This is a genomic window from Thalassotalea ganghwensis (assembly GCF_053485795.1).
Genome location: NZ_JBQRUM010000002.1, coordinates 230,686 through 288,356, shown reverse-complemented (window position 1 = coordinate 288,356; position 57,671 = coordinate 230,686). Strand labels below are relative to the sequence as shown.

Annotated in this window: 55 protein-coding genes, 1 pseudogene and 1 other annotated feature (2 of these 57 only partly in view); of the genes and pseudogenes, 33 read left to right on the top strand and 23 right to left on the bottom strand. The window is 38.6% G+C overall.

All coding sequences use genetic code 11. The features are described from left to right. The 4 genes in view from trpD to aroF are tightly spaced (at most 5 nt apart) and all read right to left on the bottom strand, a layout consistent with a single transcriptional unit that may run on beyond the window. Positions 1 to 491: the beginning of an anthranilate phosphoribosyltransferase gene (trpD, locus tag ACSLUH_RS03235; RefSeq protein ID WP_448564528.1), read on the bottom strand. It extends 523 nt beyond the left edge of the window; the window shows 491 of its 1,014 coding nt (coding positions 1-491); its start codon is at positions 489 to 491; its stop codon lies beyond the left edge, outside the window. Then, positions 484 to 1,158: an aminodeoxychorismate/anthranilate synthase component II gene (locus ACSLUH_RS03230; RefSeq protein WP_448564526.1), complete on the bottom strand. Its 675-nt coding sequence runs from the start codon at positions 1,156 to 1,158 to the stop codon at positions 484 to 486. The genes trpD and ACSLUH_RS03230 overlap by 8 nt, the downstream gene beginning before the upstream one ends. Continuing rightward, a complete protein-coding gene (locus ACSLUH_RS03225; protein ID WP_448564682.1) occupies positions 1,158 to 2,771 on the bottom strand; it encodes an anthranilate synthase component 1 in 1,614 nt (537 codons plus the stop codon). The genes ACSLUH_RS03230 and ACSLUH_RS03225 overlap by 1 nt, the downstream gene beginning before the upstream one ends. A gap of 5 nt (positions 2,772 to 2,776) precedes the next feature. Next, entirely contained in the window at positions 2,777 to 3,790 is a 1,014-nt protein-coding gene (aroF, locus tag ACSLUH_RS03220) for a 3-deoxy-7-phosphoheptulonate synthase (protein ID WP_448564524.1), read from the bottom strand. Positions 3,791 to 3,914: 124 nt separating this feature from the next. After that, positions 3,915 to 4,016 (bottom strand) — a sequence feature (Trp leader region). Between the two features lie 87 nt (positions 4,017 to 4,103). On the opposite strand from aroF, the gene rnm reads away from it, so the two are divergent. The 15 genes from rnm to ACSLUH_RS03145 all read left to right on the top strand — a co-directional run bounded on the left by rnm (position 4,104) and on the right by ACSLUH_RS03145 (position 16,130). Beyond that, positions 4,104 to 4,976, top strand: coding sequence for an RNase RNM (gene rnm, locus ACSLUH_RS03215; RefSeq protein WP_448564522.1), 873 nt, complete (start codon positions 4,104 to 4,106; stop codon positions 4,974 to 4,976). Between the two features lie 38 nt (positions 4,977 to 5,014). Beyond that, positions 5,015 to 5,635 carry an L-threonylcarbamoyladenylate synthase gene (locus ACSLUH_RS03210; RefSeq protein ID WP_448564519.1) on the top strand — a complete coding sequence of 207 codons (621 nt, stop codon included), beginning with the start codon at positions 5,015 to 5,017 and terminating at the stop codon, positions 5,633 to 5,635. Positions 5,636 to 5,679: 44 nt separating this feature from the next. Further along, a complete protein-coding gene (locus tag ACSLUH_RS03205; RefSeq protein WP_448564680.1) occupies positions 5,680 to 6,465 on the top strand; it encodes a segregation and condensation protein A in 786 nt (261 codons plus the stop codon). Positions 6,466 to 6,488: 23 nt separating this feature from the next. Next, positions 6,489 to 7,070, top strand: a complete 582-nt coding sequence (scpB, locus tag ACSLUH_RS03200; protein ID WP_448564517.1) for an SMC-Scp complex subunit ScpB — start codon at positions 6,489 to 6,491, stop codon at positions 7,068 to 7,070. A gap of 81 nt (positions 7,071 to 7,151) precedes the next feature. After that, complete coding sequence (rluB, locus tag ACSLUH_RS03195; RefSeq protein WP_448564515.1) at positions 7,152 to 8,015, top strand: 23S rRNA pseudouridine(2605) synthase RluB; 864 nt, start codon at positions 7,152 to 7,154, stop codon at positions 8,013 to 8,015. Between the two features lie 53 nt (positions 8,016 to 8,068). After that, entirely contained in the window at positions 8,069 to 9,214 is a 1,146-nt protein-coding gene (gene rnd, locus ACSLUH_RS03190; RefSeq protein WP_448564513.1) for a ribonuclease D, read from the top strand. Between the two features lie 91 nt (positions 9,215 to 9,305). Beyond that, complete coding sequence (locus tag ACSLUH_RS03185; protein WP_448564511.1) at positions 9,306 to 9,587, top strand: YcgL domain-containing protein; 282 nt, start codon at positions 9,306 to 9,308, stop codon at positions 9,585 to 9,587. A 56-nt stretch (positions 9,588 to 9,643) separates the two neighbouring features. Then, the gene (locus ACSLUH_RS03180) at positions 9,644 to 10,690 is read left to right on the top strand and encodes a lytic murein transglycosylase (protein WP_448564509.1); all 1,047 of its coding nucleotides are present in this window, start codon (positions 9,644 to 9,646) and stop codon (positions 10,688 to 10,690) included. Positions 10,691 to 10,697: 7 nt separating this feature from the next. Further along, positions 10,698 to 11,216 carry a YcgN family cysteine cluster protein gene (locus tag ACSLUH_RS03175; RefSeq protein WP_448564507.1) on the top strand — a complete coding sequence of 173 codons (519 nt, stop codon included), beginning with the start codon at positions 10,698 to 10,700 and terminating at the stop codon, positions 11,214 to 11,216. A gap of 237 nt (positions 11,217 to 11,453) precedes the next feature. Further along, positions 11,454 to 12,983: a PKD domain-containing protein gene (locus tag ACSLUH_RS03170; protein ID WP_448564506.1), complete on the top strand. Its 1,530-nt coding sequence runs from the start codon at positions 11,454 to 11,456 to the stop codon at positions 12,981 to 12,983. A gap of 258 nt (positions 12,984 to 13,241) precedes the next feature. After that, positions 13,242 to 13,763, top strand: a complete 522-nt coding sequence (locus tag ACSLUH_RS03165) for a hypothetical protein (protein ID WP_448564504.1) — start codon at positions 13,242 to 13,244, stop codon at positions 13,761 to 13,763. Between the two features lie 110 nt (positions 13,764 to 13,873). Then, positions 13,874 to 14,266 carry a hypothetical protein gene (locus ACSLUH_RS03160; protein ID WP_448564502.1) on the top strand — a complete coding sequence of 131 codons (393 nt, stop codon included), beginning with the start codon at positions 13,874 to 13,876 and terminating at the stop codon, positions 14,264 to 14,266. Between the two features lie 125 nt (positions 14,267 to 14,391). Continuing rightward, positions 14,392 to 14,646, top strand: coding sequence for a VOC family protein (locus ACSLUH_RS03155; RefSeq protein ID WP_448564500.1), 255 nt, complete (start codon positions 14,392 to 14,394; stop codon positions 14,644 to 14,646). Between the two features lie 438 nt (positions 14,647 to 15,084). After that, positions 15,085 to 15,600, top strand: coding sequence for a hypothetical protein (locus tag ACSLUH_RS03150; protein ID WP_448564498.1), 516 nt, complete (start codon positions 15,085 to 15,087; stop codon positions 15,598 to 15,600). A 122-nt stretch (positions 15,601 to 15,722) separates the two neighbouring features. Continuing rightward, the gene (locus ACSLUH_RS03145; RefSeq protein ID WP_448564496.1) at positions 15,723 to 16,130 is read left to right on the top strand and encodes a hypothetical protein; all 408 of its coding nucleotides are present in this window, start codon (positions 15,723 to 15,725) and stop codon (positions 16,128 to 16,130) included. A 131-nt stretch (positions 16,131 to 16,261) separates the two neighbouring features. Here ACSLUH_RS03145 and ACSLUH_RS03140 read toward each other — a convergent pair whose 3' ends face one another. From ACSLUH_RS03140 to ACSLUH_RS03130, 3 genes are all read right to left on the bottom strand, one after another. After that, positions 16,262 to 17,566, bottom strand: coding sequence for a substrate-binding periplasmic protein (locus tag ACSLUH_RS03140; protein ID WP_448564494.1), 1,305 nt, complete (start codon positions 17,564 to 17,566; stop codon positions 16,262 to 16,264). Between the two features lie 148 nt (positions 17,567 to 17,714). Beyond that, positions 17,715 to 19,733: a TonB-dependent receptor plug domain-containing protein gene (locus tag ACSLUH_RS03135; RefSeq protein WP_448564492.1), complete on the bottom strand. Its 2,019-nt coding sequence runs from the start codon at positions 19,731 to 19,733 to the stop codon at positions 17,715 to 17,717. 144 nt (positions 19,734 to 19,877) lie between these two features. Continuing rightward, on the bottom strand, positions 19,878 to 20,693 hold the full coding sequence (locus tag ACSLUH_RS03130; RefSeq protein ID WP_448564490.1) for a polyphosphate kinase 2 family protein: 816 nt from the start codon (positions 20,691 to 20,693) through the stop codon (positions 19,878 to 19,880). A gap of 84 nt (positions 20,694 to 20,777) precedes the next feature. On the opposite strand from ACSLUH_RS03130, the gene ACSLUH_RS03125 reads away from it, so the two are divergent. From ACSLUH_RS03125 to ACSLUH_RS03115, 3 genes are all read left to right on the top strand, one after another. Further along, on the top strand, positions 20,778 to 21,293 hold the full coding sequence (locus tag ACSLUH_RS03125; protein WP_448564488.1) for a phosphatase PAP2 family protein: 516 nt from the start codon (positions 20,778 to 20,780) through the stop codon (positions 21,291 to 21,293). Beyond that, the gene (locus ACSLUH_RS03120; RefSeq protein WP_448564486.1) at positions 21,290 to 22,306 is read left to right on the top strand and encodes an MJ1255/VC2487 family glycosyltransferase; all 1,017 of its coding nucleotides are present in this window, start codon (positions 21,290 to 21,292) and stop codon (positions 22,304 to 22,306) included. Before ACSLUH_RS03125 ends, ACSLUH_RS03120 begins: the two co-directional genes overlap by 4 nt. A 195-nt stretch (positions 22,307 to 22,501) precedes the next feature. Further along, positions 22,502 to 22,660 (top strand): DUF2986 domain-containing protein, encoded by a 159-nt coding sequence (locus ACSLUH_RS03115; protein WP_448564484.1) that lies wholly within the window; start codon positions 22,502 to 22,504, stop codon positions 22,658 to 22,660. A gap of 219 nt (positions 22,661 to 22,879) precedes the next feature. Here ACSLUH_RS03115 and ACSLUH_RS03110 read toward each other — a convergent pair whose 3' ends face one another. From ACSLUH_RS03110 to ACSLUH_RS03090, 5 genes are all read right to left on the bottom strand, one after another. After that, on the bottom strand, positions 22,880 to 23,539 hold the full coding sequence (locus ACSLUH_RS03110) for a hypothetical protein (RefSeq protein ID WP_448564482.1): 660 nt from the start codon (positions 23,537 to 23,539) through the stop codon (positions 22,880 to 22,882). Between the two features lie 275 nt (positions 23,540 to 23,814). After that, the gene (locus tag ACSLUH_RS03105; RefSeq protein ID WP_448564480.1) at positions 23,815 to 24,000 is read right to left on the bottom strand and encodes a hypothetical protein; all 186 of its coding nucleotides are present in this window, start codon (positions 23,998 to 24,000) and stop codon (positions 23,815 to 23,817) included. Positions 24,001 to 24,029: 29 nt separating this feature from the next. Then, positions 24,030 to 24,272 carry a hypothetical protein gene (locus ACSLUH_RS03100; protein WP_448564478.1) on the bottom strand — a complete coding sequence of 81 codons (243 nt, stop codon included), beginning with the start codon at positions 24,270 to 24,272 and terminating at the stop codon, positions 24,030 to 24,032. Between the two features lie 50 nt (positions 24,273 to 24,322). Further along, positions 24,323 to 25,297: a methylenetetrahydrofolate reductase gene (locus ACSLUH_RS03095; RefSeq protein WP_448564476.1), complete on the bottom strand. Its 975-nt coding sequence runs from the start codon at positions 25,295 to 25,297 to the stop codon at positions 24,323 to 24,325. A gap of 132 nt (positions 25,298 to 25,429) precedes the next feature. Continuing rightward, entirely contained in the window at positions 25,430 to 26,173 is a 744-nt protein-coding gene (locus ACSLUH_RS03090; RefSeq protein WP_448564474.1) for a tRNA-dihydrouridine synthase, read from the bottom strand. A 127-nt stretch (positions 26,174 to 26,300) separates the two neighbouring features. Between ACSLUH_RS03090 and ACSLUH_RS03085 the strand changes: the two genes are divergently transcribed. Beyond that, the gene (locus tag ACSLUH_RS03085) at positions 26,301 to 27,224 is read left to right on the top strand and encodes a tRNA-dihydrouridine synthase (protein ID WP_448564472.1); all 924 of its coding nucleotides are present in this window, start codon (positions 26,301 to 26,303) and stop codon (positions 27,222 to 27,224) included. Positions 27,225 to 27,300: 76 nt separating this feature from the next. Here the strand turns inward: ACSLUH_RS03085 and ACSLUH_RS03080 are convergent, their stop codons facing one another. Both ACSLUH_RS03080 and ACSLUH_RS03075 read right to left on the bottom strand, forming a co-directional pair. Further along, complete coding sequence (locus ACSLUH_RS03080) at positions 27,301 to 28,077, bottom strand: hypothetical protein (RefSeq protein ID WP_448564470.1); 777 nt, start codon at positions 28,075 to 28,077, stop codon at positions 27,301 to 27,303. Between the two features lie 85 nt (positions 28,078 to 28,162). After that, positions 28,163 to 28,480 (bottom strand): annotated as a pseudogene (locus ACSLUH_RS03075) (tRNA-dihydrouridine synthase); the annotation flags it as partial. A gap of 195 nt (positions 28,481 to 28,675) precedes the next feature. Here ACSLUH_RS03075 and ACSLUH_RS03070 point away from each other — a divergent pair. Next, the gene (locus ACSLUH_RS03070; RefSeq protein WP_448564468.1) at positions 28,676 to 29,083 is read left to right on the top strand and encodes an HvfA family oxazolone/thioamide-modified RiPP metallophore; all 408 of its coding nucleotides are present in this window, start codon (positions 28,676 to 28,678) and stop codon (positions 29,081 to 29,083) included. Positions 29,084 to 29,199: 116 nt separating this feature from the next. Here ACSLUH_RS03070 and ACSLUH_RS03065 read toward each other — a convergent pair whose 3' ends face one another. Then, positions 29,200 to 30,099 (bottom strand): LysR family transcriptional regulator, encoded by a 900-nt coding sequence (locus tag ACSLUH_RS03065; RefSeq protein WP_448564466.1) that lies wholly within the window; start codon positions 30,097 to 30,099, stop codon positions 29,200 to 29,202. A gap of 365 nt (positions 30,100 to 30,464) precedes the next feature. On the opposite strand from ACSLUH_RS03065, the gene ACSLUH_RS03060 reads away from it, so the two are divergent. Then, the gene (locus ACSLUH_RS03060; protein WP_448564464.1) at positions 30,465 to 32,297 is read left to right on the top strand and encodes a PKD domain-containing protein; all 1,833 of its coding nucleotides are present in this window, start codon (positions 30,465 to 30,467) and stop codon (positions 32,295 to 32,297) included. Between the two features lie 130 nt (positions 32,298 to 32,427). On the opposite strand, the gene ACSLUH_RS03055 is transcribed toward ACSLUH_RS03060, so the two are convergent. Continuing rightward, on the bottom strand, positions 32,428 to 32,970 hold the full coding sequence (locus tag ACSLUH_RS03055; protein WP_448564462.1) for a GNAT family N-acetyltransferase: 543 nt from the start codon (positions 32,968 to 32,970) through the stop codon (positions 32,428 to 32,430). A 195-nt stretch (positions 32,971 to 33,165) separates the two neighbouring features. Here ACSLUH_RS03055 and ACSLUH_RS03050 point away from each other — a divergent pair, with 195 nt between their 5' ends. Next, entirely contained in the window at positions 33,166 to 33,450 is a 285-nt protein-coding gene (locus ACSLUH_RS03050; RefSeq protein ID WP_448564460.1) for a hypothetical protein, read from the top strand. A 50-nt stretch (positions 33,451 to 33,500) separates the two neighbouring features. Beyond that, positions 33,501 to 33,977: a DUF1203 domain-containing protein gene (locus tag ACSLUH_RS03045; protein ID WP_448564458.1), complete on the top strand. Its 477-nt coding sequence runs from the start codon at positions 33,501 to 33,503 to the stop codon at positions 33,975 to 33,977. Between the two features lie 45 nt (positions 33,978 to 34,022). On the opposite strand, the gene ACSLUH_RS03040 is transcribed toward ACSLUH_RS03045, so the two are convergent. The 3 genes from ACSLUH_RS03040 to ACSLUH_RS03030 all read right to left on the bottom strand — a co-directional run bounded on the left by ACSLUH_RS03040 (position 34,023) and on the right by ACSLUH_RS03030 (position 39,168). Continuing rightward, positions 34,023 to 34,868, bottom strand: coding sequence for a 23S rRNA (adenine(2030)-N(6))-methyltransferase RlmJ (locus ACSLUH_RS03040; RefSeq protein WP_448564456.1), 846 nt, complete (start codon positions 34,866 to 34,868; stop codon positions 34,023 to 34,025). 52 nt (positions 34,869 to 34,920) lie between these two features. Then, a complete protein-coding gene (locus tag ACSLUH_RS03035) occupies positions 34,921 to 36,513 on the bottom strand; it encodes an ABC-F family ATPase (protein WP_448564454.1) in 1,593 nt (530 codons plus the stop codon). A 378-nt stretch (positions 36,514 to 36,891) separates the two neighbouring features. After that, complete coding sequence (locus tag ACSLUH_RS03030; protein WP_448564678.1) at positions 36,892 to 39,168, bottom strand: YgiQ family radical SAM protein; 2,277 nt, start codon at positions 39,166 to 39,168, stop codon at positions 36,892 to 36,894. A gap of 432 nt (positions 39,169 to 39,600) precedes the next feature. On the opposite strand from ACSLUH_RS03030, the gene ACSLUH_RS03025 reads away from it, so the two are divergent. From ACSLUH_RS03025 to ACSLUH_RS03015, 3 genes are all read left to right on the top strand, one after another. Further along, positions 39,601 to 41,322 (top strand): autotransporter assembly complex protein TamA, encoded by a 1,722-nt coding sequence (locus ACSLUH_RS03025; RefSeq protein ID WP_448564452.1) that lies wholly within the window; start codon positions 39,601 to 39,603, stop codon positions 41,320 to 41,322. Then, positions 41,319 to 44,975 (top strand): translocation/assembly module TamB domain-containing protein, encoded by a 3,657-nt coding sequence (locus tag ACSLUH_RS03020; RefSeq protein ID WP_448564450.1) that lies wholly within the window; start codon positions 41,319 to 41,321, stop codon positions 44,973 to 44,975. Before ACSLUH_RS03025 ends, ACSLUH_RS03020 begins: the two co-directional genes overlap by 4 nt. A 96-nt stretch (positions 44,976 to 45,071) precedes the next feature. Next, positions 45,072 to 47,591, top strand: a complete 2,520-nt coding sequence (locus ACSLUH_RS03015; RefSeq protein ID WP_527252152.1) for a S9 family peptidase — start codon at positions 45,072 to 45,074, stop codon at positions 47,589 to 47,591. Positions 47,592 to 47,721: 130 nt separating this feature from the next. Here ACSLUH_RS03015 and ACSLUH_RS03010 read toward each other — a convergent pair whose 3' ends face one another. After that, positions 47,722 to 48,501, bottom strand: a complete 780-nt coding sequence (locus ACSLUH_RS03010) for a substrate-binding periplasmic protein (RefSeq protein ID WP_448564446.1) — start codon at positions 48,499 to 48,501, stop codon at positions 47,722 to 47,724. A 1,266-nt stretch (positions 48,502 to 49,767) separates the two neighbouring features. Here ACSLUH_RS03010 and ACSLUH_RS03005 point away from each other — a divergent pair. From ACSLUH_RS03005 to ACSLUH_RS02980, 6 genes are all read left to right on the top strand, one after another. Beyond that, complete coding sequence (locus ACSLUH_RS03005) at positions 49,768 to 50,775, top strand: hypothetical protein (RefSeq protein ID WP_448564444.1); 1,008 nt, start codon at positions 49,768 to 49,770, stop codon at positions 50,773 to 50,775. 30 nt (positions 50,776 to 50,805) lie between these two features. Further along, positions 50,806 to 51,123 (top strand): hypothetical protein, encoded by a 318-nt coding sequence (locus tag ACSLUH_RS03000; RefSeq protein WP_448564442.1) that lies wholly within the window; start codon positions 50,806 to 50,808, stop codon positions 51,121 to 51,123. A 47-nt stretch (positions 51,124 to 51,170) separates the two neighbouring features. Continuing rightward, positions 51,171 to 51,917, top strand: a complete 747-nt coding sequence (locus tag ACSLUH_RS02995) for a hypothetical protein (protein WP_448564440.1) — start codon at positions 51,171 to 51,173, stop codon at positions 51,915 to 51,917. 74 nt (positions 51,918 to 51,991) lie between these two features. After that, positions 51,992 to 52,738: a hypothetical protein gene (locus ACSLUH_RS02990; RefSeq protein ID WP_448564438.1), complete on the top strand. Its 747-nt coding sequence runs from the start codon at positions 51,992 to 51,994 to the stop codon at positions 52,736 to 52,738. A gap of 253 nt (positions 52,739 to 52,991) precedes the next feature. Beyond that, on the top strand, positions 52,992 to 54,131 hold the full coding sequence (locus ACSLUH_RS02985; protein WP_448564436.1) for a hypothetical protein: 1,140 nt from the start codon (positions 52,992 to 52,994) through the stop codon (positions 54,129 to 54,131). An 11-nt stretch (positions 54,132 to 54,142) separates the two neighbouring features. Next, positions 54,143 to 54,466 (top strand): hypothetical protein, encoded by a 324-nt coding sequence (locus tag ACSLUH_RS02980; protein ID WP_448564434.1) that lies wholly within the window; start codon positions 54,143 to 54,145, stop codon positions 54,464 to 54,466. Positions 54,467 to 54,984: 518 nt separating this feature from the next. Here ACSLUH_RS02980 and ACSLUH_RS02975 read toward each other — a convergent pair. Both ACSLUH_RS02975 and ACSLUH_RS02970 read right to left on the bottom strand, forming a co-directional pair. Beyond that, positions 54,985 to 55,287, bottom strand: a complete 303-nt coding sequence (locus tag ACSLUH_RS02975; protein ID WP_448564433.1) for a DUF3301 domain-containing protein — start codon at positions 55,285 to 55,287, stop codon at positions 54,985 to 54,987. 3 nt (positions 55,288 to 55,290) lie between these two features. After that, positions 55,291 to 56,313 carry a DUF3549 family protein gene (locus ACSLUH_RS02970; protein ID WP_448564431.1) on the bottom strand — a complete coding sequence of 341 codons (1,023 nt, stop codon included), beginning with the start codon at positions 56,311 to 56,313 and terminating at the stop codon, positions 55,291 to 55,293. A gap of 82 nt (positions 56,314 to 56,395) precedes the next feature. Between ACSLUH_RS02970 and truC the strand changes: the two genes are divergently transcribed. Continuing rightward, complete coding sequence (gene truC, locus ACSLUH_RS02965) at positions 56,396 to 57,139, top strand: tRNA pseudouridine(65) synthase TruC (RefSeq protein WP_448564429.1); 744 nt, start codon at positions 56,396 to 56,398, stop codon at positions 57,137 to 57,139. 43 nt (positions 57,140 to 57,182) lie between these two features. Here the strand turns inward: truC and ACSLUH_RS02960 are convergent, their stop codons facing one another. After that, positions 57,183 to 57,671 carry the 3' end of a cytochrome c peroxidase gene (locus ACSLUH_RS02960; protein ID WP_448564427.1) on the bottom strand. The gene runs 1,791 nt beyond the window's last position, so only the last 489 of its 2,280 coding nucleotides appear in the window; the start codon falls outside the window, past its right edge; its stop codon occupies positions 57,183 to 57,185.

Below are 57,671 nucleotides of genomic sequence, written 5' to 3'. Positions count from 1 at the left end.
ACTGGACCGGCATACTTGAACCCTGGATGATAGGCCGGAGCATATAAAAAACAAAGGTTGGATTGCTCTATGCAAGTCGCGGCTTGCTCCGGTGACATTTCCAAATTAACCCCTAATGCTTCTAATAAGTCTGCAGAACCAGACATGCTAGAAACACTGCGGTTGCCATGTTTCGCCATTTTTACCCCACAAGCGGCAGCTAAAATCGCTGCAGTTGTTGAGATGTTAATGGTGTTGGCACCATCGCCACCAGTGCCAACACAGTCGGTAACATCAAAGCTTACTTTCGGAAAAGATGTTGCGAAATCTCGAATAGCCAGAGCCGCTCCAGCAATTTCTTCTGAAGTTTCTCCTTTAATTTTTAAAGCCGTTAACACAGAAGCTAATAACGCAGGTTCAACATTACCGGCAAATACGTCGCTAAAAAATTGTTGTGATTGTTGTTGTGACAGAGATTTTCCATTCACTAACGTATCTAAAATTTTAGTCATGAGTAACGTCCTTTAACTTTTGGTTTAAGCCATCATTGGTTAAATCATTTTCTTTGAGTTCGACACCGGTAAGCAGTGTCAAACTTTGCTCTATCAGCGTGCTACCAAATGTGGTCAGAATTGATTCTGGATGAAACTGAAAACCGATAACCCTATCGTTTTGGTGACTAATGGCCATTGGCAAATTGATGTCATCATTAATGTCATATTTTGCAATAACCTCCAAACAACTCGGTACTTGTGTAGCCACGAGCGAGTGGTAGCGAGCAACGGGCAGAGGATTTTTAATATCAGCAAACACGCCAGAGGCGGTGTGAGTTATGTTAGAAGCTTTGCCATGGATAATTTCAGGGGCTCTACCTATGGTACCACCATAGTACTCAACAAGCGCTTGATGCCCCAAACAAATACCAAGAATAGGAAAGCGACCAGCAGTTTTTTCAATTAATTCCATTAAGCATCCCGCGCTTTGTGGATCACCAGGACCTGGTGAAAGCACCAAAACTACTGGCGATTGGCAAGCTTCCATTTGTGCGACGATATAATCTGCGGATAGGGTATTACGGTAGATTGTCGGTTCAAACCCGAGGGTTTGAAATTCATCCACCAAGTTGTAAGTGAATGAGTCGAGGTTATCGAGCATAAATAATTGCGTGCTGTGCTTCATTAGTTGTGCTCCTTGACTGTGGTGGAGATGTTTTCCATCTGTGCAGCGGTTTTGATGGCGTTAATAACCGCTTGTGCTTTCTGACGTGTTTCATCAGCTTCTGCCTGTGGTACAGAGTCATAAACGACACCCGCGCCAGCTTGCACGTGAGCTAAACCATCTTTGACAAATGCAGAACGAATAACAATGCATGAGTCCATATCACCTTCGCCAGTAAGATAACCTACTGCACCGCCATAACTACCGCGTCGTTTACCTTCAAATTGGCGAATAAGCTCGGTAGCCTTCACTTTAGGGGCGCCAGAAAGTGTCCCCATGTTCATACAGGCTTGGTAGGCGTGCAGTGCATCGAGGTCTTCACGCAATTTGCCACAAACTCTAGACACTAGATGCATCACATGAGAATACCTATCAACTTTTAGTAAATCAGCAACATGGCGTGTGCCCGGTTTACTCACTCGTGCAACATCATTTCTGGCCAGATCAACTAACATAATATGTTCAGCAAGTTCTTTTTTATCTTGACGCAATTCAAGCTCAATTCGACAATCTAAATCGAGTGACAAATTGCCATGACGATCAAAGCCCCTAGGGCGAGTACCCGCAATTGGATAAATTTCCACTTGACGGTTGTGTTGTTGGTATTTAATCGCCGATTCTGGAGAAGCGCCAAACATAACAAAGTCTTCATCTTGTAAATAAAACATGTAAGGGCTTGGGTTACTTTCCCGTAGCGCTAAGTAGGCGTTAAAGGTATCTTTGCAAGGCAAAGAAAAAGTTCGTGATGGCACAATTTGGAAAATATCGCCAGCGCGAATATGCTCTTTTAATTGTTCAACCGTTTGGCAAAAATCTTCATCACTGATGTCACAACTAATCTCTAAAGGCTGGCAGCGCTCAAGTTTTCGTGTCTGAGGTGGCGCGATATCGCTTTCTACTAAATCTTTAATAACCGATAAACGTCGCGCTATTTCGAAGTGACACTTACGCTGCTCTTTGCCAGAAAACACATTGGCAATGACTTCAGATGACCGCTTTTCATGATCAATAACAACTAATGTCTCTGCTAAATAAAAAACAAAATCCGGGCAGCTATTGTCACTATCATCAACATCAGGCAGCTGTTCGCTCATTGCTATCATATCAAAGGCAAACGCTCCTCCTAAAAAGACGGCAAAAGGGTGATGATGTTGATTAGCCAATTGTTGAAAAACACGTAACGCCTGAAACGGGTTACTGGCCTTTAAACGTGACATTTCATCGAGTGGTTGTTCACTGGTTGGAAAATTGGCAATTAACGATTTTCTGTCAAAGGTTAAGTTTGCATATTGAGCTAACTGCTTGGCAGCAAAAGCGATGGCAGCTTCGCCATTTAAGCTCAGTGGTGTAAAAGTTACCTGCTGTCCATGACAAACTATCTTTGCCGCAGCATCGACCAATAGCAAACTTTTTAATTGGTGTTTTTTGTCGATTTCAGCTGACTCTAACAAAAGGTTATTGCGTTTTTCGCCACAAAGCTTTTTAAATAACGTCAGTGGATCACACTGGTATTTAGCCTTGCTGGTTAAGCAATGCACGGCACCAATGTCGCTGGTATTCGGCTGATTAAACATTGAGGTCATAATGCTTTACCTGCTGCAGAAATAAAGGGTTTGATATCAGCCATTAGGGTTGAAAAATCCTCAGCAGTTAACGCTTGATGACCATCTGAGAGTGCTTCTTTAGGGTTAAGGTGTGCCTCAACAATGATACCATCGGCGCCTACAGCAACTGCCGCTCTCGATAGCGGGTTAATAAGTGATTTAACACCTGTGCCGTGCGAAGGATCAACCAACACGGGTAGGTGGGTTTTTTCTTTTAAGTAGGCGACGGCATTGAGGTCAAGGGTATTTCGCGTGGCGGTTTCAAATGTTCTGATGCCTCGTTCACACAATATGACGTTAGGGTTACCCGCATTCACTATGTATTCAGCGGCGAGCAATAATTCTTCGATAGTGGCACTCATACCGCGCTTAAGTAAAACCGCTTTGTTTTGTTTGCCTACCGCTTCCAATAAACGGAAGTTTTGCATATTGCGGGCACCAATTTGGTAGCAATCAATATAGTCATACATAAGTTCTGCGTCATTTGGATCGATAATTTCTGAAACGACTGGCATTTGATATTTTTCATTCGCTGCTTTTAAAAGTGCTAAACCTTCAACGCCAAGTCCTTGAAAGCTATAAGGGCTAGTTCTTGGTTTAAAAGCACCCCCTCTGAGAAGCGGGACATGATGGCCTTTTAACATCTCAGCGACACTGAAGAGTTGTTGTTGGCTTTCAACTGAGCATGGGCCGGCGATAATGGTAAAATTACCACCACCGACTTTTATGCCACCAATAGAAATAACAGAATCGTGTGCTTGCAGTTCACGACTGACAAGCTTATAAGGGCTTAATACTGGTTTTATCTCATCCACCATTGGATAGGCGTCAAGATGAAGTTGTCTAAGAATGCGTTCGTCACCTAAGGCACCAAGTACGGTGCGTTCTACACCTGGCATGTAGAGTGGTTTGAGGCCAAGGCTGGCTATTTTATCAAGTATTTCTTGGGCATCTTGCTCAGATGCTTGCGGTTTTAAAACGATGATCATGATAGTGTCCTATGTTGTATTTAAATGGGTCATCCGGCGTAAATGGGCTGAAGCCACCAAATAAACCAACTTTTAACTTTTGTTGTTAACATGAGTTCTTCCAAGTAATTTTGTTTTCTCAAAAAGCAAAAAACCCGCTTAATAAGCGGGTTTTTAAAGATATTTTTTACGTTAAATACAGCAAACTATCACAACCCACTTATGTAGAGTTATGCCACCACCAAATTAGAGAAATAGTTTGTTTTACATGTATCATTCTAATACTGACCTAAGTAGAATAAGTTTGCTGATTCCCCCTATAGAAGAACTGATTATGTCGTTATTGTCAACTGAAAATTTTGTCGATTATCGAAATGCTCGTGTTGACTTGCATAGCCATACTCACTGTTCAGATGGTGGTTTATCGCCACAAGAGCTGATAGAACGTGCGGTTAACTACCAATTGGATGTTTTGGCGATAACGGATCACGATACAACCTCGGGTTTATCTATTGCCAAAAAGCATATTTTAGAACGTAATCATCCAATTACCTTAATCGATGGTATTGAGATTTCTACGGCATGGCATGGCTTTGAGATCCATATTGTCGGTCTAAATATTAATGAACAACATCCCGCCTTGGTGTCGTTAATTGAATCTCAACAACAGCTTCGAGAGCAACGCGCCGAGATGATGGGAGAAAAACTTATCAAATGTGGTTTTTCTAATGTTTATCAACAAGCGAAAGCACTGGCGGGAAATGGTTCTATTACTCGAGCTCACTTTGCCAAAGTATTGTTAAATGCAGGGCATGTTAGCACGATGCAAAAAGCCTTTGATAAGTATATTGGTAAAGGGAAAAGAGCTTATGTAAAACCGATGTGGTGTTCCATAGAAACTGCAATTGAGGTTATTCATCAAGCAGGTGGCGTCGCAGTAATGGCTCATCCAATACGTTATGATATGACGGCCAAGTGGCTTAGACGACTAATCATCCAATTTAAGGAAGCCGGTGGCAATGGTTTAGAGATTGTTTTACCGCAAATGAATCCTGAACAGCGCCAACGCATGCTAAACTATTGTTTAGAGTATGATTTACATGCTTCATTAGGTTCTGATTTTCACCACCCGAGTCGATGGAGCGATTTAGGAAAGAACCTCGTATTACCAGAGAACTGCCAACCTATTTGGCAATGTTGGCAATAGTGATTATTGCAACGAATTAACAACGCTTGGAGCGATAAATGAGTCAATTTTTTTATGTACATCCTGATAACCCGCAAGGACGTTTGATGAAGCAAGCCGCGGAGATGATTCATCAAGGTAGCGTCGTTGTTTATCCAACGGAATCAGGCTATGCGCTTGGTTGTCACATCGGTGATAAAAAAGCACTCGAGCGAATCTGTCGGATCAGAGGAATAAATAAGGAGCATAATTTTACGCTGGTGTGCCGTGATCTTTCTGAACTGTCAGAATATGCTCGTGTAGAAAATACGGCATTTAGATTAATGAAAAATAACACGCCTGGACCGTATACGTTTGTCTTTAAGGGCACCAAAGAGGTGCCTAAACGTTTGTTGAACCCTAAGAAAAAAACCATCGGTATTCGAATCCCTGAAAATACTATTGCACAGGCATTACTCGAAGCGCTAGAAGAGCCTATTATGTCAACAAGCTTAATCATGCCTGGTGAACAAACTACCGAGTACGATCCGGAACAAATTCGTGATTTGCTAGAGCATCAAGTGGATTTGATTATTCATGGTGGTTACTTAGGTGAAAAGCCAACGACTGTGATTGATTTTTCGCAAGGAGATGCTGAAATTTTGCGTGTTGGTCAGGGCGATCCAAGTCCGTTTGAATAATCCTAAGAGAGTATTGGGTGAGTCAATTAAGTGCTAAAGGTGAAATGCAACAACAGTCATTACCGTTGGCGTTTATTCGTGGTGAAGCTTTCGTTGAAAAACCACAAGATTTGTATATTCCACCCGATGCGTTAGAAGTCATTTTAGAGGCATTTGAGGGACCTCTCGATTTACTGCTTTATCTTATTAAGAAGCAAAAGTTTGATATTTTGGATTTACCCATAGCACCAATAACCGTGCAATACATGCAATACGTCGAGTTAATGAAAGATGTAAAGTTGGAGTTAGCTTCAGAATATTTGGTAATGGCAGCAGTGTTAGCAGAAATAAAGTCGCGATTATTGTTGCCTAAACAACATGTAGATGAAGATGAACAAGACCCGCGAGCCGAACTTGTCAGACGATTACAAGAGTACGAAATCTTTAAAAATGCTGCGCAGCAGCTTGATGAGTTACCAAGAGTCGATAGAGATTTTTTACCCGTTGCGGCTAGCTTACCAGCGAACATTCCCATAAAATCAGCGCATAGTGATGTTGATTTAGTAGAGCTTGTCGCTGCTTTGCAAGATGTCTTGAAACGCAGTCAAGCTTATGAACATCACCATATTGCCAAAGAAGCGTTATCGACCCGTGAGCGCATGAGTCAAATATTAACCCAATTAACAAAAAATGAAGATTTTACCCCTTTTGAACAGCTTTTTGATGTCAAAGAAGGAAAGCATGGTGTCGTCGTGACGTTTATAGCCATACTTGAGTTGATTAAAGAACAGTTAATCGAATGTGTGCAAGTAGATAGTTTTGCCAGAATAAATGTTCGAATTAAGCGATAAATCTGATTGATGATGGTAAACTAATGCCCAAGATAACTAGACAGTCATTATCACGTTTAATTGAAGCGGCAATATTTGCTTCGCCAACGCCATTGTCGTTGAAGAAGATTAAACAGCAATTATTGGTCGAGTATCAAGTAAGCCATCAACAGGTAACTACAGCGTTAGAGACAATAAAGCATGATTATCAGCATCGCTCGGTAAACCTTGTTGAAGTGGCTAGCGGTTATCGTTTTCAAGTAGTCCCCGAATATGCAGAGCAGGTCAGTAACCTGTTTCAGGAGAAGGCGCCTAAATATTCAAGAGCGTTACTTGAAACTTTGGCGATGATTGCCTATAAACAACCGATCACTCGCGGAGAGATAGAACAGGTTAGGGGGGTATCGGTTAGTAGCCAAATTACCAAAACCTTATTAGAGCGTCATTGGATAAAAGTGGTTGGTCATAAAGATGTGCCAGGTAAACCAGCATTGTATGCAACGACTAAAGAATTTTTAGATTATTTTTCACTACAATCCTTGCAGCAGTTGCCAGAATTAATGCCGATATCAGAAATCGCACTTAAAAGCTCTGAGCAATTGGATCAAGAGAACATTGAAGAGTAAACTCAGTTTAAGAGACAGCAACTTAGCATGCAGCAATAGAATGTATCATGTGATGTTACTGACGGAAGAGAGTTAAGACCTATGTCTGAAAAATTACAAAAAGTGTTAGCCCGAGCGGGTAAAGGATCTCGTCGAGAAATGGAAGCAATCATTAGTGCTGGTCGTGTTAGCGTTAATGGCAATATGGCGTATTTAGGTGATCGCGTCGAAGGGAATGAAACCATAAAAATTGATGGTCATCCGGTGACGTTGAAATCAAAAGATGACGAAATTTGTCGAGTGCTGATGTATAACAAACCTGAAGGTGAAATGTGTACTCGTAAAGATCCTGAAGGGCGTCCCACGGTGTTTGATCGCTTACCTAAATTGGAATCAGGCCGATGGATAGCGGTTGGTCGTCTCGATATTAACACCTCAGGTATGTTACTGTTTACCACTGATGGTGAATTAGCAAATCGCTTGATGCATCCTTCTCAGAAAGTTGAACGAGAGTACGCGGTCAGGGTTTTTGGTGAAGTTGACCAAGCCATGATCCAACGGTTGAGAACTGGCGTTAAACTTGAAGATGGTCCTGCTAAGTTTCAAAAAATCACTTACCGAGGTGGCGAAGGACGCAACCATTGGTTTCATGTCGTGCTTTCCGAAGGCCGTAATCGAGAGGTTCGTCGTTTGTGGGAGAGTCAGGAAGTACAGGTTAGTCGATTGATCCGAGTTCGATATGGTGACATGGAAATGAAGCGTCAGTTGCCATTAGGTGGTTGGGTAGAGCTTTCTTTGCCAGATGTTAATTATTATCGCAAGTTAGTCAAACTGCCGGTGGAAACCAAAAGTAAAGTGAAAGTTGATGAAAAAGCAATGGATAATGCCAAAAGTCGCAGAATAAGACGCTCAGTGAAGAAACATCAACAACGACATCAGCAAGCAACGAGACGTCGCCGCAGTTAATAAGAGTGCTTGCCTGTTTAAGGCCCTGATAAAATGTAGTAGTGGAAGTTGATGTGCAAAAACTTTATATAGAACAACAAGAAGATTTAAATTTATTATCCCAACAGTTAGCACGTGCAAATGTTATTACCATAGATACTGAATTTGTTCGAACAAGGACATTTTATCCAAAGCTAGGCTTGCTACAGGTCTGCGATGGTGATGTTATTGCATTAATCGATCCAACGACCATAGAAGATCTTTCTCCATTTTGGCAATTGCTTGAAGATCCTAAGTTAGAAAAGGTTATTCATGCTTGCTCTGAGGATTTAGAGGTTTTCCTTACTCATGGCAATTGTCGACCGCAAAACTTAATCGACAGCCAGATTATGATGTCGTTTTTAGGGCATGGCTTATCTATTGGTTATGCTGGTATGGTACAACACTATTTAGCGATTGAACTCGATAAATCCGATTCACGTACCGATTGGCTCAAACGTCCATTGACGGAAAGTCAAATTGCTTATGCTCAGGCCGATGTCGACTATTTGTATCAGCTATATCCACGTTTAAAACAAGAGTTAATTGACTCTTCTTGGTATCAAGCCGCTCAACTGGATACTCAGCTGATGATCGAACGTAAATTCGCTACTATTGATCCTGATAGCTTATATCAACAGATTAAGATGAGTTGGCGATTGAATTCTCGTCAGTTAAATTTACTTAAATATTTAGCTAAATGGCGTTTTGAACAAGCACAGCTTCGTGATTTACCGTTAGGTTTTATCGCTAAAGACCACACACTTATTGGTCTTGCCCGAGTTAACCCCAAAAGTGTAGGTGCGATGGCATCAATCGAAGGTGTAGAGCTCAGTGATATCCGCCATAAAGGAAAAGCGTTGCTTTCTGTGTTGAAAAAAGCAAATCAAACAGATGAAAAAGACTTTCCACCGCGTATCTTGCGTCTAGATGAGACACCTGGATATAAACAAGTATTTAAAAAGGTAAAGAGCTACATTAAGAAAGTTGCCGATCAGCATCATCAAGCGATAGAGAATTTTGCATCTAAAAAGCAAATCAATCAGTTTTTGAGTTGGCATTACAAAATAGAACAACATCTTGATGTCGATAAAGATATTGATATTTTACGAGATTGGCGAAAACCGCTATTTGGTGAACAACTGCTCGCCCATGCCAAAGATAATTTTACTTCTCTGTAATCTTATGGCGCTAACAATTCGTTTATAGCCTAAGCCAGTCATGTTATAGTGGTGCTTTGCTATTTATTGACACATATTAAAGGTTCAGCTCATGTTGTGTGCCGTATATAAAAGCCCTAAAAAAGCACAAACTTATCTTTTTGTTAATAAGCGGGATGATTTCTCGCAAGTGCCAGATGCCTTGAAAGCGATGTTTGGTACCCCCAATCTGGTCACCATCATTAATTTGGCGAACAAAGATAAGCTTGCTATGGCAGATATAAATAAAGTCAAAGAGAGTTTAATAGAGCAAGGTTTTTACCTGCAACTACCGCCGCCAGAGGAAGACTTACTTAAACAACATCGCCAAGAACTCGGTTTAGATAAACCATAAGATTTATCATTGTTTTTTTATGAATATCATTTTATTGAGGGGCTCATTAGTTAATTATGTTGGTTAAATCTTTGATTCAAACTTCCGCAGTACTTGTTTTGTTAACCGGCCTGGCATTTTCCAGTCAAGCACAGCAGGAAGAACTCTCTGAGCAAGGGTTTTTAAAGTATATTGAATCGTTAAAGGAATTGGGGCTTAAGCAAGGGTTTAGTCAAACATTTTTAAACACTGTTTTTGAAAAGCCAACCTTGTACAGAAGAGCTGTCAAAGCCGATAGAAATCAACCTGAAGTAGTAGAAACCCTTGATACCTATTTACCCAAAAGGATCCCTGATTGGAAAGTAAAAAAAGCTCGCACTTTATTTAAGCAGCACCAAGAATTACTGACAGATATTGGAGAGCGTTATGGCGTTCAACCACGATTTATTGTTGCTTTATGGGGGCTTGAAACCAATTTTGGTAAAATTATGGGGAATTATAATGTTGTTTCTGCTTTGGCAACGTTGGCATATGAAGGACGAAGAGAGGCGTTTTTTCAAAAACAACTCTGGGCAGCTTTATCGATTATTGATCAAGGACATATTACCCTAGAAGAGATGAAAGGCTCATGGGCTGGTGCGATGGGACAAAGCCAGTTTATGCCAAGCTCTTTTTTAGCCTATGCTGTTGATGGCGATGGTGATGGCCGCAAAGATATTTGGACAAATCAGGCTGACGTGTTTGCATCGATGGCGAATTATTTGGCTAAAGAAGGGTGGAATAACGAGATAACCTGGGGGCGGCAGGTGAAGTTGCCGAGCCATTTTGATAAAAGCCTCGCTATCCCTAAGCGTACTGGGAATCGCAAAAAGTGGTTAGCGGCCTGGAAACAGTACGAAAAGCCGTTGCAGGAATGGCAGGCCCTCGGTGTTAGACGTACTGACGGTACCGACTTGCCTAACGTAGATATAAACGCCGCTTTGGTGTTTCCTGATGATGAAAACGGGCGTGCATATCTCGCCTATGATAATTATAAAAGCTTGATGCATTGGAACTTATCTTATTATTTTGTCAGTTCGGTTGGACACCTTTCCGATCGTATAAAATTTCCACCCATACGTTAGGTAGCTTATGACAACTCATTCTAAATTAACACCATTTTGGGAAGTTAAAACTCTCGAGCAAATGTCACGTACTGAGTGGGAATCGCTTTGTGATGGCTGCGCAAAATGTTGCTTACACAAATTTATCGATGATGCGACTATTGATGAAGAAAGTGAGTTAAAGCCAACGGCTCATATCAATGAAGGAGAGCAGATGAGTTATAGCAATATTGCTTGTTATCTGCTTAATGATAAAAGCTGCGAATGTACGCAATATCAGCAGCGTACCAAACTCGTGCCTGATTGTGTACAGCTCACTCAAGACAATCTCGATGATGTGTTTTTTATGCCGCCAAGTTGCAGTTATCGACGGCTAAAAGAAGGCCGCGGTTTACCTTCTTGGCACCCACTGTTAAATAAAGGAAAAAAATCTGCGATGCACAAAGCAGGTATGTCTGTGCGTGGTAAAATCGTTAAAGACAATGAAGTTGATATCGACTTTTTTGAAGATTACATTGTTACTTGGCCATTGGAGGATATTGATTAACAAAATAGAGATTTAGAGCAGTTTTTGCTAGAACAGCATACTTTTTGATTTTTTAAAGTTGATTTTTAATCTGTAGCCTCCCTAAATATAGGTATAGCTATTTAAGAAGATTACCTTTACATTACTAGAAATTAAATACCTTTATTGTACAATAGTTTAGTATTTTTAATGTTTTTATAGATTGCCTTCTCTTATTTTTTGAATAAAATATCGCCAATTTTTTTGATGAGGACGTATATGAGAAACTTCAATCTTGCCTATATTTTATTATTTTCGACGCTACTTGCTGCATGTGGTGGCTCTGGTAGCGATAATGATACCCAAACGCCAGTACCAAATGTATCTCCTACGGTTAACGTTGATGATTTGACTGTAGACGAAGAAACTAGAGTAACTATAAACGCTTCAGCCACTGATTCTGACGGCAATATTGTTTCTTACAGCTGGGTACAGACTTCTGGTGAGGCACTTACGTTATCTGGAATCGAGAGTTCAGAAGTCAGCTTCGATGCACCTAGTGTTGATGAGAATACAACATATACTTTTGAAGTGACGGTTACTGATGATGATGGTGATACTGCAACAGATACAGTTACAGTTACGGTTACTAATATAGATTTGTTTGGAGTGCTGCTTGATAGTGCTGTAGCTAATATTGGCTATGCCACTGAAACACATACGGGCTTTACCGATGAAAATGGTCAGTATGAGTATCGTTCAGGGGAAACAGTAACTTTTTCTATAGGTGCGTTAACCTTCGATTCTGTTCCGGCAGCAGGAATCGTAACACCTTTAGACATAGCTGATTCAAATGAAGTTACTAACCCAAAAGTAATTAATATTATCCGTTTATTACAAACTTTAGATGCTGATGGTGATGCTGAAAATGGTATCACTATTACTCAAACAGCAATTGACAATGCTATTAACGTCAATTTTGAGCAATCCGTAGAAGCCTTCGAAGTTGATAGTGCCGTTTTATCCGTTATTGCTAATGGTGGTCAGCAGGTGGTTACAACTGAACTGATTTCTACAGCTCAAGCACTTGAACACTTCACTGGAACTCTTAGTGATAAAGGAGTTGAGTTTACAAAATTTACTGGTGTTTATGAGCTCGCAGAGGAAGGCGTTACATGGTATTTCTTTGAAGATGGCACCTATATTGGTGTTCAAACTCAAGAAGAAAATGATTTTATTGGATTTGAAAAAGGAAGCTATACAACTTCTGAAGGCCAACTAACCATGTCGGTTGAAGTCAACCAAGATGGCGAAGCACTAACTTGTGATGCGCCTAGAGGAGAGCTTTGTGATTCCTCTTTAGTAGTCAATTACGAGCTGAATGAGTCGGGCATGGTTTGGACTATTCCAAATGAAGGTTCATTAACTTGGCAACGTGTAAACTTTGTGGAAAACACTATTGAAGGCATTTGGCAGTATTACAGTGACGCCGGCTATATTATGATCGACGAAGTATTCTATTTGTTGACTTTTAAGCCCGATGGCACATATGTGTCACTTAGCTATGAGTTAACATCTGATTCAAATGAATTTTTCCATGGTGAATATACCTATGATGGCGTTAATTTGTCTTTCAATATTCTAGGTTATGCGGAGTATGACTCATATGATCAAATGTACTACATTTGTAACGGCGAGCAAGAAAACCCATGTGAGAGTGAATTGGAGTCTTTTCAAATTGAGTTATTTGAAGAGCAATTTCACCTAGGTCAAGATGGTGAACCGGAAGTATTTATTAAGTTATTTTAACTAATAACCCCATTTAAATAAAAAAGCCAGTTAACTATAAGTTAACTGGCTTTTTTATTTATGATGAATCGCTAAGGAAGACAATTTAGATGTTACGTTTGTAAAACCGCGCAAGTTGATATCGACTTTTTTGAAGATTACATTGTTACTTGGCCGTTAAACGATATCGATTAACCACTTAAGACACACATTCTCACCATTCATTTTCATCTTTTTAGTGGAATTATTTTCTCTACTTCTATTTAATAACCTATATTAATGCTCGATAAAAATATACGCTGTGAACAAGTGAGTGTTAATGAAAAAGTGATAATGACGGGGTTTTCTGCGTCAGGAACTTTTGCCAATCGATTCTCGTTAATGCACCCCGATGCGTTAAAGCTTGTTGTTGGCGGTGGACTTAATGGCATATTGTTGTTGCCAGTAAATGCGCTAGATAAACAAACATTAGATTATCCGTTAGGTATTAACGATATTGAGAAAACAACTGGGCAGCCATTTTCGTTAGAGCGCTGGCAAGCTTTACCACAATTTTTGTTTATGGGAGCAAAAGATACAAATGATGCTGCAGAATTTGATGACTCTTATTCAGATGTAGAGCGACAGGTTATTTATTCTACTATGGGAAAAAACATGCAACCGGATCGCTGGCAGCGTTGCCAAGATATGTATGTTGAGCATCATAAAAACGTTGTATTTAGAACCTATGCAGATATTGGTCATGGTACTAATTTAGCGATTCACAATGAGATCTTAGCGTTTGTAAAAGATAACATCTAAGAGCCTTTTACTAGGAACTAACGATAAAATGCCCAATCAGTTTTTTGATGCGAAAGCTTAATCTCGTGTCATTTTTTTGAATCGGCAGCTTACAATTTAAAGGAGTAAAAATGATAGGTAACGAAGCACTTTTATCCGTAGTCGCTGTCATCGCAGTGTGTCATTTATTGATAAACGCCCACCTCTCAAAAGAAATTTATCATTGGGTTCCGCTGCTAAAACAGCGCTTAACTTTGTTGCTTTGTCTGTGGCTTATCCCTTTGATTGGGATCGTTTTTGTCTATAAATATCTTGATTTAGCTTGGTTTAAGCCGAAGTCTGTACGCTCTTCTTCAGAGCAACAAAACGTTGGAAGTGCCTTTTTAGAAGTTGATGCAATATTTAACCCGGGACAAAAACATGTTCTCGAGGCGCAACAAAAGGAAATCATCGAAGAAAAAGAAGATGGCAGCGTCTACGACAATAACAAGCAAGATTTAACCAAAATTAACACGAACAATTAAATGGAAATTATAAAATGAAAATGAATTACTTTGTCTTTGGTACCAACGATGAAACCGAGGCGGTGGCTTTTTACGATGTGTTATTTGATGGTTGCGGCGTAGCGTAAGTCCACGAACAAGGACCTATGACGCTTTGGGGAAATGGCGATTTTATGTTTGCGGTTGCAGAACCCTTTGATGAGAAGCCTGCATCAAACGGCAATGGCACAATGCTAGGATGGCATGTTGACTCTATTGACGAAGTTAATCGCTTACATCAAAAAGAGCTTGAATTAGGAGGAACATGTGAAGGTGAGCCTAAAATACGTTCGAATATGCACTCAGCCTATGGCCGAGATTTAGATAACAACAAACTCTGTTTTTATACCAGCAATAGTTAGCAAGCTAGCTTGGCAAGCTGTATAGATTGCCAACCGACTATGACAGTTTATTCGGGGAGTTCATTATTGTTAATTATATCGCTGTTTATTTTTAACCTAGCGTTTCATTGATTAGGTTTAGGCTCATCTGTTGGGCTGTTATGAGCGAACATCGGACATTGAAAATATTTTCTTTCGATACTGTTTTTATATACAGAGTTGGCGAACTTCCCCCTATATTGAGGAAAATGAGCAATTTGCACATTTTTGTCCTTAGACCACTTTATTAATTTTTAAATATTTTTATACCTAGCAAAAGGTTAGTAAATTTGATATCCATGGAGTAATCATAAAAGTGAGCAATGGCGTGGTAGAAAAATGACCCATTCGATCACTATTAAATTGTTAGTTGCTTACAAGTTAACGATAGGCTGTTGTATTACCTAAAAGGATTTTTCCATGATATTAGCAATTATACTTACAATAACTGTTTACTTTCTCGTCAATAGTTACACTAAAAAACAACAAGGGTATAAGGCTAATAAAATAGTAATTAATGCCTTTTGCAGTATCGCAACATTTATCATTGTCGTGGGGGTAGTTAAACCTAATGACCCCGAAGAAGTTACAGCGGTTAATAACTCAGCAGCCGAAAAAACAAATAGTAAGACACCAATCCCTCGTAAAGAAATTATGCAATTGGATGAGTGGCTTAACTTGTATCAAGAATTAGAAACCGAAATTAAATACGATAGTGTTTTTTTAGATGTAGGTTTTGGTGTGAGTGGTCAGAAAAACCATCACATTTGGCTTGAAAAAGTACAGAATCATATATTACCGTTAGATGTAAACCCTGCTTGGCACGCAACGCCAAGCAATTTGCAAAGTTTAGCACTTGCTTATGTACGCAAAGATAATGAAAAGATTGAACGCCTTAAACGAGAGCTAGATAAAGTTTTTAACGATCCCTTATAAAACGGCAACTAACAAAAGCTTTAAAGAAAGGCCTAATATACGTTGGTAGCGAGCAGCCACAACACGTACATTAGCCCTTTAAGCAGACACTAGCTGCTTAGTGAAATCAATCAGAGGTCGACATGAATATTAAATTTAACGATGTTTTAGATCTATTTGAGCTAGTTAATTTTGGTTCTCCGTTTGCTCATGAGGGGTATATTTGTAAAGAATCAGGAAAAACATATTTTTATTCTGAGTATGGTGATAATGAAGAGGAACTGCCAGACGATATTAATGATGAAAAGTATTTGGCCATCCCTCATAAAAATGAATTGAACCTAGGCAATAATCTCGCTTTCGATTTTACTCTAGAATACTTGCCAACAGAATATGAAAAAGTACGTTCAATCTTTAATCGTAAAGGTGCCTATGCAAGGTTCAAATCTTTACTAGAGAGCGCAGGTAAAATTGAAGAATGGTATAAATTTGAAGCAAAGCACACTGAAGAAGCATTACGAGAATGGTGTACAGAGCAAGGTATTATATAATTCGCAGCTAACAAGAGACTATGGCGCTGAAAGTCCGCTTCTGGCAAATCTAGGACCGTCAGATTTGGTTGAGTCCTTCAATTAAAACTGTCAGTCATAATGTTTGTTAAATCCTAAGCATCAAGCGGAATTTAATTATTTTCTAAATCTAGCTCATCTAGCCGAGTGGCAATTGCTCGTTCAAGCTCAGGTAGTAATGAGCTGTGTTTTTTATGAATAACGTGATTGATGGCTAATTTTCTTAATTCAACTACATTGAACTCTTCAGACAACCGTTTTCTGCTGGCCACGGTTGTTGGGTAGATAATGAAATTGGTACGTTTATTCTTTAATAGCTCGATTGAGTTTGCTATGTTTTCGTTAAACACTAGTCGAGCTTTTATATCAAATAAATCAAGCGCTTCTTTCTCACCTAAACCAGTGACAATGGTATTATAAGATTGATTTAGTATTTCTCGATTACAAGGGGTTTCTTTGCGACAAAGTAAAGTAGCAGAAACACCACTTATAGCAGGTTCAACCACTTTAATGGATTCAAAAGCTCTAACGTTGTTGGCAATTCGCGCAATATCAGCATCGACGATGCCTGCGTTTAGTAAGGATAAACCTCGGCGTGCAGGTGCCGTCCTAACTTCAAGCGTAATGCCTATATCGTTGTAGACTTTGATAAAAAAATCAGCCAATTTTTGCGCTTCAGGAACATTTACCATGCTGGCGAGTAATTTTTTGGGCTTTATATATTTGGCGTTTTCTAACGACGTTTCTGTTAGCGCTATTTCAAGAATAGAGATGGCAGCCTTGTTATCCTTTTGATCTCTTAAGGCGATGACCAAAGGTTGGTTTTCAAACTGTAATAAGACTTGTGGAGATTGAGTACCTGATTGCTTGGCAAAATATTCAAACACCTTAGGCTCAGCAATAGCAATATCAATATTGCCTTTTTCAAGGCCACGTAACATCTCTTGATCACTGGTAAAAAGTATCATGTTATTTGTATATGATTTTATTAAGTAATCGATAGCACTTGGATAAGTATAGGAGTCGACTACACCAATATTGAAGCGAGTAAAAAGGTCATCAAGGTTAGTTGTTTTAATGTCATTGTTTAGTGACATTAATGCCAGTTGGGAGTTTACTATCGCTTGGCTAGCAATAAAACCTGGTGCAATTTCGGATCGCCAGGCAGGGTAATAGCCTACATACTCATTTAAAGTTGCTTTTTGTTGTGCTAATGACCATGGCATAAATTCAACCACTAGCTCGACATTATGCTCTAAGAGCAGACTTCTCAATGTACTTATTGCAATACCTTGTCCTTCAAGGTTTTCACCAGCAAAGGGCGGCCACTCTAACGAAGTGATTTTCCATATTTTGGGCTGTTTTGCCGGTAATAAGCATGACCAAGAAATTAACAGAAGAATAAATAAGCGTTGCAAGTTTGTGCTTCCTTGAAACAAGTTTACGTTACCTTAATAACTATAGTATGAATAAAAATAAATGAGAGCGAATGATTGATTTAAAAGTAGTAGTTTTTGAAATCGCTATTAGCGAAAATAAGATAATTATCCGCAGGAATAGCAGTATTTATAAACGATATGAAAGTGTTAAGTAGGCAGCTCTTCCTTCTCTTGCGGGCAGGGTATTGATAGGATAAAAAACTGGTGTATCATTGGGTTGATAAACGTGCTCATCTAATATGTTTTTTATTTCTAACGATAAAAGTAATTGTCCATTCTCGGTCGCACCTTTTATTTGTCGTGTTAACTTTAACGATAGCCAGTCGTAGCCTTTTGCCTGAGGGTTAACCAACTCTGTTGAGGCATCAAATAGTTTTGTATCATGGTAGTTAGCGTAATGCAGGTTATACAGGCCCACTCGCCATGATTCGCTTTGATAACCAACGCCTAGCTTCCAGCCATAGTTGGGGGCTAAGTTTATGTTGCTGATATGGTTTTCATCTTTGTTGGTTTGCCAATAGGAAGACAGTTCAGTATACCAATGAGATGAGATCTTATAATTAAACTCTAGCTCGACCCCTTCAGATGTTATTTTGCCAATATTCTTGTTTTGTAACGGGAAGGTAGGGTCATTTGTTGGCACAAGCGTGATTAAATTATCTTCTTTGCTCTTGTAATAAACCAGTGAAAAATACTTATCTTGTGCTTGATAAAATAATTGTAGTTCCTTCGTGGTGATAGACTCTGCCTGTAAATCAGGAGAGCCTTTTTGAATACCTGGGGTTTCTATTGACCGCTCACCAGCGGTTGGATGACGATACGCTTCACCAATACGAGCTTTTACGGTCCAATTGTCGATAAATTCATAACTTAAACCGATGCGAGGTACAAATTGTGATTGGTTGTCGGCATCAGCCCAAAGATTAAGAGATCTCACCCACTGTCCACCAAGCAAATAAGACAGTTTGGCATTAACTTGATGTTGATACTGAAAATATAAACTGGCAAAGTCTTCACTGGCGTCAGGAATCGTTGAGGCGTCATAAATCTTACGGTTTTCAAAGGTTGCACCAGTTAACAATGTCGTTTGGGCAGTTATTTGCTTAAATAAATTCAATTCGAATAACCTTATTTTAAAAGGTGATCTTATTCGAACAATATCATCTGCTATGCCTTGGCTGCTCCATTCCATAGTTTTTTTTATTAGCGTAAAATGCCCCTCAACCTTTAATGTATCGTCGACAGGGTGTTGATAGCTGATATTCGTTACATTGATAGGGTGAAGCTTTGACCAAGGTATATAATTTGCTTCTGCAGCATCCCAATAATTTGCAAATCGCTCTTGCTGATTGTGATAATGGCTCAAGGAAAGGTTTTTGTAGCTAGCTTCAAAATGCACGGTTTGCTCTTTTTGAAAAGCCTCTCTGTGATAAAATTCTTGCGTAAACGGATCAAATGTTTCTGCATCCCAGCCTTTTACATCGGTATAAAGAAAACTTGCACCGACTAATAAATCATCGTGCTTAAATTGATAGCTTCCATCGACAATTTGAGTATCGAAACTGCCCATCGTGATTGCTTGATTAATTTGCCAACCATTGGTCTGCGCTTTCTTGGTAATAATATTGAACACACCATGATAGGCGTTGGTGCCGTATAACACTGAGCCAGGACCTCTAACATATTCGATACGCTCTATTGAAGAAATAGGGACCGAAGTGTAAAGATTGTGTACACCACTTAAATTTCCAAAAGGACGACCATTAATTAAGCCTAGGTGTTGTAAAAGTGATGTCCAAGGGCGACTGCCGCGTGTCGTAATACTGGTTAGTACGCCAAAATTGCTATTAACAGAGACTATTCTTTCCAATAACTCATAAAGATTGTGTGCCCCAAATTGTTGTATTTGCCATTCGTTAATGACGGTAATACTCGCGTGGGATTGCTCAACAGACTCTTCAAATTTAGAGGCTGTGGTTACTTGCACCTCCATTAATTCTGCGAGCGTTAATTCGTATAATTGGTCATGTGCTGAATTATTTGCGTGTGTAAATACACTAAACAGATAAAGGCTCAGAAGGGAGAGTTGATGAGAAAGTTTAGGTCTGAGTTTTATCTGAAAATAGTTATTATTGCGCTCAAGCACTATCACTCCATACAGATACGTTGATAAGCCGTTAGTTTTAAGTTTAGTTAATTATTGGTAACTTGCTGCAATAATTAAGATTACGCTCAGCATTATTTGTTTCAATAGTTTAAAGGTTGTAAATCAAAACTAAGTGGCAAGCGCTCAACAGAGCCCCAAGGCTTTTCTTGCCTTTTCGACAAACTGTTCATTGCTGATGGTTTTTGATAAGTCAATTGTGTTTTTCATTTGTTGTGTAATGGCTTGTAACGCGTTTAAACGTCCAGACAACTTATCTTCAAAGGCTATTATTTGCCAAGGACATTGCGCTGTAGAGGTTAATTCAAACATATCGTTTAACGCACTTAAATATTCTTGGCGATGCTCACGGTTAATTAGGTCATCTTCGGTAAGTTTCCATTGCTTGGTGGGTTCGATCAGGCGATGTTTAAATCGGCGTAATTGTTCTTGCTCTGAAATATGCAGAAATAGTTTAATAATACAAACGCCATCATCGGCAAGCATACGCTCAAATTCGTTAATTTCTTGGTAGGCGCGTTGCCACTCATGGGTACTGGCTAGTAGATTAACCCGTTCAACCAGAACTCGCCCGTAGTAAGAACGATCGAAGATTGCGATACTACCAGGAACGGGTAATGCTTGGTAAAAACGATACAAGTAATGACGGCCTTGCTCATGAGCGGTAGGAGGGCCAAATGGGTGAACTCTATAGCCCCTCGGATCGAGTTTAGCGGTCAGGCGTTTTATTAACCCACCTTTGCCACTTGCATCCCATCCCTCAAGAACAATGATGACGCGCTTTTTTTGATGATAACAATGTTGTTGGAGGTTAAGCATTTCTATCTGTAGTTGAGCAAGTTGTAGCTGATACGCTTTTTTATCGGTAATTTTTTCCGACAATTTGGTACTTTCTAATGTGAGCTGATGATCAGTAAGTCTAATTGGAGAAGGAGAGCGCATTAGTATACCTTAGGTTAATATTCGTTCATTTAACTTTCTTTTTTTTGTCACGTATTTGTCATTTAAGCAAGTTAATTTGGCTTTATGACCATGTTAGAAAGTATTTATCAGTACGACCTTAGGTTACTGCTGTGGTGTCGAAAGTCTAGATACTACCCAACATTTTTAACCTTGGTACGTGCAATTTCTAAAACAGGAGACGGCTACCTGCAAGTTTTAGTCCCTTGTCTTTTTTTAATACATTCGCCAATCAATGGTCAAAAGTTTTTTACCATCGCCATTGTCGCCTTCAGTGCTGAACGATTGATTTACTTTACCCTAAAAAATCGACTTAAAAGACGAAGGCCACCAGAAGTTGTTCCTGATTTTACCAGTGTGATCACAGCCTCTGATCAATTTAGCTTTCCGTCAGGTCACACGATGGCGGCATTTTTATTGGCTTGTTTGGTGATACTATTTGTCGGCGTTAGCGCTTGGCCTATCTATATTTGGGCTATCTCTATCGCATGCTCTAGGGTTATTCTTGGTGTGCATTTTCCATCAGATACCTTAGCTGGCGCTTTGTTGGGCACATTGATTGGATTAGTGGTGAACATTTGAAAATACTGTATGGCATACAAGCGACCGGCAATGGTCATATTTCTCGTGGCAGAGTCATGGCGAAGTATCTAGCCGAACATCAATTTGACGTCACCTATTTGTTTTCAGGAAGAGCGCGCGATAAGTTGTTTGAAATGGAGGTCTTTGGTGATTATTTGTGGCGAGAAGGTTTAACCTTTGTAACCAACTACGGGCAAATAAACTACCTTAAAACAGCGCTGGGCAATAATATTTTCAAATTTATCAATGATATTTATCAATTGGATATCGAGCGTTATGATTTAGTGATTACTGATTTTGAGCCAATTACTGCTTGGGCTGCTAAACGTGCAAGCAAACCTAGTTTGGCCATTGGTCATCAGTACGCCTTTGGTGAAGACACGCCGATGACAGGGGAGTCTTGGCTTGCTAAAAGCATCATGCGATATTTTGCTCCTGCTCAGCAATCGATTGGTTTGCACTGGGCAAAGTTTAACAACAATGTTATGCCGCCGATTGTCGATGTTGAGTTAAGGGCAGCCGACACCAGAGATATCGTTTTGGTGTATTTACCATTTGAGAATCAGCAAAAAGTAACCTCAATTTTAAAGCAATTTTCACATCATCAATTTGTTCAATATTCTCCAGATTTAGACAATGACCAACAAGGTAATGTCGCTTTGCGTAAAACCTGCTTAAAAGGTTTTAAGCGAGATTTATCTAGCGCTAATGGCGTGATTTGTAATAGTGGTTTTGAGCTCAATAGCGAATGTATGCACTTGGGTGTACCGATATTGACTAAACCTATCAAAGGGCAGATGGAACAAGAGTCTAATGCGTTAGCACTATCAACACTTGGTTTAGGGCAAACGATGTTAACACTTGATGAAAAGATAATAGATAACTGGCTCAGTGAAAAAGCGCTACTCAAATCAACGCCAATGCCAGATGTTGCTAAAACTATCGTTGAGTGGTTAGCGAGTGAACGTAAGGCCCCCCTTGAACAGGTAGTCGACAGTCTTTGGTTTAAGTAATTAAAGTTTAGTTGCTTTTTTGGCCTAGCCTTCGATCAAAAAAAGTCAACGTTTTACAACAATCGTCATTTGTATTTCTTATGCTGCTAACTCAGATTATACTACTACCTTTATTCTCGATGAATGGTCAAACTTTAATTCAATTGGTATTATCTGTTTGTGCATCATTGATAGCATTGATGGTCTGTAGAATTCATGAACCGTAAAAAGAAAGTAAAAACCACCTTAATGGCTAAGCAGAAAAAGGCCAATGCGAAGTTACATAAAAGCAATAAACCGAGATACATTTCTAAAGCTGAACGGGCAAGATTAGCCGAACAAGCAAAATTGGACGGTGAAAGTACAGAAATTTAAGTTTAATATCATGAGCTTAGGTTGGCGGCAGAATCTGCGAATGATATTTAGAGCGTATTCGGCTTAGGGGCTCTTTGAAATTTCTAACCATATTAGTTCATTTGCTGTTGGCATAATAAAAAGCCCCGTGTGGGGCTTTTATCGTGTTAAGTTGAATTGGTTAAGGCTGAATTAGTTAAGCTTAATCAGTTAAGCTAACTTTAGCTGCTGGAGCTAGCATTACAGGGCTTTTCTTTGTTCTGCAATGTTAAGTAACAGTTGCTCATATTCCTTAGCAACATCATCAATACCATCAAGCTTTTCCAATTCCATCTTATCTAAAGCTTGTTCTAATGATGATAAATCAAGGTTTTTCTTCTCAAGCGCTAACTCAAAACCTTCCATTTTTTTTGAAATTTGTTCGCCGATTTTTTCAAGATCTCTTAGTGTTACTTCTTTTGAATCGAGGGTAAACTTCATGTCCTCGAGGTGCTTCATTTGCTCTTCGATCGCTGCTGCTTTTTGATCAACTTCTTGCATTAATTTCGCAAACTCACCATCTTTATCTTGAAAGTAGTCCTCTATTTGCGAAAGTTCTTTTTCGTAAACCGATAGCTGTTGTTGTTGTTCTTTGGTTAAATCCTTCCAGTAAAAGCTGACACCATTGACCAAGTAATGCTTTTTATCTAGGTCGTCTTCGTGAGTGACGGTAATGATGTAACCATCACGATCAGAGTAAAATCCAGACTGGATAAATGGTGCACTGGCAATGCCAGCAATATCTTGATTAAAACCCAAATGAGCGTCATGTGCGGTGGCGATACCCCATGCACTCACAAAAGAAATTGAAACAGCGGTTAATGCACCGATAAATGTTTTAGATTGAATAAGTGTCTTCATAGCATACCCTTTAATTTTCATGCGAAGTTATTCTTTAAGTAGGGCTGTCGGCGTAAATAGTTTGAAACTTTTTTAAAATTTATTATCGGAGTGATAATTTCTAATAGAAAACTACGCCATTTAGATTTAGAAAGGTAAGGTTAGGTTTAGTATTGGGAGTGCGTTAAGGTCGCCTATTGAATAACTCAGGTTAGCTAAAGTGAATGCAAAGTTAAGTCATATAACTTTAGTCGTTAGCTGTGACACCCTTTACATTCTAGTAGGCATTTCTTTAGTTATTGTTCGGTTAAGTATTGTTGATAACCTTTGACACCAAAGTAGCGAATAGATTTTTTTTGTGTAACTTTTTTGGCGATTAACAAGTCTCCAGCATACACTTTGACAATCTGCTTATCACCATTACTATCTACTTCTACACCATGTTCATCATTAAGCCTGAGGTTATCAAACTCAGTTCTCATAATAAGCTTCATGATAATACTAATACGTACTAAAGTTTGTTGATTTCTTGTTGTACTTGATAACCTTCATCAGTAACAATTTTCTCTAGAACCTTTACCCGTTCTTCAAGATCAGAGACTTGCTTTTTTAGTACTGAATTTTGTTCAACCGTTTTGTGGTTCGCATTTATCGTACGCTCCTTAAATTCTAGATGTTTTTTGTACATGTCGTACATGACACCAAAGCCAACTGATATCAGCACAATCAACACGACCATTGTAGTACCTGTCATCAAATTATCTCCTGTAAATGATTAACTTGTTCAGATTAGGCGATTTCAACCTAACGAATCAAGTGATTCAGTTCAAATTTCGCTAACGCATTATCCATTGTTGAGCGCAGCAATTTATAGAGCAGTATCGAACCGTCGATTTCTTCTTTTCGGTTGGTCAGACTTTCGATGTTTAATCCTAATGGCAATTGATAAGGTAAAACGGCATCGAGTATCTGTACTAAACTGTTGTGACAAATTCGAATGGATTCAAATAAAGGTTTATCGGCGTTTAAAATGCGTAAACTGGTTGCTTCTGGCACGCTAACACCAAGCCATTCGATAAATTCCAGGGTTTTCTCACTACCGCAAGGTGAAAAAGTTAGAATGATGCGTTGTGGTTTAAGGTTTTGTTTTTTGCATTCAATCGCGTAACGCGTCAACATATCGATGGTCGCTTGCGGATCGTAAATCGCTTGAGATACAAAAAAATTGCAGCCTTGTTTGTGCTTATCAATTAAACGTTGGTGCTCATTACCTTTACTCGCATGACGCTCTGCGATAGTAACCCCACCAATAAAATAGTCATGCTGGTTATTCAGTAAGGTTCGATACGCGTCGTCAAGTGGTAGTGAAATGTCATTGTTCTTCGAAGGGCTGCCGACAAGTACGACTTCTCGAATATTGTAATCTTGCCATGCCTCATTTGCCCATACATCAAAGGCATCGCTATCAGATTGCACAACACTTTTATAGGTAATGACTGGGCGATGAGATTTGTCATTGAGCAATTTCGCATAGAGGCGAGGATCATGTGTTGATTTAAAGGGAAATGGTCTCGGTTTTTGCGTTCGAGAGTTTTCATCTTGAATGTCGTAGACAATTAAGCCGTCAAAATCAATGTCGCTTACACGTTGTAAAAGCTTATCAGCAATCGTTTCAACTTGCTCTAAAGGGGTATCGCTTTTAGGCGGTGTTGTGCCAATAAAGTAAACACCTCGATTGGTGTCATTATATCTCGCTCTGAGCTCTGAATAATCGTTCACGGTAGTGCTTTAATCAATAGATAGTCAATGTCGCAGTATACTATCATTTTCGTTGGGTTAAAGGGGATATTGTTTAATAATTTCTTGTACTTAATTATAGATAGATGAACGGAAAAGGTTATACATTATACCTTAGTGTTTAAGTTGCTCAATGGCGCTGATAATCTCATCTTTATTTTTTTTGGTTTTAATGTCATTGAATAACACATCCGCTTCGTTAAACATTAATTTAAGGTAGCGCAACCATTGTTTCACGCGACTTGAAAAATAAAAACTTTTATCTCCTTGCAATTCAAGCTCTGCAAAACGTTTAATTAGTTTTGATAACTCTGGCCAAGTCATTGGTGGGTGGTCTTTCTTAATGACATTAGCAAGGTTAGGCATTGCTAATGCTCCACGACCTAGCATCAAGTTATGAGTATTCGCCTCCTGCATACACTGCTTAGCATGTGTACTGGTCCATATTTCCCCGTTGGCAAAGGTTTCAATGGCGTATTTTTGTGTGATCTGACCGATTAGATGCCAATATGCAGGTGGACGATAACCATCCGTTTTTGTTCTGGCATGAATGGTTAACTGTGTTGCATTTGCACTGGTAATCGCACTAACAATTTCATCTAGTTGAGATGAGTCTTCAAAGCCCAAGCGTATTTTTGCCGAGACTATAACATCAGCAGGTAGGGCATTTCTAACTTCGCTAACAATGTTGAAAATCTCATCGGGGCTCTTTAATAAAACCGCACCGCCTTTACTTTTATTAACGGTTTTTGCCGGGCACCCGGGTCTAAAACAGTCAATGCTCAAATCAGGTTGACTTGATATGCTAAAGCAAATAGTATCAATTTGTTGTTCATTGAATTGATCCTCGGTGTTCAACCAAAGCCCTTTACTAAAGTAAAGGGCTTTTTCAATTATAAAATAGCACTTTGCTAAGACTTGTCCTTTCAAATAGAGTGTTTGTGCACAAATGACCTACAAAAAATTTATTTTGCTTAGTTAGATTATGAAAATTGTTCTTGCTCCTATGGAAGGAGTTCTAGATTACTTAATGAGAGAACTGTTAACGGAAATAGGCGGATATGACCTGTGTGTAACAGAATTTGTTCGAGTTGTAGATCACCTTCTTCCGAAGAAAGTTTTTTATAGAATTTGTCCCGAACTTAAAAATAATGGTTACACTAATTCAGGGGTTCCAGTCAGGGTACAATTATTAGGTCAAAATCCCAATTGGATGGCTGAAAATGCACTACGAGCTATTGAGTTAGGCTCTAGAGGATTGGATATTAATTTTGGCTGTCCCGCTCCAACTGTTAATAAAAGTAATGGTGGTTCTATAATGTTAAAGGATCCCAATTCAGTTTATCAAGTAGTTAAAGCCGTAAGAGAGGCACTCCCTAATGATACTACAGTCACTGCAAAAATCAGGCTAGGGTACGAAGATAAGAGTTTAGCAGTCGAAAATGCAATGGCTGTAGCTGAAGCAGGAGCCAATGAGTTGATTATTCACGCTCGAACTAAGATAGAGGGCTACAAACCACCCGCGCATTGGAATTGGATTAAAAAGGTTAAATCAACGATATCAATACCAGTTACTGCAAATGGAGAAATTTGGTCTAGAGAAGATGCGTTAAAATGCCAAAAAGAATCAGACTGTGAAAACATTATGCTAGGTAGGGGGGCATTGGCGTTACCAAATCTCGCAAGCACTATTAAATATGATATCGAGCCTTATTCATGGAGAATGACTAAAGAACTTATTGCTGTTTATAGTAATTTAGAATTAAAAAGTGAAAAAAGTAACTATTTTCCTAATAGAATTAAACAATGGTTTAGATACTTGAAATTAAATTACTCAGAGGCTGACGATATTTTTATGGATATTCGAAAGTTGAGGAAAACTAGTGAGATATTGCAATATTTGACATAGATGGGTTTTCAAAAGTTTGTTGCGCTGATTAAACTCCCATTGTGGAGGTTCAATATCCCTGTGGTTGAATACATTGTCATAATAGATTTCTTACAATCTTGTTATAAGATACAGAAATTTTATCCGTATTCTGAGGATGAATATCTAATAAGAAAAAGTGCTTAATAGTCATTTCAAAAATTTCTCGATTATTAAGAAATTCAATTTTTCTTAAGGTGTTTTTATTTTGGGTTAGATATTCCTTGTTGTTGATTAAATACAAGTACAATTTGCTAAAAATCCATTCGGCGGTATACAGCTGTAAATTTTCATACTTTGAAGAGTAATTAAGCGCATTAAATAGTTCGACTAATTCAGCACTCTCAAATAAGGCTTGATAAAAGTTAGTTAAACTATTTAATAGGTGAGAGGCATCTATTGTATTAATCACTCCAATCAACCCCCAAAATGGTGCTCTATCAAATATATCTATACATTGTGCAAAATAGCCTCCGTGGCAGGCTGCCAAGACAATTAGAAGATTTGAATTTGTAGCTAAATTAAGTTGACGAACTTGTTGAGATAATAAATCCCACTTTATAAGATCTCCTGAACTCAGGACTAGTCCTTTTTTATTACCGTGACACTCTATATGCAATATTGGGATGATGTCTTTCGAAGAGCATTCAATTATTAATTCTTGTAGAAACTTTAGGACGTCAGATGCTTTACTAAATTCGTTATAACTAAAAGGGATATCTCTATTGCTTTTTGCACACCATATCTCAATTTGATCAACTAAAAGCCTACCAGTGGGTTTTTCATTTTCTAATGATTGAATAACGACTAATTTGTTAAATCTAAAAGCAGACAAAGACATTCCATTAATAAGCTTGTTTTATTAGATGTTATTAATTTTGATTCCGTTACACAACTATACGTTGACAGTTTTTATCGTCTGGGCACCCAAAGTTAATATCAATTCCGTGAGAACCTAAATTTACTGCTTTGACGGCATTTTCTGCCATCCATGTTGGATCTTGCCCTAACAGTTGCACTCTTATCGGCGTACCGTTGCTGGTGAAGCCTTTGTTTTTTAATTCTGGGCAAATTTTATCAAAGGTATGCGTTGGAACAATACGATCCACCACGCGAACAAACTCGGTAATACAAAAATCGTAACTGTTTATTGACGTTAAAAGCTCGCGCATCAGTCCATCAGCTACGCCTTCCATTGGCGCTAATATGACTTTATTTACGGTTATCTGATTGTTCATTGTTGTTGATTGTACCTTAGATAAATAAACAGAGGTGTTGAAAATAACCCTATAAAGCGCTTTAAGTTATAGATGGTGTGATTGATAGAATTAAAAAAACAATTTTCTTGTGAAATTTATTTTTACTGGCCTTGGTCAATCTCTTTAGCTATTTTATAAGAAGCTGTAATTATATTTAAAATTAAAAAGGAAAACATGATGAATATTATAAAAAAATCTTCTTTAGCGGCGTTACTAAGTCTTTTTGCATTATCAGCAGTATTTAGTTCAGCAGCTAAAGCAGAGTCAAATCCGTTTGCGGCGCAAGATTTAGTCACGATAACTGCTCAAGGTGATGATCACGGTGGTAAGTGTGGTGAAGGGAAAAAAGAACATAAAGACAAATGCGGTGAAGGCAAAGGTAAAGCTAAAGGCAAGTGTGGCGAAGGGAAATGTGGTGAAGGCAAAGGTAAAGCCAAAGGCAAATGTGGCGAAGGAAAATGCGGCGAAGGCAAAGGTAAAGCCAAAGGTAAGTGTGGCGAAGGGAAATGTGGCGAAGGCAAAGGTAAAGCCAAAGGCAAATGTGGCGAAGGCAAAGAAAAATCTAAAAAGTGCGGTGAATAGTCGTTAGCTTATTGGTTTAGATTTATCCTAAACTCCAAAAGATAAAATCCGTGCAATGGCACGGATTTTTTTGTGTTTGATCGAAGACGTTCAGAATTCTGTCTCAGCCTAAATTACTAAATATCTTGCGACTTTATAAAGGAAACTAGCGCGTTAATTTTAGGCGATTCATGCACCTTACCGTGATAAACCGCATGAATTTGTTGTTCTCCCCACGTGTAATCTTCTAAAACATGTTGCACTCTACCTTGCGCTAATTCTTCATCAACTTGAAATGCAAATAAACGGGCAATGCCGACACTTTGAAGGCAGGCTTCCTTTAAAGCCTGATAACTGTTGCAACTTAATATGCTATTTGTTTTGATACTGGACGTGATTTCATCGCGCTGATAGGTCCAAACATCAAGAGGCTCTTGATGAGAAAAATGTAAACAAGCGTGATGTTTTAACTGTTCGGGGTTTTTTATGAGTGAGTATTTCGCTAAATAACCAGGAGAGGCAGCTAAAACGCGTTTTAAATCAAATAAATGCTGACTGGTTGAAGTGGAATCGTCTATGCGAACACTACTTCTAAATGTAATATCGATGTTTTGTGAGGGAAGACTAACCATGTCGTTTGTCAAGGTCATTGATACCTTAAGCTCAGGATGTAACTGATAAAAATCAGGTAAAACAAATTGACACAAGTATTCACCTACTGTTGGTGTGGCGCTGAGCCGAATAATACCACTAATTTTTTGCTCCACAGAGGTTATCGTTTCAAGCATATTATTTAACGCGTTCAGTTGTTTTATGCTCTCTTGGTACAAAGCTTGACCGACATCGGTAACAACGACTACGCGAGTTGAACGTTGCAACAAACGCTGATTTAATATTTTCTCTAAACGTATAATGGCTTTACTAATTGCAGGGCCTTGAATTCCCATCACGCTTCCAGCTTTCACAAAGCTTTTCTGTTCGACAACATGACAAAAAACTTCAAGAAGATACGCTATATCTTTATTTATTGATTCCATAGTGGAACTTATATTCTTCAAGTTTGACTCTTTATGGGACTTTATAATAGTTCAATAATAAAAGCTCTTAAAAGAAGTTATTTATATCAACCAATGTGTTAAGCGAGGTATTGATGCTAATTGTACAGACATTTACGAGCATATTTTTATTATTGTTTTCTTTGCTATGTCATGGTGGGAAGTTTTCTCCTGAGCGTTCAGAAATTGTTAAACTTAACCTACCAGATAATTGGTTTTTAGGGGAACTGTTGAACTGGCGAGTTCAATAATTGTTAATTTATTATTAATTATTTGTGTCAATGTTGTATTGTTTGTTTTTCTCTGAAATAATACAAAAGCACAATTAACACATACAAGGAGTGTATATGAAATTTGAAAAATTTTTGTTTTTAGTCTTAATGAATTTTGGTTTGTTTGCATGTGGAGGAGGGAGTCAGAATGATACCGCCCCGCCAACAGAACAAACCATTCTCCCACCTAAAGCGGTTATCAGCATAGAGGAAGATCTATACTACATTGGCGATACCGTCACCCTAAGTGCAGAAAAAAGTACAGATCCTAATCAAGAAACACTTAGCTTTAATTGGCAAATTACTGATCCTCATGGTGAAGTCATCGAGTTAACTGGAGCATCAAGCGAAACCGTAACGTTTAGTGTTGCTGAAAAGGGTGATTATACAGTGAATCTTACGGTGAATAACAGTAAAGGTAAAAGTCACACCGCCAGCCAAAAAGTTTCAGTTATTCAAAAAATCGTTAGTGAAAACAGCCTTCCGATAGCGAATATTACGCTCATAACCACTTCGCCCCGCACTAATGCTTGGATTGAGCTTTCTGGCGCAGGCAGTAGCGATGAAGATGGCGAGATCTCGCGCTATTTATGGGAGGTAACAAGTGAAAATGATAGTTTTGCGGTTGAATATAGTGATAACGCCTCTGAAAATTTTAAGTTTTTTACGCAATATTCTGGCAGCTATCAAGTTAAGCTGACTGTTGAAGATGATAGCCAAGCCACCAATTCAACAACATTGGCTGTCTTGGTTGAAGAACAATCTAGTGTTGATGTGGAAGCGATTATTACGGGCAGTTCGCAAGTAAAGCAGCATGACACTGTCAAGCTTAGCGCAGAATCAAGTATCACGGTGAGTCAGACAAGCTTTTCTTGGCAAATGGTGAGTCGTCCAGAGCAAAGCGAAGCTCAGCTAACGTCAACTGAAGGCGTATTAACTGAGTTTATCGCCGATAAAGCTGGCGAGTTTCAAATTAAACTTTTGCTGATCGACGCAGAGGATAATCAAGCGGAAACAACGTATACAGTAACCGCCACTTCGCCTACACAAAATACGCCACCATTGGCTAGGGTAAGTGTTGATAATATCTCTAAACGTTTAGGGCAAGCATTCGAATTATCTGCCGAACAGAGTAATGATCCTGATAATGATGTCTTGACTTATCGGTGGTCTGTTGTTCAAGCACCCAATGGTGCCAATTATAGCTTTAGTGATGCGGCAGCTGAACAAACCGAGTTTTTGCCTGATATGGTTGGTGAATATTCAGTGTCTTTAGTTGTAAGTGACGGAGTTGCTGATAGCTCTGCAACAACGACACTATCAGTCACTAATGCTAATACGGCACCAGTAGTTGTAAGTATTCGTGCTGATAAGCAAACCCCAATGCAGGGTGAAATGGTTACTTTTTCAGCGACTGTAATGGATAATGAAAACGACCAGTTATCTTATCAATGGCGCTTAGCTTCTCGACCTGATGGCAGCACGGCTGAACTAGCAAACGATACAACATTAACCCCAGAGCTGTATTTAGATGCTCAGGGAGATTATCTGGTATCATTAGCAGTGTCAGATGATCAATTGTTATCGAATACAGAAACTGTGGTTATTACCGCTCGTCAAAATCACGCTCCACCTATTACGAATGTCGTTTACCGTCAGAAATTAAAAGTGAATGAATCTACCACGTTAGAGGCATCAGCTACAGATCCTGAAGGCCAAGCGCTGAGTTATCATTGGCAAATTATTGAGCAAGAGGAAGGTACACAGGCGGATTTAAGCACGCCACGTCAATCAACAACAGAGTTCATTGCATATGATCCGGGTTGGTATACCTTGACGGTTACCGCTAACGATGGTTTTCAAGACAGTCTTGTGCCGTGGCAGTTTGTAATTATCGTTTCTGAATAATTTCTATATACAGCCTTTCTTATATGCCTGAGAAGGTTGTTAGAAGCGCTATAGTCATTGATGACTATAGCGCTTCTATGCCCTCAATCATGGCATAATGCTTTTTCTATCCAAACGGTAACTAGCCACGTTATTTGACTAAACCGTAAACAACCTCATCAAACCAAGTCTCATTTGTTTTATGGTGTTGCTTAAAATGAGCTTCTCTTTCCATACCAATTTTTTCCATGACTTTCCAGCTACCGATATTTTCGGGGGCACAACGCGCAATAATTTTTCGTATTTTGAACTGATTAAATAGTTGTTCAACAAGTGCCTTTAACGCTTCAGTGACATAACCTTTGCCATGAAAGTCTGATAAAATTATATAGCCTAACTCGGCACGTTCACATGCTAAATCTTCTATTTTAAAACCAACGCTGCCGATAAACTCTTTACTCACTTTAGTAAACAGTTTAAACGTTAGCCAGTGGTGCTCTTCACCAGTCCAAGGTTTTACTCGTTGCTCAAATCTTTCGCGTATTTCATCTGTTGTTTGCATAGACCCAATAAATTGCATTAATTCATCAGTGTGAAGTGCTCGGAAATAATGCCAGTCATCAAGGGTAAAAGGCTCGGCGATAAGTCTTTCGCTGCTAAACGACAGGTGCTCTGCGGTTACTTTATTTACCATATGTGGCTTTATCTCCTTTGGTAATAGTCTCTGGTGAGTAAAAGAAAAATTTACGTGATTTTACTATATGGCGTATTGTTGGGGCGAACAACTTTAATTTATTTTTCATTAGCTTAGTTAAAACCTCCGTAGGGGTTAGTTATTATTCTGATATGATGCTATAGTTTTGTTTAGGCAAGAGAGAAGGAAAGTATTATGGCAAGGATGTTCAAAATAATAGAGAAAGATTGGTATAAACGTAGAACCCTCACTGGGCGGGAAGTAAAACCTGTTCATGTTGCCATTCCTGATTATCAGCAAGTTCACAACCATATCTGCAATATGATCGTCAGTTATGATGATAACTCAATAAAAACATTAATTGCGCGAGTGCTCTTTAACGAGTTGAATCAAACGTGGACCGTTGACGGGATGGAAGTAGCGGTCACCGTGATTGAAGATGTGCAAGAGCGCTGGGCAAATCAAGAACAGCTCGGTTGAGCATGTTTTAATGTCGATTCGACAATATAAATATTAAGGATTTAACATAAATGAATTCTGATTTTCAGTTTATTGCAATTGAAAAGCAAAATTTTAATGCTTTGCTCCTTTTGGATGAGCAGGAGCTTGCCAAGCATCAGGCTAAGTGGATGACTGTAGATGAAGAGCCAGGGTATCCATGCAGAGTTTCGATGGTAGATGCCAAAGTTGGTGAGAAGGTTCTCTTTTTGCCTTATTGGCACCATGATGTTGAATCAGCCTATAAAGCTGTGGGGACTATTTTAGTAAGAGAATCAGCTGAAACGGCAAAATTTGAAGTGAATGAAGTACCGAGGATGCTTCTTCATCGATTACTTTCAATTAGGGCTTATGACACTAGAAACATAATGATAGCGCACGATATCTGCGAAGGAACAGCGCTAGAAAGCCAATTAAAAAAGCAATTTGCAAACCCCAGTGTTTCTTATTTACACCTTCATTATGCTAGTCCTGGATGTTTTTGTTGTGCAGTATGCCGTGCCAATTAATCTTTATCATCAAAACTTGGTTGGTTGAATTTATGATAGCCTTAGCTACTCTTCAACAAGTTGCTTGAGCGTATAGAAAGCGCCATCGTCTTTACTTTTCGCTAAACATTTTAGCAAATAGGGTAATGCTTGGGTAAGTTCATCTTTCAATAACCAAGGAGGATTGATAATAAACAATCCTGTACCAGTCATTCCATATTCATCGCTATCAGCATGTAAACAGAGTTCAGCTTTTAGAATGTTTCTGATGCCACTTGCGGTAAACTTTTCCTCCATTTCATCAACTAAGGTGCGTTTAACAACAGGGTACCAAAGAATGTAGGTACCAGTGGCAAACTTTTTATGTGCTGCTATTAAGGTGGTAACTGCCTTTTGATAATCTTCCTTAATCTCGTAAGGAGGATCCATTAGTACAACGCCACGCCTTGTAACTGGTGGCAGTCGCTTTAGCAAACCTTGATAGCCATCTTGTTGATCAATGCTCGCCTTACGCCAGTTTTGGCAAAATGCCCGTAAGTGCTCAATATCCGTTGGATGAAGTTCAAACAAATGACTTGAATCTTGCCTTCTTAGTAAGGACTTGGCAATGCCAGGTGAGCCGGGGTATAACGTTAAGCTGTTTACGTTTAACTGGTTTATTAATTCGCAGTAGGGGGCTAATAGCTCTGGCCAATTATCATGATTTAACAGCTTTTCGATTCCGTCTTTATACTCGCCAGTTTTTTGGGCATAAGACTCCTGTAACTGATACATACCAGCGCCAGCATGGGTATCTATATAGGCAAACCCTTTGTCTTTTTTGTGCATATAGTTAAGTATAGAAACTAATACACTATGTTTTAAGACGTCGGCAAAGTTGCCAGCGTGAAAGGCGTGTCGGTAACTTAACATGAGCTTTCCTAATCGCAAAAAAATACCACGCTTGCGCGTGGTATGTGAAAATTTATTTTAATGAAGTGAGATATTCTTCATAACCGCCAGCGAAATCTACATAACTGTTATCTTTTAGTTCGATGATTCGCGTTGCTAAACTAGAAACAAATTCTCTATCATGGCTGACAAAAAGTATTGTACCTTCAAACTTTTCCATTGCCATATTGAGTGATTCAATTGATTCCATATCCATATGGTTAGTTGGTTCATCCATAATTAATATATTTGGGCGCTGCATCATGATTTTACCAAATAGCATTCGACCTTGCTCACCACCGGAAAGTACTTTTACTGACTTTTTAATGTCGTCTGCTGAAAATAGCAGTCGACCTAAATAACCGCGAACTGCTTGATCGTCATCTTCTGGTTGACGCCACTGGCTCATCCATTCGAATAAGCTCATATCTTGCTCAAATTCATGTGCATGATCTTGTGCGTAGTAACCGATATTAACGTTTTCAGACCATGAAAAAGTGCCAGAACTTGGCTCGTAACCATCCTCTCCTAATAGCGTTCTTAAAAACGTGGTTTTACCGATACCGTTTTCACCAATGATGGCAACCTTTTCACCCACCTCAATGATCATCGACATATCATTTAGCACTTTATTGTCATCAAAGTGTTTGGTTAAATTTTCTATTTCTAGCGCATTTCTAAATAGCTTTTTCTCTTGTTCAAAGCGAATAAACGGGTTTACTCGGCTAGATGCTTTGACTTCTTCTAATTGAATTTTTTCAATTTGCTTGGCGCGAGAGGTTGCTTGTTTTGCTTTAGAAGCATTTGCCGAGAAGCGAGCAACGAATGCTTGAAGTTCACCAATTTGTGCTTTTTTCTTTGCATTATCTGAGATTAAACGAGCTCGTGCTTGAGTCGCTGCAAGCATATACTCATCATAGTTACCTGGATAAACACGCAACTCGCCGTAATCAAGATCCGCCATGTGTGTACAAACACTATTTAAAAAGTGACGGTCATGAGAAATAATAATCATGGTTGAGTCACGGTCGTTCAAGGTTTCTTCAAGCCACTGAATAGTGTGAATATCTAAGTTGTTGGTTGGCTCATCGAGCAATAAAATATCGGGATCTGAAAATAACGCTTGGGCGAGTAATACTCGTAACTTCCAACCGGGAGCAATTTCACTCATTTTACCGTAATGTTGTTCAACGGGAATACCAACTCCCATCAACAATTCGCCAGCTCGGCTTTCTGCGCTGTAGCCATCCATTTCAGCATACTGTGATTCTAGATCGCCAACACGCATGCCATCTTCTTCACTCATTTCTGGCAGTGCATAGATACGGTCACGCTCTTCTTTTACTGCCCATAGTTCAGTATGTCCCATGATAACGGTATCGACAACAGAATATTGTTCGAAAGCAAATTGATCTTGGCGCAGTTTACCGATACGTTCATTTGGGTCTAAACTTATGTTTCCTGAGGTGGGTTCTAGATCTTTACCTAGGATTTTCATAAAAGTTGATTTACCACAGCCGTTGGCACCAATTAATCCGTAGCGATTACCGCCACCAAACTTTTGAGAGATATTTTCAAAAAGTGGCTTAGCACCAAATTGTTGAGTGATATTGTTTGCACTTAGCATGAATAAAATGACCTTTATAAAATTTGCGCGCGATTATACCTGATCATCGCGCGAGTTGATAAATATTTAACGAAAATAGAGTTGAACCGTTTGATATATCGCGACGCTTTACTAGGGTCTGTTGATCTTTGTTTAAAATTTATGCTGAGCGATAAAGTGACGGTAATCAAGGCAAAAGCGATGAAGTTTAGTGAGCTAAACGATGAGGTTTTAACGCAGAGTAGTGTCATTTTAGCCTCAGCCCTTGGGGCAATGACTATTTTTAATACTAACGGCATTAGCATTCGTTCATTTGGAATAACCAAACTTCACTCACGCTGCTTTGTTACTATTAAAAAATAGCCTATTGCATAAAAAACAAACAAAGTTCAACAAAACCTAGTGCTTCGCTTTTGGCTTTCGCTGCGTAAATTGGTTGTCGCTAAAGCGAGTCAATCCTGGTTTGCCCTTGTTAGCATCTTTTTGGCGTTTAAGTCCTTCACCTTTTTTCATGCCACTGGCGTTATTTTTACCTTTCCCTTTTTTCTTGTAGTGTTGGTAATTGAGTTCAGCTTTGCTTTCTGGAGGCACTAAACACCCTGGTTTGGTGCCAATAAGTTTCCGTGCTAAGCCCATTTTGGTTAATGCTTCTCTTATCAACGGCCAATTGGCTGGATCGTGATAACGCAAAATCGCTTTATGTAAACGACGTTGGCGACCACCTTTAGGCACCGTCACCGAAGCGCTGTTTCTTTTGACGTTTTTTAATGAATCGATTTCGGTATGATAAAGCGTTGTCGCATTCGCCAGTGGCGATGGGTAAAAGTTTTGCACTTGATCGAGTTTAAAATTATTTTCTTTAAGCCATAACGCTAGATTGACCATGTCCATATCAGTCGTGCCTGGGTGCGCAGAAATAAAGTAAGGAATTAAGTACTGCTTCTTACCGGCTTGTTTTGAGTAATGATCAAATAATTCTTTAAACTTATGGTAACTGCCCATTCCTGGCTTCATCATTTTGCTCAGTGGGCCATCTTCAGTATGCTCAGGCGCGATTTTTAAATAGCCACCAACATGGTGACTTGCCAATTCTTTCACATAATTAGGATCTTCAATGGCTAAATCATAGCGAACACCAGAGGCTATTAATACTTTCTTGATGCCTTTAACTTGGCGAGCACGACGGTATAAATTAATCGTTGGTGTATGATCTGTGTCTAAGTGACCGCATATGGTTGGCCAAACACAAGATGGTTTTCGGCACGTTGCTTCAGCTTTCGGGCTTTTGCAGCGTAACTGGTACATGTTAGCTGTTGGGCCGCCAAGATCACTAATTACGCCAGTAAAGCCTGGTACTTTGGCTTTAATATCTTCTATCTCTTCGATAATCGAATCTTCAGAGCGGCTCTGAATAATACGTCCTTCATGTTCGGTGATCGAACAAAATGTGCAACCTCCAAAACAGCCACGCATAATGTTAATGGAGGTTTTAATCATCTCATAGGCAGGGATCTTCGCGCCTTGATATTTTGGGTGCGGCACACGCTGATAAGGTAAGCCAAAAACACCATCCATTTCTGATTCCGTTAGCGGGTATGCTGGCGGGTTAAGCCAAATAATTCTGTCGCCATGTTTTTGAACCAAAGGCTTTGCTGAACCAGGGTTGACTTCTTGATGAAAGATGCGCGAAGCATGCGCATATAGCATTTTATTGTCTTTTACTTGTTCATAGGTTGGTAAGTTGATGTAAGTTGTCAACCAAGGCTTGGTTTTGTTTTGCCACGTTTTATTTCGATAATCAGCAATACTTATTGCTTGTGGTGTTTTGGTGATGTCAGAGGCATCATCAGTTTTTTGCGCAATATCTGACGGCGAAGCATTGCTTTGACAGCTTTGATCTATTTCTTGATAAGGGCTTGGAATTGGATCTATTTTTCCTGGCTTATCGATGTTTCTAGAATCAATACCTTGCCAACCTGGTAAGGGTTGCTTGCTAATAAATGCACTACCGCGAATATCGGTTATTTGATCAATCGCTTCACCTTTAGCGAGGCGATGACTGATTTCAACTAATGGCCGTTCTGCATTCCCATAAATGAGCAAATCAGCTTTAGCATCAAATAATACTGAACGACGTACTTTCTCAGACCAATAGTCATAATGGGCTATACGCCTTAAGCTCGCCTCGATACCACCAATAATCACGGGGACATCGTTGTATGCTTCTTTACAACGCTGCGAGTAAACTAATACTGCGCGGTCAGGTCTTTTACCACCTTCATTGTTTGGTGTATAGGCATCGTCATGGCGAATTCTTTTTTCCGCAGTATAACGATTAATCATTGAATCCATATTGCCCGCTGTCACGCCATAGTATAAGTTAGGTTTTCCTAAGCTCATAAAATCGTTTTTAGTGTGCCAGTCTGGTTGTGCAATAATACCAACACGAAAGCCTTGCGCTTCCAACATCCGTCCAATAACAGCCATCCCAAAACTAGGGTGGTCTACATAAGCATCACCAGTCACTAAGATAATGTCGCAGCTATCCCAGCCCAATTCATCCATTTCTTGACGTGATGTCGGCAGAAAAGGAGCAACGCCATAACATTCGGCCCAATATTTAGGGAAAGCAAATAAATCGGTTTCGGCACTGAGGTAATTTGGTGATGTTGGCAAAATCTTAGGTATCTCTGACAATATTTCGGGGGCGTATAATAGCACATTTATAGCGCGAGTGGATCTTTGCGATTATCAAGGTGCACGAATGAGTGAAAAGGCTTATATACATCGTTATTGATGTTGACAAGGTTTCCATAAAAATGTGGGCCATTAGAGCAACACAGGACGCAGTTGCCGAGAATTACTATTATCTGCAATCAATGCCTTGCCGCTAAGCCTGTTAATTCTTTCTGAATGGTCAAACATGTCATTCAATTGGTATTAAAAAGCCTTCTTGACAGCGTAACGCACTCAACGCAATGAAAAATAACTAAATGATTGAAGCTAAGAAGGTTTCATTTAGTTACAGGTAGCATACAATAAAGAGATATTGCTAAAGCTAAGGACGTCTTACTCAAGGTGGGTTGGAAGATAAAAAACAAATTGGCAATGACGTTATTATGTTGTCTGCTATTTTTTCAAAGCATGAGTAGCGCGCGGGAAACTTCGGGTACTAGGCTTGAAATTATTGGGGTCGAAAACGTAATAAAAGAAAATATACTAGCTCATCTAAATGTTGAAAAAGATAAACTACCGCCATCAGCGTTAGGTTTTGTTCGAACCGATGCCTATATTGAACGCCACATCAAACAAGCGTTGCAAGCGTTAGGTTATTATCAACCCGTTATCAACCTCGCTGGTGATCATGCACATAAAAAAATTACCATTGATATTGGGCCTGCATTACTTTGGCAAAGAATTACCATTGATTACCTGTGCTCCGCTGAAGAAAAAGCAATCGTTGAACTGGCAGCCCCGTTTACCATTAATCAAGTAATTAACCATGGTCAGTACACAAATTTTAAAAATAAATTACTGATTAATGCTCAGGAGAATGGATTTTTAAACGCTAAATTTGTTGTTAGTGAGTTAAACGTTAATGTTGAACAAGCAAAAGCAGAGTTGAATTGGCAGCTTGATTGTGGACCACGTTATCAAATTGGCACTATAAATATCCTAAATACCGAGTTGTCTTCATCATTACTTCAAAAATATGTGTTAGTGAGCTCAGGAGATTATTATCAACAAGAGAAGCTAATCGAAAGCCAGCAAAATCTCAATCGTGCAGGTTTTTTAAAAAGTGTTTTTGTCAGACAAGATATTGATCATTTACAAAAGCGAGTAGATATCAGTTTTATCGGAACCGACAATGATAAGTACGAATTAAAGTCCATTCTTGGTTACGGAACCGATACCGGTGCAAAGCTCGGAGCGAGTTGGCTTAATAGGCGAGTTAATGATCGGGCGCACAGTTATCTCATCAATTTGGAGCTTGGGAGGGTTGATTTAAATCAGCCAGATCTTAACGTTGCCTTTCAGTATCGAGTGCCGTTATCGAATGCGATGAGCCAATGGAATACCACAACCAGCTTTCAGCGAAAAAATGAGAAAATAGGTCAAACAGAAACGTTTACCGTTGAATCTTCTTTGGTTAATCAAAAAGACCGATTTTGGTCAAGCCAATGGCGGTTAACATTAGCACAAGAAACGTTAACCAGTGACGCCGATGTTGAGAATAGGTTGCATTATTTATTTCCCAGTTGGCAAGTCAACTATTACAGTGTTGCTGAACCATTTCGAGCAATTGAAGGATGGCGTTGGCAAAGCCTATTTCGTATTGGCTCTAAATATTTGAGCAGTCCTGACGTAGATTTTATTCAAACCGATCAGCGACTCAAAAAAATATGGTCATTAGATGATAGGTGGCGTTTATTGTGGCGTACTCGCGTTGGTGCAACCTGGATGGATACTAACGATTTTAACTTTGCCATGCCAACTGACTATCGATTTTTTGCTGGTGGAGATGTTTCAGTAAGAGGTTACGACTACCAAAGCCTTTCACCCGAGCAGGATGGGTATCGCGTTGGTGGAAAGCACTTATTAGCTTCATCATTAGAAGTAGATTACTTATTTTCTGATGAGTATCGCCTAGCCTTGTTTACAGACCAAGGCAATGCCTTTAATCGCTGGCAAGACTGGCAATTGAAAAAGTCGGTTGGTCTTGGTTTTCGTTGGGTTACTGTTATTGGTTCAATTCGATTGGATATTGCTAAAGCATTAGATGATGATCGCCAATGGCAGGCTCATATTACCATAGGACCTGATCTGTGAAAAAAGTAATGTCGCAGAAAAGAACGTTCTATAGTGCACTATTAGCGTTGCTGGTCGTTTTGTCGGTGTTGCCATTTTCCGAGTTAACGGCGCGCTGGTTGTTACCTCAAACGATTAATCTCCAGGGGCATCGTATTGAGATTAACGGTGTTCATGGCACTTTTGTCCACGGAGTAAAATTAGAATCTTTAACAATCAGCAACGCTGCATATGATCTAAATGCTCAGCAACTGGAACTTGATTGTCATTGGCTGGGATTAGCACTAGGTCGACTTAACTGTATGCTTATTCAAGCGCGGAGTGTGGACTTAGCGATTGAACAAGGTCAAGATGATTCAAAAGACAACTTAGCTGAATTATTTCAGCAAGATTTATCTCAATTAACTGTCTCGTTACCGATTTCTTTAACGATAAAACGCTTTAGCATCGATAGTATTGCGATAAAGCAAACACAACAAGATAAAGCGCCAATATTAATCAGCCAGCTAAAAGGCCAACGTATCAGCGTTAAAGGAAATCGTTTTGCGGTTAAACAATTAATAGCAGAACATCAAAATCACCACTTAACGTTTAACGCTTCGATCGATTTTAAAGACACATGGCAACATCACATTGAAGCCAAGCTAACGGGTACACGTTTTCATTTTACCTTGAGCTCAAAAGGCAGTTTGTTAAGTAACAGCCAATATAAAGCAACGATTAATCAGCCGTTAAAAGGGGAGCTTTCGGGGCGTTGGCACTGGCAAAAAGGGCTACACCTTTTAGACGGTGTTTTGAAAATAGATACCTATGAACAACAATGGCAAGGTCAACAATTTACTCTCTCCGATATAGCCGCTAAGTATCAGTTGGCGTGGCCTCAAGCAAAGTTCGATGGCGAGGCAAAATTAGCGGGAAGTCAGTTAGAGCCGACTAAAATAATGGTGTCGGGTCAGGTAGATAATATTTTGGCGTGGAGTCATCGCGCGCTTGCAAATATGCACGTTGACAGTAGTGTCAGCTCAAGGCAAGTGCAATGGGTTAGCGAGTTGCTGCTTGATAAAAATATTGAGATTAGCGAGCAAGCTCAGCAGGCTTTACTTAATGTTAATTTTTCTGCGACGCTGCAAGTTAATGATGGCATCGCGACAGTTATCACTAATGATGCATTACTTGGTGATTTAACGTTGGATATCGAAAGTCAGTTTAACCTGTTTAACCGGTACGACGAAAACCTTGCCTTATCTGCAAATATCGATGGTAACTTTAGTGCGCTACCAGGCTTGCTCGCCGTCGAAGATATTAGCGCAAAACTTTCAGTGCGTACTGAAAATGATAATTTGCGTGTGATAAGTGAAGGAAATGCAAACGCTGTAAAATATCAGCAACACACAGTGCAGCAGCTTAAGTGGCGAATTCACTTTAACAAACAGTGGCAACTTAATGCTCAAGCTAGCTCAGTGATATCGACAAATGGGAAGATCATTGAACCTAGAATAACCTTAAGTGGAACGCAAGAACATCACCAAGTTGCGTTGTCGATGAAAGCGGAAGGTTTAGGAAATATGCGAGCTCAGTATATCGGTGGGTTTCAGCATCGTCCTATGGGTCAAGAGGCTCAATATTTTTATCAGGTAGCGCAGCTAACTGGAACGTTGAGTCAACCTGACCACGAGCTATCAATCAGTGCTGAACAAATCTTAGCCAATGAACATGAAATTCAATTTCAAAAAGGCTGCATCAAAGGTCAAGGTGCTTTGTGTGTCGAAGGAAGCTTTCAAGAGTCAGCTCTCGATGTATCGGTATCGGCAGAGCAATGGCATTTTGCCGATAATCAATTTCTTATTGCTCTCATCAATCCGTCACTACCACAGCCTGTAAGTCTTAAAGGGCAAATAGATGGGCAACTAGCGTTCAAGCAGTTATCGAGCGAAGGATTAAGTATCGAAGGTCATTTGAAAATTCCCACTTTTAGTGTCTTTTCTGAGGACAATACGATTGTTTTTCATGATGTTAATATTGATGCAGGGCAGTTAACTCGCCAAGAAATTCAATCGGTATTAAAAGTAAAATGGCAACATGTTGAGGGCAAAGGATTTTTTGAACAACAAGCACTTGCGATAAAAAGTGGTACAGGACATTTGACGATAGTACCAGAATCGTTAACCGTGTTTACGACACATCTTAGACAAGAAAACTTCCAAATAATAAACGCTGGTGAAGTTGAAAAACAAAGTCGTTTACTTAATAAACTTTCCATTCCTGCGTTTGAACTATCAACATCACTTGATGGTCTTCAACAGCAAACAAAACTCTCGATAACACTGCCGGATAATGATTATTTAAATGCTGATATCACAACGGGTTGGCCTATAACACAAGAAACTTCAATAAATGGCATTGTAGACAGCAACATTCAAAAGTTTGAATGGTTAAAGGGTGTCGCACCCCAAATAGATAAGATAGCGGTGGAACTGCAACAGCATTATAACGTTGCCGGTACCATTGCAGAGCCACTTATCGCTGGAGGAGGAAAAGTTAAGGTTGAGCAGTTGGTACTTGAAGAGTTTGGGCTTGATATCAAAAAGAGTTTTGTTGATTTTAATGTAAAGCAAAACCAGCTTTCCTTTCAGGGCGAACTAACCAACGGGTTAGGAAAACTGAACCTTAATGGTCATGGTCAGTTATTCAATAGTCCGTTTATAGAAATGTTGATCGCGGGTAAGCGCATTGAAGTGATCAACAGTGAAGATAATCAATTGGTACTTAGCCCTAACTTATCAGCTAAATTATCTCGTGACGCTTTTAAACTGCGCGGCAGTATTGTTATTGATGAAGGCCGATTGACAATCAAAACCTTGCCAAAACGAGCGATAAAGGTGAGTGATGATCAAGTCATTGTCGGTCAACAATCACAAGACAATAACTTTGATTATGATGTTCAAGTTCAGTTTTTAACGGGCTCTGATGTCGCGCTAAACGCGATGGGGTTGAATAGTAAGGTGAGTGGTGAAGTTCAATCGATAGTTACCCCTAATCAACCGATTAAACTCAATGGTAAAGTCTCGCTGACTGAAGGAAAGTTTACGTTTTATAATCAAGAGCTGACCATTGAAGAAGGTCAGTTGTTATTTCTCGGCAATGCTGAAAACCCCGGCATACAATTTAAAGCGATCAGAGAGATAGATGGTGTCACTGTTGGTGTCAGAGCTGATGGCACCGTTAATCAACCTAAGCTAACGCTATTTTCCGAGCCTTATATGGCACAGGACGAAATATTAGCAATGCTAGTGTTAGGTCGAAAAATTGAAGACTTATCCCAATCAGAGGGCAGTGCGTTGTCTCAAGTAGCACTAACATTAGGGTTAGATGAAGCGAATAAACTAGCGCGTTCGATCGGGCAAAAACTTGGTTTAAAAGATGTCACCATTAGCAGTAAAGCCGTCGAAAATGGTACGCGCCTTGATATTGCAGCCAAATTAAATGATCGTCTTCATGTCGGCTATGGCACGACGCTTGACGCTGATAACAATGTTCAAACTGGATGGATCATTGAGTATAAGTTTTCACCGAATATATCATTTGAAGCGATTAGCGGTGAAGAATTTAGCGCAACCTTAAACTATAAAAAGCAGTTTTCAAAAACCAAGACCGAAAAAGCTTCAAAAGATTAGCTTATCTTAAATGTATTTAAGCTATTGATTATATATGATGTGATACGTTACCTTTAGTCTATTTAACTCACCGACCATAAAAATAATGAAATTATGATGAAAATAAATCTACTTGTTGCCGCAATCAGTTTATCGCTCAGCGCGTGTGTTGTTACCAAAACTGGCGAGCAAAGTGCTGAATCAATTAATAATGAGTATGCTACACCTGTTAGTGTTACTAATAATGCAGGCGTTGTTAATAAAGAAGTGAGCCTAGCTCCCGTCGCTGAAGTGGTTAACGCTAAGCAAACTGTCTCGGGTGAACGTATTGAAATTACTCTGGAAAAAATTATGTCAGATCCAGATTGGATGGGGCGCTCTCCAGAGAGCTGGTATTGGGGGGATGACAGCAATAGCGTATTTTACCAGCAAAAACAGCATGGAAATCCGCTAAGAGATTTGTTTAAAAAGAGTTTAGCAAATGGAGAGCCTGAAAAGGTTGCATTGGCTGATTTACACCGGTTGAGTGATCGCAATGCGGTGTTAAATAAAACGAGAACTAAAGAAGCTTATATCTATTCTGGCAATGTGTTTGTTAAAGATTTAACCACCAGCTCAGTCAGTCAACTAACGCACACCAGTGATGCAGAATCTTCAGTGATGTGGCTCAACAATGGTAACGTAGCCTACCGAGTTGGTAACAAGTTTTTTGAGCATGATTTACATCAACACCAAATTAAAGAGTTAGTGAGCTTGGTCAATAAAGATGAGCAAGCCGCAGATGGCGAACCTGACTATTTATCCTCTCAGCAAGCTAAGCTTATTAAGTATGTTGCTCTGCAACAACGAAACAAGGAATTAAATGAACAACATAGCGATAAGCTAAAAGCCCAGAATGATTCAATCACGACGACAGAGTTTTATTTTGGTAAAGACACGTCGATTGTGCATGCGTCTTTATCACCCAATGGCAACAAGATGATTGTAAGCGTCGCCGATAATAAACCGACACGCAATGATAGCGATATTATGCCTAATTATATTTCTGATAATGGTGATATTATCGCCGAAAAAGTTAGAGCAAGAGTTGCTAACAATCGTCAATATAGTGAGAAGCTTTGGTTACTTGATTTAAACAGTGGGCAAAAATTTCCATTAAACTATGATGATTTACCCGGATATGACGAAGATGTTTTAGCGAAAGTTCGCCAAGAAAACCATCAACGTCAGGGCAAAACATATCAAGCAACTAAAAAGCCTCGCAATATCCATGTGATTTATGCACAAAACCCAATCCAGTGGCATTCTGATGGCGACAAGGTTGCCGTAATGTTAGAGGCATGGGATAACAAAGACCGTTGGTTGGCAAGCATTAATTTGTTAACCAATCGCCTCGAAAACCAACATAGATTGCATGACAATGCCTGGATCAATTGGACATTCAATGAATTTGGTTGGTTAGGCGATAAGCTCTACTATTTATCGGAAGAAACAGGTTATTCACACCTTTACACTAAGTCATTAAAAGGTAAAGCGAAACAACTTACTCACGGTACTTATGAAGTGAGTGATGTGACGTTAACTTCTGCTCAAGATCGTTTTATTTTTAAAGCCAATAAACCGCATCCTGGTATTTATGAGATTTACGCAATTGATGCTCAAGGTGGCGATGTTGTTGCATTAACTCAAATGGGGGGCATGAATGATTACTCATTGAGTCCTGATGAGAGTAAACTGTTGATTGAACACTCAACCGTGACTATGCCGCCAGAATTATATGTTGTCTCGTTAACAACGAAGCAGGCGCCAACAAGATTAACGTATACGGTATCAGAAGAGTTTTTAGCGATGCCTTGGACGGCACCATCGGTGGTAGCAATTGAATCAAGTCATCAAAAACAACCGATTTATTCTCGAGTGTATCTACCTAAAAACTACGATAAAAAAGCACAAAAAAATAGAGCGGTAATGTTTAGTCATGGCGCTGGTTACTTACAAAATTCTCATTTGGGATGGTCTGGATATTTTAGAGAGTTTATGTTCCACAGCATGCTTGTTCAAAAAGGCTATGTGGTAATAGACATGGATTATCGAGCATCAAAAGGCTATGGTCGAAACTGGCGCACCGCTATTTATCGTCATATGGGTAAGCCTGAAGTAGAAGATATGCGTGACGGAGTTAACTGGCTGGTTGAAAATGCTAATGTTGATAGGGAAAAAATTGGCACATATGGCGGTTCATATGGTGGCTTCTTAACCTTAATGTCTATGTTTACAGCGCCAGATTTATTTCAATCTGGAGCCGCGTTAAGGTTGGTATCTGATTGGGCATACTATAACCATGGCTATACTTCTAACATATTGAATACTCCAGCAGATGACGCTATTGCATATGAACGTAGTTCGCCAATCTATTTTGCTGAAGGTTTAACTAAACCATTATTAATTAATGCGCCTATGGTTGATGACAATGTGTTTTTTCAAGATAGCGTAAGATTGGTTCAACGGTTAATTGAACTTGAAAAAGAAAATTTTGAGACCGCTATTTATCCTGTAGAGCCTCATGGTTTTGTTCAGCCAAGTTCATGGTTGGATGAGTATCGTCGAATATTCAAATTATTTGAAAATACGCTATAAAACGTAAAATTATCCAACTAAAAAGCAACGTTTAACGTTGCTTTTTAGTTTTTATCAACAGATAAATTGAGATGTTTTGGCAAGAAAGCGTTTCTCTTACTTCGGGTTCGCTGGCAAGTGAATTAAATAGCTAATGCTTGGTAAGAGGGATGTTGTATTGCCAACGTTTTAACACGTTTTGATAACGTTTTGAGGCTTTAAGTTTCTTTAAATGAAAGCTTAACGTTTCAATGATGTTTTCATCGGTTTCAGGGTTACAAGCTAGAAAGAAATTTAGAGACAAACCGTCAATTTCTATCATTCTTTTGATCAAGTTTAAATCCACCTTGGCAATTTCTGCTCGGTAGGGAAGGGTGATATCATCAGCAACGATCAAATCAATTTCGTCTTTATTTACCAATAATGAAATAAGAGACTTGGTGTTGTCGAGCACATACAGATTTTTCCCTTCGCTAAATCCGCGCTCTTTTAAAGCCAAATGAGTCACATCATCTTTTATCACGGCAATGACATAGTTTTTTGCATCGGTTATTGAATTTACTTTGATATCTTCATTTTTACTGTGCGCATAAATAACGGCGTGAGTTTCAGTTAACGAGCCAACCCAACGAAAAAGCATTTCTCTACTTGGAATACGCGCAATAGAATATATACAGGTATTTTTTCTGGTTTTGGCCAAATTATATGAACGTGTCCATGAGTAAGCATCATGTTGGTATGGTATTTTCGTTTCTGACATTAATATTTCGATTAACTCTGTAGCAAAGCCGGAAATACCGCCTTTTTCATCCACAATTTGATACGGTGGTAAATGTTCGGTGACGATAGTTAGCTTTGCCTCATCATGTGCTGTTTGCCCATTGAAAGCTAATAGTATACTTGTTAGTGCTAAGATACGGATCGTGACCAATGGTTAGCGAAGCTCCTTAAGATAAGAAAAAGTATAAGTATAAAAACTATTACCCCTACCTTTATTTATACATTGAGATGAATACTTTTGCAGAAAATAATTTGTAAATTCATTTTATCTGCAATCAAAAGTCACTTAACAGTTGGTTGTTTAGTGAGCGAAATTTACTTGAACATCATTCATTATTACCACGTAATATTTTTTATTGACCAGTAGTCGCATCATACTGGTAAGTATATGCGCCGATTTTGTCATTAGCTTTGTGAGACATGTCTTACATTGTTGTGCGACATTGAGGAAGTTGATGTGGAAAAACAGAGGTTGTAAATATTTATGTTATTGTTTTTAAAGTGTTTAGTTTGAGCTGGTTATTGTTACAGATTTGTAACAATGGAATTTTTATTATTTTAAGGGTTCGAAAATAATTTCAGTGGCGTAATATTAACACTGTCAGGAAGACAACGTCAGGATGACACTTCAAGGAATGAAGCTAAGGATTGCAGATAAGGATAGCAGACAAGGATTGTAATCAAGGAAAGTTGCTAGGGATTAGCTCATCAATAGGGATGTTGAATTGGTCAATGGATTTGACTACAGATACAACGGAGAGTATCAAGGACGATAATCTAGGATGATTAATCAAAGGACGTAGTTAAGCGAATGGATTTGCTTATAACAGGATGTTAAGGGACATCGCAGGATGCGATTACAGGAATTAGCTAAGGAAAGCTGTTTTAGGGATGAAACGGGAACACCAAATATGCAGGAAGCATAAAGCTAGTTGAAGAAATGCGGTTCGCCAAGCGAACCGCATTTTTTTCGTGTAGAGCCTTATAAAGTGCTTATCGATAGTTACTTATTCGTTAAGCATTGTAAGAGTTATTGCATAACAAACATTAATGCAAAAATAGGTAACGAACAAATCGTCAATATAGCATTACAATTAGTTGAAAGTTGAGTTAAAAAATGGGGAGTGCTGTTGCTGAAATAGATATCTTAGATATAGCTATTTTACATACCTATTTGAATTGTTCTTTATTAAACTTTTGATTCTAACTTTTCAATAGTGTTACTTCTTGGTTTTAAGAGTTTTATTATACTTTTTGATTTTTGCTAGATTGCTTGTTTAATGACTAAGGCTTTTTGCAATCAGTATTCAGCTTGTGTTCATCTTATTGAAAGTATTATCGTAAATGCATCTTTTGCTTGAAATAATATTGTGTTTTAGTTATACACGTTGAATAATAATTCAAAAAAGGAACTTTTATGAAACTACATTTGCTAAAATTATTAATAATCGTTTTTGTATGCTTTTCGAACTTGGCTTTATCAGAGGTCAGCTCTAATTATCTATTTTTAACGAAGCAAGCATATGTCCCAGGAGAGACAATTGTTTTAAGGTTAAATAACTTGCCCAAATTAGGTGAAAAACCTTGGGTAGGGGTTGTGAATTCTGAAGTAGTTCATGGCAGTGAAGAGCTTAACGATAGAGAGAAAATTAGTTCTATCTATGTAGCTGATGCTAAGCACAGTTTGCTGTATTTCGATGCTCCTTTAGTGGAAGGAAAATACGATCTTAGGTTAAATGATTCTGATTATAAAGGGATCGAAATTGACCATGTTAGTTTTGAAGTATCAAAAGGGCTTTGGAAAGATCAAATTCAGTTATCACTTGATAAAAGCGATTATTATCCCGAAGAACCTATTCACTTAAATTATGTGGTCCCACATTCTCTACCTGATACTGCATGGGTAGCCTTGGTCCCGTCTTCCGCCCCTAATGGTTTTTCGAGTGTAAATAATCAACAAAAGTTGGAATACAAAAGGGTAAGTGGTGGAGATAAAGGAACTTTAGTTTTTACCGCACCAAACAAGCTGGGTACGTATGAATTAAGAATTCACGATGGAGAAGCGCATGATAGTATTGAACTTAAAAGTTTGGTGTTTGATGTATCACTTAGTCAATGGAATGACGGTACAAGTTTGTCATTAGTTAAAACAAATTATAAGGCTGGTGAGTCTATATTTTTAACTTATACGGTTCCTCAAGAAATATCAGGCGGTGCTTATGCTTCTATAGTCCCGTCTAATATTCCTCACGGCAACGAATCAATCAATGATAAACATGACCTTCAGTACCATAATATCAAAGGGATTCATAAGGGGATTTTGGAATTTGTTGCACCCAATAAAAATGGGCCGTTTGATATACGTTTTCACAATAGTGACAATGGATATGAAATTGCACACATTAGCTTTGAAGTAAATGATTAAATCAGAATGATCTACACAAGGAAATTAATTATGAAAAATTTTATACTCGTGATTTTGGCTTTTTTATTGTTTTCATGTGGTGGCCCTAGTTTTGAAGGGCGCTGGCAGACTAGTGATAATATGAGCATTGGACCTGTAGAAATGAAAAATGATGGTACGTTCATCGGCCTGAAACGTAACCCTCCTTCTGGTACGTATGTTTACAACGATGGAGTATTAATGTTTAAGGGGCAGGACTATTGGGGAAATAGTAAAGAATGGATATACACTAATATTACTTTCGTTGATGATAACACTATTACTGGCAAAAACTCTTACATGCAAAACATTTCTATGAATAAAAGGTAGTAGATTACTAATATCTCTTTTAAGTAATTAGGTTAAGGAGAACATAAATGATTAAAAAAGTAGGTGTATTGTTGTTAGTTAGCTGCTTAGCTTCCTGTTTCGGCGGTAGTAAATATGTAAACGAAGATATGGTAGATACAGATGTTCACTTTGAGTTAAGAAGCTATGCAAAAGCTGGTTATGTTGATAATGAAATTGATAGTTGTACTATTTTTCATATTGGGTACCCAGCTGGTATATCTAAAGGGAGAAGCGCTATAAAGGTATACGAAGCTAATTATGCTACTCGAAAAGACATCTATAGAATAAGCTTATCGACTAGGGATAGACAACTAGGTTTCATCTCTCGCCAATTTAGCAATAAGGAAGCATTCTCTAATAAAGTTAAACAAATAATCACGAGTAATTCTGAACAATCCAATAAAGATAACTTAATAGTTAACGTCGGAAAGGGCTTACTAGATTATATGCAAAACTACGAAATAAATGATACACAGTTTTTACCTGGAACCGCTTTAACTAATCTTGCTATTGATAAGTTAAATAAAGATGTTTGCTTGACTCTTTTATCAGAAAAAGAACCCAATCTGAAATTCGATAATGATGGAGAATGCGAGCTTGTTTTTGAAGATAAAAGGCTCGGCATTTTAGAAGGTAATAGTTGCAGAACTAAAGTAGGTGTTGTAACAGTAAAACCTTTTGAAGATTTGGCGAAAGACGATGCGGCTGCATATGAAATACTTGATATTTTATCTCAGGCGGATAATCGAACGATGGAGAAATTTTTTCTATAGGAAGTTTGTGAAAGCTCATATTTGTTAAAGAAAATATGAGCTTTTTTAATTTAACTAGAAAATATTAGAATATTATGCAAAAAATAGTAATTATGTTTTTTTTAGCAACTTTGTTGCTAGGATGTTTTAATGAGGACACCTATATTAACCAAGCACAGTTGAAAGGGGAGGTACTTCAAGAAATCAAAAGCTATATAAAAACAGAGTATATAGATGATCAGCTTCAAGGTTGCTATATCTTAAATGTTGGTTATCCTAAAGATGAAAAACAGAGTACTTCTCTTGAAAGCTATAGAGCAAAATATACCACTCAAAATGACAAATTTCACATTAAATTATCTAAGCGAAGACTTTTTTCTCATCTGCAAACTCGCTTTGCAAATAGCGATGAGCTCATTGCTAAAATGGATGCCCTAAGAAGTAGTATTGAACAAAAGCTTGTGAACTCTGAAGATAAAACAGCACGTTCTTTAATAAGCGCAACCCAAAGTATTATTCAATTTGCCAAGAAGCATAAAGTCTTAAACAGACAAAGTTTACCTGGCACTAATACCAATATTCTAAATATTGATGACATTGATGTTAGCTTATGCCAATCATTATTGGCTGAAGAGCAACCTAGAATAATTGTAGGTGGTGTTGATAAATGTGAACTAACACACGAGCAATTAACCGACGTTGAAGGGCAAGCCTGCTATCAAAAAGTTGGTGTTACTAAAATTAAATCTTATGAACTGCTTAGTAAAGAAGACCCTGCATTATACGACTTACTTATATTATTAACGAATCAAGATACAATGAGATTGTTGATGACCTTTTAAGTCGTAAGCTGTTATTCTGCGGGACTTTCTCTTTGCGATTAACGGTTAATTAGTTTTAATTGTAGGGCAAGAATAGGTCATAAATTTTTAATTTATTCAAACTATATCGAGGGATTTTATGCGGGTTAGTATATTGAGGTTACTGGTTTGTTTATTTAGTTTTACTATGGTTAACGTTTCGGCAGAAGAGCCAAATTTGCCATATGAAGTGCAAAATATATCTTTAGAGAACTCGCCTAGTGAAATAGCTGAAGTGTTATTAGATAAGTTTGGTAATAACGCTAAATTTACCCTGTTTGGTGTTGGTATTACTTATCTAAACGTTAATTGTGACCGAGTTTTACAAGACTACAAAAGTGATAAAAATAATTTATACAGTACGAAGTTTAAAGATGGTGTTAATGAGTCAAGTCGCAAGCTTTTTGGCTTTAGAACCGATGAAAATATTGTTAACTTAGTTGCTGATTACCATAATAATAGGCAGTTATATGCGTCTAACCATTCAATAAATGAACTCATTTCAATTTATAATAAATTTCAGTCTTCGATTAATGAAAATCAAATTAAACTAAGAAAGTTGGCGCGTGAAAGGGAAAATCGTAGCCATGATGACATGTTGGTAGAGCATTATAAGCAAGAAGTTTCTTCATTACATGCTGAAATTTCTAAGCTTAAGGAGCAGCGCAATCATGAGTGTGGCTTAAAGTCAATTTATCAGGGAAGTTTTTCACCTAGTTTCTCTGATAAAAAAACCGTACTAACGGCTCAGCAATTTTTAGAAATGGCTAGAACAGGACAGGTTAAGGGATTTTATCGACCATTTTATATTCATAAGGTTTTATTTAATGGCAAACTTGGGGATAGTAAATTTCTTTCTATAAACTTTTATGGAAGTAACTTAGTGCCAACTGAACTAGAGTTTAAGCAACGATTTGAGCAAGAGATAGCAGATAGCGATTTTAACAATCAAATTTTAACACAGCTGTTTACAAAATATGGTCAACCTCATATATCGAAAGAAAAGTATTTTTCTGACGAAGATAGATACTATTATTATGGCGATTCGCCATCTTTTAATATCGATGAGTACATTGAATATGATACCAATAAGTACAATGCTGGCTGGAAATTGAGAAATAGAGAACGTTTTAAATACCTTGACGAAAAGTTTAAAGATCAACCTAGCTACAAAGAGAGACCTAATTATATGTTGGTTTCGCTTTACCGAGATAAAAATACGCAAAACTTGTCTTACATTTCGATAAAGATAAACAAAAAGACTTTGACGAGTCAATTAGAAAAGCAGTTTTCTACGGTTCGCAAAAACTTTTCTAAAGGCAATTTTAGTTTAAGCATTAACAACCAAAAAAAATCGAACAAACTAGATATATAAAAGGATAAAAAATGAAAAAAATGACGCTATTTTTGTTTTCAACGTTATTCATACAGGACTGTTTTGCTGAAAAAAGTGAAGCAAGTAATGCTACCATAGATGACGCTAAAGTTCTTTATTGCTCTGCAAAGTCAGAACAAGGGAAGTTTATTGAGAGGTTTGATCGCCCAGCAGATTGGTCACACTGCCAGCAAGGAGATATAATTAAAGCTACGGGTGAGATATTCGAGCTTGTTTGTGATTTTTCTAAACCTATAATTGTTAATTCCTACAAGAATATGGTTTCCTGTATTTACCGTGGTTCTGTTCGAGAAGATTCGGCCTTTAAAAAATAAGTTTAGTTTGCGTAAAGATGTTTATTGTTTGGGGGGATGATTTATTTTGTAAGACATTTCCCTATTTTCTGTAAGCATCAGTACATAAAACTTTTTTTGTAAAAATGAAATGTTATTGTAAAGTTATGATTTTAAGGTTGTTTTAGATTTAGGGTGTCATGTTTTAAAAGTAACTAAGCGATAACTTTTATTTCTTTGGGCTGGAAGAATTATCAATTATCTCTAAACTTTAACTTGCTAGGATGAACATGTTAGGGATAACGCGGTAAGTATTGCTTAGGATGAAACAATATTTGCATATCACGTTTAAATGTTATCAAGGAGCTGCAGGATGCAGGCTAGGCTGGCGTCAAGGGAATGCTAGGAAGCAATGACGAGATAGTAATGGATGTTACCTATTACAGTTTAGAGTGAGACATGGAGCAAAGGAAAGTTATCGTGATAAAGGAATGGATTTCCTTATGGAAAAAAGCGACGCTAAGTCGCTTTTTCTTTTTTAGTGCTTGATCTGTACTAAATTAGTTTATTCGGTAAGCGGGAATATCAATACCTTCTAATTTGTAGGTGCGCATTGATAACACACCTTGATATTGAGAAACACCATCACCACTGAATTCAAATTCAAACACACTTAACCAGTTCAGTCCTTGACGTTTGTTAAATGACAAACGACTTGAACGTCTGGCAATAGTAATAAACTGAAGGTCTTCTTTGTCACAATATTGCTTAGCATAATATCGTGCTTTTTCTGCCACTTTGCGGATAAAGACAAAGTACCAGAAGACTAAAAAAAACAATAACAATATGTAGATATTTTCCATAAGTTAACTTCCTGCAAAAAGGCTACCGATAGCCTTAGCCAAGCCTTGGCTTCGTTGTTCACTTCTCATACATGAAAACACTGTCATTCGAAGTGTTGGTATAGTAACTAAATCTTTAAAAATAGCTTCGAACAACGCCTGATTATTATGGTTAACCAAGTGCTCCAGATATTGCATCATGTGGTTTGCTTGTTGCAGCGCTAACCAATTTCTACCAGCAATAACAATAAATAGCTCTTCAGCAACCGATGGCTGAGTAATCACCTCTTGTATTAAATTTATCACGTGTGGATGTTCACTTGAGGAGGCGAGTGCGCGCAGTAATGCCTGTTTTTCTTCTATTGTTTGCGCTTGTTTGAAGCGGCTCACGATCGCATCTATCGCGTCGATATTAAGCGAGGTGTTTTCTAAGGCACTGCCTAACGGGATCAGTACTTCAATTGGCACATGATTAATTGCTGTTACTAGTATTTTTTGGTGTGTTGTAGAATCAAGATTAACAACAAAGTCACTTAAGCCTTGAACCCCAACGTTTTGCCAATTCTCCCACCCCAATTCTCCTGATAGATAATCTAGACAGGTTTGATAATACTGACTGGTTGATTGATCAAATGATTTGCGTAACAAACTATTAAGTGACGCCAGTTTGTATTGGGCTGGGGTAAAGTGATAAGGGTTGGCTTTTAACAGTTCTTCTTGTTGCTCGGTCGGGTCTACATTTAGATCTGACCCCAGTGCTTCAACGATAATGGCAATAAAATGGTTGCGAGCCCCCTGATTTATCAATCCTCGCTCATCTAAAGGAAGTTTGACAAACCATAAATACGGTTGAGTTGATGATTTTTGCCAGAAGGCAATCGCAATAAACGCGTGCCCCTGTGAAGGATATGGGTAAGGAAGTTGATGGTGCTCGATTTTTTCAAAGGTTTCTTTTGATATTTTGTCAATTTTACGACCGATATCGTAAATGCGATATTGGGAGTTGGAGGCGTTCAATAAGTCAGAAATCGTATCAATTGTCGTCATAGTTAAAAAAGTTTTTCCATCGTGGCGCCATTATAGAGATAATAGCCTTTTAACTCCATTATTATCCCAATCGAAGGTTAGCGTGTTATTTACTGAAAAACCTGATTTAACGATCCTCTATCAAGACGAATACCTTGTCGCTGTTGATAAGCCTTCTGGACTTTTTGTGCATCGTAGTTTTATGGATAAAGATGAAATTTATTTCGCTCTCCAGTTAGTCAGGGATAAGATTGGTCGCTATGTCTACCCACTTCACCGCCTAGATAGACCGACATCGGGAGTGTTGTTATTTGCTTTAACAGAAGATATAGCGAGATTAATGGGGCAAGCGTTTACCGACAAAACCATTGATAAGACCTATTACGCCATAACGCGAGGCCATTTACTTAACCATGGCAGAGTTGATCACCCATTAAAAGAGAAACTTGATAAACTTGGCGATAAGTTTGTCAGTCAAGATAAAGCCGCGCAATCAGCGGTAACCGATTATCAACCCATTGCCCTTGCCACCTTACCTGTTGCTGTTGGGCGTTATCCGTCGGTACGTTACTCGCTCGTAAAGCTTAAGCCACAGACAGGTCGTCGTCATCAATTACGACGTCACCTCTCTCACTTGAAATATCCGATTATTGGCGATATTAACTACGGTGATAATAAGCAAAACCCGTTTTTTGCTGAATACTTTGGTATTAAACGATTAATGTTGCATGCCAAGCAACTTAGCTTTACCCATCCTATGACCAATAACAGCGTGATAATTGACGCACCTTTTGATAAGAGCTGGAATGATATTTTTGAAAAACTTGGTTGGCAAATAGATAAGTAGGAGCAAATACCAAGATTTGCTCCTAAAAGAACTAATAATAGAACTAGCGCTGTGTTAATTGAATACTGGAACCCATATTATTACTTGCATCAACTTTGATGAAGTACCATCCTTGATTGAGATTATCGAGTCTTAAGTATTGGTCAACGCCATCATTGCTTGATGAAAACTGATGCCATTGTGCTGATGGCCAGAAGTAATCAGTATATACCGCTAGTTGCCCGGAACCATGTTGAGTGCGCAATTCGTAGCTAGTGCCAGGCTGTGCGACATAAAAATAGTACCAAGAGCCCATAGGGTCAATACAAGTTGCAATGCCTTCCTCAAGTGCGCTATAGCCAATTGGCATCATTGAAGAACAAGCATCATCTATTGCACTCGGCTGTGGTAAGGGATCTCTTGTTGCACTATCAACGCTAACTACAAGCGCTAAGTTTTCAAATGAATTTGCATCACTGACACTAATAAAGTGATAGCCTTTATTCACCGATATAGTTAGCAATTCATTGCTGCTGCTAAGGTTGTTAGCAAC

Excerpts from the sequence above, each read along its gene's own strand:
- ACSLUH_RS03230 (WP_448564526.1), bottom strand. The coding sequence starts at position 1,158 with ATGAAGCACAGCACGCAATTATTTATGCTCGATAACCTCGACTCATTC.
- ACSLUH_RS03225 (WP_448564682.1), bottom strand. The coding sequence starts at position 2,771 with ATGTTTAATCAGCCGAATACCAGCGACATTGGTGCCGTGCATTGCTTA.
- aroF (WP_448564524.1), bottom strand. The coding sequence starts at position 3,790 with ATGATCATCGTTTTAAAACCGCAAGCATCTGAGCAAGATGCCCAAGAA.
- rnm (WP_448564522.1), top strand. The coding sequence starts at position 4,104 with ATGTCGTTATTGTCAACTGAAAATTTTGTCGATTATCGAAATGCTCGT.
- ACSLUH_RS03210 (WP_448564519.1), top strand. The coding sequence starts at position 5,015 with ATGAGTCAATTTTTTTATGTACATCCTGATAACCCGCAAGGACGTTTG.
- ACSLUH_RS03205 (WP_448564680.1), top strand. The coding sequence starts at position 5,680 with ATGCAACAACAGTCATTACCGTTGGCGTTTATTCGTGGTGAAGCTTTC.
- scpB (WP_448564517.1), top strand. The coding sequence starts at position 6,489 with ATGCCCAAGATAACTAGACAGTCATTATCACGTTTAATTGAAGCGGCA.
- rluB (WP_448564515.1), top strand. The coding sequence starts at position 7,152 with ATGTCTGAAAAATTACAAAAAGTGTTAGCCCGAGCGGGTAAAGGATCT.
- ACSLUH_RS03185 (WP_448564511.1), top strand. The coding sequence starts at position 9,306 with ATGTTGTGTGCCGTATATAAAAGCCCTAAAAAAGCACAAACTTATCTT.
- ACSLUH_RS03180 (WP_448564509.1), top strand. The coding sequence starts at position 9,644 with ATGTTGGTTAAATCTTTGATTCAAACTTCCGCAGTACTTGTTTTGTTA.
- ACSLUH_RS03175 (WP_448564507.1), top strand. The coding sequence starts at position 10,698 with ATGACAACTCATTCTAAATTAACACCATTTTGGGAAGTTAAAACTCTC.
- ACSLUH_RS03170 (WP_448564506.1), top strand. The coding sequence starts at position 11,454 with ATGAGAAACTTCAATCTTGCCTATATTTTATTATTTTCGACGCTACTT.
- ACSLUH_RS03165 (WP_448564504.1), top strand. The coding sequence starts at position 13,242 with ATGCTCGATAAAAATATACGCTGTGAACAAGTGAGTGTTAATGAAAAA.
- ACSLUH_RS03160 (WP_448564502.1), top strand. The coding sequence starts at position 13,874 with ATGATAGGTAACGAAGCACTTTTATCCGTAGTCGCTGTCATCGCAGTG.
- ACSLUH_RS03155 (WP_448564500.1), top strand. The coding sequence starts at position 14,392 with ATGACGCTTTGGGGAAATGGCGATTTTATGTTTGCGGTTGCAGAACCC.
- ACSLUH_RS03150 (WP_448564498.1), top strand. The coding sequence starts at position 15,085 with ATGATATTAGCAATTATACTTACAATAACTGTTTACTTTCTCGTCAAT.
- ACSLUH_RS03145 (WP_448564496.1), top strand. The coding sequence starts at position 15,723 with ATGAATATTAAATTTAACGATGTTTTAGATCTATTTGAGCTAGTTAAT.
- ACSLUH_RS03130 (WP_448564490.1), bottom strand. The coding sequence starts at position 20,693 with ATGCGCTCTCCTTCTCCAATTAGACTTACTGATCATCAGCTCACATTA.
- ACSLUH_RS03125 (WP_448564488.1), top strand. The coding sequence starts at position 20,778 with ATGACCATGTTAGAAAGTATTTATCAGTACGACCTTAGGTTACTGCTG.
- ACSLUH_RS03115 (WP_448564484.1), top strand. The coding sequence starts at position 22,502 with ATGAACCGTAAAAAGAAAGTAAAAACCACCTTAATGGCTAAGCAGAAA.
- ACSLUH_RS03110 (WP_448564482.1), bottom strand. The coding sequence starts at position 23,539 with ATGAAGACACTTATTCAATCTAAAACATTTATCGGTGCATTAACCGCT.
- ACSLUH_RS03105 (WP_448564480.1), bottom strand. The coding sequence starts at position 24,000 with ATGAGAACTGAGTTTGATAACCTCAGGCTTAATGATGAACATGGTGTA.
- ACSLUH_RS03100 (WP_448564478.1), bottom strand. The coding sequence starts at position 24,272 with ATGACAGGTACTACAATGGTCGTGTTGATTGTGCTGATATCAGTTGGC.
- ACSLUH_RS03085 (WP_448564472.1), top strand. The coding sequence starts at position 26,301 with ATGAAAATTGTTCTTGCTCCTATGGAAGGAGTTCTAGATTACTTAATG.
- ACSLUH_RS03070 (WP_448564468.1), top strand. The coding sequence starts at position 28,676 with ATGATGAATATTATAAAAAAATCTTCTTTAGCGGCGTTACTAAGTCTT.
- ACSLUH_RS03065 (WP_448564466.1), bottom strand. The coding sequence starts at position 30,099 with ATGGAATCAATAAATAAAGATATAGCGTATCTTCTTGAAGTTTTTTGT.
- ACSLUH_RS03060 (WP_448564464.1), top strand. The coding sequence starts at position 30,465 with ATGAAATTTGAAAAATTTTTGTTTTTAGTCTTAATGAATTTTGGTTTG.
- ACSLUH_RS03055 (WP_448564462.1), bottom strand. The coding sequence starts at position 32,970 with ATGGTAAATAAAGTAACCGCAGAGCACCTGTCGTTTAGCAGCGAAAGA.
- ACSLUH_RS03050 (WP_448564460.1), top strand. The coding sequence starts at position 33,166 with ATGGCAAGGATGTTCAAAATAATAGAGAAAGATTGGTATAAACGTAGA.
- ACSLUH_RS03045 (WP_448564458.1), top strand. The coding sequence starts at position 33,501 with ATGAATTCTGATTTTCAGTTTATTGCAATTGAAAAGCAAAATTTTAAT.
- ACSLUH_RS03040 (WP_448564456.1), bottom strand. The coding sequence starts at position 34,868 with ATGTTAAGTTACCGACACGCCTTTCACGCTGGCAACTTTGCCGACGTC.
- ACSLUH_RS03035 (WP_448564454.1), bottom strand. The coding sequence starts at position 36,513 with ATGCTAAGTGCAAACAATATCACTCAACAATTTGGTGCTAAGCCACTT.
- ACSLUH_RS03025 (WP_448564452.1), top strand. The coding sequence starts at position 39,601 with ATGACGTTATTATGTTGTCTGCTATTTTTTCAAAGCATGAGTAGCGCG.
- ACSLUH_RS03015 (WP_527252152.1), top strand. The coding sequence starts at position 45,072 with ATGAAAATAAATCTACTTGTTGCCGCAATCAGTTTATCGCTCAGCGCG.
- ACSLUH_RS03005 (WP_448564444.1), top strand. The coding sequence starts at position 49,768 with ATGAAACTACATTTGCTAAAATTATTAATAATCGTTTTTGTATGCTTT.
- ACSLUH_RS03000 (WP_448564442.1), top strand. The coding sequence starts at position 50,806 with ATGAAAAATTTTATACTCGTGATTTTGGCTTTTTTATTGTTTTCATGT.
- ACSLUH_RS02995 (WP_448564440.1), top strand. The coding sequence starts at position 51,171 with ATGATTAAAAAAGTAGGTGTATTGTTGTTAGTTAGCTGCTTAGCTTCC.
- ACSLUH_RS02990 (WP_448564438.1), top strand. The coding sequence starts at position 51,992 with ATGCAAAAAATAGTAATTATGTTTTTTTTAGCAACTTTGTTGCTAGGA.
- ACSLUH_RS02980 (WP_448564434.1), top strand. The coding sequence starts at position 54,143 with ATGAAAAAAATGACGCTATTTTTGTTTTCAACGTTATTCATACAGGAC.
- ACSLUH_RS02975 (WP_448564433.1), bottom strand. The coding sequence starts at position 55,287 with ATGGAAAATATCTACATATTGTTATTGTTTTTTTTAGTCTTCTGGTAC.
- ACSLUH_RS02970 (WP_448564431.1), bottom strand. The coding sequence starts at position 56,313 with ATGACGACAATTGATACGATTTCTGACTTATTGAACGCCTCCAACTCC.